Origin of the sequence: Ligilactobacillus ubinensis, assembly GCF_024160875.1 — a bacterium.
Taxonomy (GTDB): domain Bacteria; phylum Bacillota; class Bacilli; order Lactobacillales; family Lactobacillaceae; genus Ligilactobacillus; species Ligilactobacillus ubinensis.
This window is the reverse complement of record NZ_JAIULA010000002.1, coordinates 1-57,671: the sequence shown is the minus strand read 5'-3', so window position 1 is coordinate 57,671 and position 57,671 is coordinate 1. Positions and strand designations below refer to the sequence as shown.

The 57,671-nt window shown below is 33.2% G+C and carries 62 protein-coding genes and 2 tRNA genes (1 of these 64 running past the window's edge); 56 read left to right on the top strand and 8 right to left on the bottom strand.

From position 1 onward, the window contains the following. The 10 genes from LB941_RS01415 to trxA all read left to right on the top strand — a co-directional run. Positions 1 to 614, top strand: partial view of a DEAD/DEAH box helicase gene (locus LB941_RS01415; RefSeq protein ID WP_253358862.1) — the final stretch only. Its footprint begins 733 nt before the window's first position; the window shows 614 of its 1,347 coding nt (coding positions 734–1,347); the start codon falls outside the window, past its left edge; the stop codon is at positions 612 to 614. 260 nt (positions 615 to 874) lie between these two features. Continuing rightward, entirely contained in the window at positions 875 to 3,523 is a 2,649-nt protein-coding gene (alaS, locus tag LB941_RS01410) for an alanine--tRNA ligase (RefSeq protein WP_253358861.1), read from the top strand. Positions 3,524 to 3,847: 324 nt separating this feature from the next. Beyond that, the gene (locus LB941_RS01405) at positions 3,848 to 4,675 is read left to right on the top strand and encodes a Cof-type HAD-IIB family hydrolase (protein WP_253358860.1); all 828 of its coding nucleotides are present in this window, start codon (positions 3,848 to 3,850) and stop codon (positions 4,673 to 4,675) included. Between the two features lie 189 nt (positions 4,676 to 4,864). Continuing rightward, positions 4,865 to 5,125, top strand: a complete 261-nt coding sequence (locus LB941_RS01400; protein ID WP_253358859.1) for an IreB family regulatory phosphoprotein — start codon at positions 4,865 to 4,867, stop codon at positions 5,123 to 5,125. Beyond that, positions 5,126 to 5,566: a Holliday junction resolvase RuvX gene (gene ruvX, locus LB941_RS01395; protein ID WP_253358857.1), complete on the top strand. Its 441-nt coding sequence runs from the start codon at positions 5,126 to 5,128 to the stop codon at positions 5,564 to 5,566. A gap of 16 nt (positions 5,567 to 5,582) precedes the next feature. Then, entirely contained in the window at positions 5,583 to 5,876 is a 294-nt protein-coding gene (locus LB941_RS01390) for a DUF1292 domain-containing protein (protein ID WP_253358855.1), read from the top strand. A gap of 132 nt (positions 5,877 to 6,008) precedes the next feature. Further along, entirely contained in the window at positions 6,009 to 6,272 is a 264-nt protein-coding gene (locus LB941_RS01385; RefSeq protein ID WP_253358853.1) for a cell division protein ZapA, read from the top strand. Positions 6,273 to 6,284: 12 nt separating this feature from the next. Next, positions 6,285 to 6,806, top strand: coding sequence for a CvpA family protein (locus tag LB941_RS01380; RefSeq protein WP_253358851.1), 522 nt, complete (start codon positions 6,285 to 6,287; stop codon positions 6,804 to 6,806). A 28-nt stretch (positions 6,807 to 6,834) separates the two neighbouring features. Then, positions 6,835 to 9,195 (top strand): endonuclease MutS2, encoded by a 2,361-nt coding sequence (locus LB941_RS01375; protein ID WP_253358847.1) that lies wholly within the window; start codon positions 6,835 to 6,837, stop codon positions 9,193 to 9,195. Between the two features lie 79 nt (positions 9,196 to 9,274). Next, on the top strand, positions 9,275 to 9,586 hold the full coding sequence (trxA, locus tag LB941_RS01370) for a thioredoxin (protein ID WP_253358845.1): 312 nt from the start codon (positions 9,275 to 9,277) through the stop codon (positions 9,584 to 9,586). 186 nt (positions 9,587 to 9,772) lie between these two features. Here trxA and LB941_RS01365 read toward each other — a convergent pair whose 3' ends face one another. Next, positions 9,773 to 10,285: a YslB family protein gene (locus LB941_RS01365; RefSeq protein WP_253358844.1), complete on the bottom strand. Its 513-nt coding sequence runs from the start codon at positions 10,283 to 10,285 to the stop codon at positions 9,773 to 9,775. 174 nt (positions 10,286 to 10,459) lie between these two features. Between LB941_RS01365 and LB941_RS01360 the strand changes: the two genes are divergently transcribed. The 6 genes from LB941_RS01360 to LB941_RS01335 all read left to right on the top strand — a co-directional run bounded on the left by LB941_RS01360 (position 10,460) and on the right by LB941_RS01335 (position 13,478). Beyond that, the gene (locus LB941_RS01360; protein ID WP_253358843.1) at positions 10,460 to 11,062 is read left to right on the top strand and encodes an XTP/dITP diphosphatase; all 603 of its coding nucleotides are present in this window, start codon (positions 10,460 to 10,462) and stop codon (positions 11,060 to 11,062) included. A gap of 1 nt (position 11,063) precedes the next feature. Then, positions 11,064 to 11,588: a metallophosphoesterase gene (locus LB941_RS01355; RefSeq protein ID WP_253358841.1), complete on the top strand. Its 525-nt coding sequence runs from the start codon at positions 11,064 to 11,066 to the stop codon at positions 11,586 to 11,588. Positions 11,589 to 11,817: 229 nt separating this feature from the next. After that, positions 11,818 to 11,890: transfer RNA gene (locus LB941_RS01350), tRNA-Glu, on the top strand. Positions 11,891 to 12,141: 251 nt separating this feature from the next. Continuing rightward, the gene (locus LB941_RS01345; protein WP_253358838.1) at positions 12,142 to 12,480 is read left to right on the top strand and encodes a hypothetical protein; all 339 of its coding nucleotides are present in this window, start codon (positions 12,142 to 12,144) and stop codon (positions 12,478 to 12,480) included. Positions 12,481 to 12,779: 299 nt separating this feature from the next. Further along, positions 12,780 to 12,983 (top strand): hypothetical protein, encoded by a 204-nt coding sequence (locus LB941_RS01340; RefSeq protein ID WP_425270475.1) that lies wholly within the window; start codon positions 12,780 to 12,782, stop codon positions 12,981 to 12,983. Between the two features lie 105 nt (positions 12,984 to 13,088). Further along, complete coding sequence (locus tag LB941_RS01335; protein WP_253358834.1) at positions 13,089 to 13,478, top strand: nuclear transport factor 2 family protein; 390 nt, start codon at positions 13,089 to 13,091, stop codon at positions 13,476 to 13,478. A gap of 334 nt (positions 13,479 to 13,812) precedes the next feature. On the opposite strand, the gene LB941_RS01330 is transcribed toward LB941_RS01335, so the two are convergent. Further along, positions 13,813 to 13,885 (bottom strand) — tRNA-Gln (locus LB941_RS01330). A gap of 280 nt (positions 13,886 to 14,165) precedes the next feature. Between LB941_RS01330 and LB941_RS01325 the strand changes: the two genes are divergently transcribed. The 4 genes from LB941_RS01325 to LB941_RS01310 all read left to right on the top strand — a co-directional run bounded on the left by LB941_RS01325 (position 14,166) and on the right by LB941_RS01310 (position 18,065). Beyond that, positions 14,166 to 15,623, top strand: coding sequence for an amino acid ABC transporter substrate-binding protein/permease (locus LB941_RS01325; protein WP_253358832.1), 1,458 nt, complete (start codon positions 14,166 to 14,168; stop codon positions 15,621 to 15,623). Continuing rightward, the gene (locus tag LB941_RS01320) at positions 15,623 to 16,363 is read left to right on the top strand and encodes an amino acid ABC transporter ATP-binding protein (RefSeq protein WP_253358830.1); all 741 of its coding nucleotides are present in this window, start codon (positions 15,623 to 15,625) and stop codon (positions 16,361 to 16,363) included. Before LB941_RS01325 ends, LB941_RS01320 begins: the two co-directional genes overlap by 1 nt. 105 nt (positions 16,364 to 16,468) lie before the next feature. Next, positions 16,469 to 16,732, top strand: a complete 264-nt coding sequence (locus LB941_RS01315) for a LysR family transcriptional regulator (RefSeq protein ID WP_253358828.1) — start codon at positions 16,469 to 16,471, stop codon at positions 16,730 to 16,732. Positions 16,733 to 16,838: 106 nt separating this feature from the next. Beyond that, positions 16,839 to 18,065 (top strand): MFS transporter, encoded by a 1,227-nt coding sequence (locus LB941_RS01310; protein ID WP_253358826.1) that lies wholly within the window; start codon positions 16,839 to 16,841, stop codon positions 18,063 to 18,065. Between the two features lie 70 nt (positions 18,066 to 18,135). Here LB941_RS01310 and LB941_RS01305 read toward each other — a convergent pair whose 3' ends face one another. Then, the gene (locus tag LB941_RS01305; RefSeq protein WP_253358824.1) at positions 18,136 to 18,465 is read right to left on the bottom strand and encodes a hypothetical protein; all 330 of its coding nucleotides are present in this window, start codon (positions 18,463 to 18,465) and stop codon (positions 18,136 to 18,138) included. Between the two features lie 158 nt (positions 18,466 to 18,623). On the opposite strand from LB941_RS01305, the gene LB941_RS01300 reads away from it, so the two are divergent. The 3 genes from LB941_RS01300 to manA are packed head-to-tail and all read left to right on the top strand — an operon-like array spanning position 18,624 to position 21,289. Further along, positions 18,624 to 19,295 carry a histidine phosphatase family protein gene (locus tag LB941_RS01300; RefSeq protein WP_253358822.1) on the top strand — a complete coding sequence of 224 codons (672 nt, stop codon included), beginning with the start codon at positions 18,624 to 18,626 and terminating at the stop codon, positions 19,293 to 19,295. After that, complete coding sequence (locus LB941_RS01295) at positions 19,288 to 20,322, top strand: serine hydrolase domain-containing protein (protein WP_425270468.1); 1,035 nt, start codon at positions 19,288 to 19,290, stop codon at positions 20,320 to 20,322. The genes LB941_RS01300 and LB941_RS01295 overlap by 8 nt, the downstream gene beginning before the upstream one ends. Position 20,323: 1 nt before the next feature. Next, positions 20,324 to 21,289: a mannose-6-phosphate isomerase, class I gene (gene manA / locus LB941_RS01290; protein WP_253358820.1), complete on the top strand. Its 966-nt coding sequence runs from the start codon at positions 20,324 to 20,326 to the stop codon at positions 21,287 to 21,289. 90 nt (positions 21,290 to 21,379) lie between these two features. Here the strand turns inward: manA and LB941_RS01285 are convergent, their stop codons facing one another. Both LB941_RS01285 and LB941_RS01280 read right to left on the bottom strand, forming a co-directional pair. Beyond that, positions 21,380 to 22,069 carry a type 1 glutamine amidotransferase gene (locus tag LB941_RS01285; protein WP_253358818.1) on the bottom strand — a complete coding sequence of 230 codons (690 nt, stop codon included), beginning with the start codon at positions 22,067 to 22,069 and terminating at the stop codon, positions 21,380 to 21,382. Next, entirely contained in the window at positions 22,069 to 23,418 is a 1,350-nt protein-coding gene (locus LB941_RS01280) for a Mur ligase family protein (RefSeq protein ID WP_253358816.1), read from the bottom strand. The genes LB941_RS01285 and LB941_RS01280 overlap by 1 nt, the downstream gene beginning before the upstream one ends. Positions 23,419 to 23,697: 279 nt before the next feature. Here LB941_RS01280 and LB941_RS01275 point away from each other — a divergent pair, with 279 nt between their 5' ends. The 21 genes from LB941_RS01275 (at position 23,698) to LB941_RS01175 (ending at position 41,271) form a co-directional block, all read left to right on the top strand. Next, positions 23,698 to 24,306 (top strand): thymidine kinase, encoded by a 609-nt coding sequence (locus LB941_RS01275; RefSeq protein ID WP_253358814.1) that lies wholly within the window; start codon positions 23,698 to 23,700, stop codon positions 24,304 to 24,306. Beyond that, a complete protein-coding gene (gene prfA, locus LB941_RS01270; RefSeq protein ID WP_253358812.1) occupies positions 24,299 to 25,384 on the top strand; it encodes a peptide chain release factor 1 in 1,086 nt (361 codons plus the stop codon). The genes LB941_RS01275 and prfA overlap by 8 nt, the downstream gene beginning before the upstream one ends. Further along, a complete protein-coding gene (gene prmC, locus LB941_RS01265; RefSeq protein WP_253358810.1) occupies positions 25,377 to 26,216 on the top strand; it encodes a peptide chain release factor N(5)-glutamine methyltransferase in 840 nt (279 codons plus the stop codon). The genes prfA and prmC overlap by 8 nt, the downstream gene beginning before the upstream one ends. Positions 26,217 to 26,250: 34 nt before the next feature. Next, entirely contained in the window at positions 26,251 to 27,261 is a 1,011-nt protein-coding gene (locus LB941_RS01260; RefSeq protein ID WP_253358809.1) for an L-threonylcarbamoyladenylate synthase, read from the top strand. Positions 27,262 to 27,345: 84 nt separating this feature from the next. Next, positions 27,346 to 27,975: a uracil phosphoribosyltransferase gene (gene upp / locus LB941_RS01255; protein WP_253358808.1), complete on the top strand. Its 630-nt coding sequence runs from the start codon at positions 27,346 to 27,348 to the stop codon at positions 27,973 to 27,975. Between the two features lie 301 nt (positions 27,976 to 28,276). Then, positions 28,277 to 28,987 carry a F0F1 ATP synthase subunit A gene (gene atpB, locus LB941_RS01250; RefSeq protein ID WP_253358806.1) on the top strand — a complete coding sequence of 237 codons (711 nt, stop codon included), beginning with the start codon at positions 28,277 to 28,279 and terminating at the stop codon, positions 28,985 to 28,987. Positions 28,988 to 29,003: 16 nt separating this feature from the next. Then, positions 29,004 to 29,225: a F0F1 ATP synthase subunit C gene (atpE, locus tag LB941_RS01245; RefSeq protein ID WP_253358804.1), complete on the top strand. Its 222-nt coding sequence runs from the start codon at positions 29,004 to 29,006 to the stop codon at positions 29,223 to 29,225. 58 nt (positions 29,226 to 29,283) lie between these two features. After that, positions 29,284 to 29,811: a F0F1 ATP synthase subunit B gene (gene atpF / locus LB941_RS01240; protein WP_253358801.1), complete on the top strand. Its 528-nt coding sequence runs from the start codon at positions 29,284 to 29,286 to the stop codon at positions 29,809 to 29,811. Continuing rightward, positions 29,798 to 30,340 carry an ATP synthase F1 subunit delta gene (gene atpH, locus LB941_RS01235; RefSeq protein WP_253358799.1) on the top strand — a complete coding sequence of 181 codons (543 nt, stop codon included), beginning with the start codon at positions 29,798 to 29,800 and terminating at the stop codon, positions 30,338 to 30,340. Before atpF ends, atpH begins: the two co-directional genes overlap by 14 nt. Before the next feature lie 24 nt (positions 30,341 to 30,364). Continuing rightward, positions 30,365 to 31,876, top strand: coding sequence for a F0F1 ATP synthase subunit alpha (atpA, locus tag LB941_RS01230; protein WP_253358798.1), 1,512 nt, complete (start codon positions 30,365 to 30,367; stop codon positions 31,874 to 31,876). Positions 31,877 to 31,895: 19 nt separating this feature from the next. Then, positions 31,896 to 32,831, top strand: a complete 936-nt coding sequence (locus LB941_RS01225) for a F0F1 ATP synthase subunit gamma (protein ID WP_253358795.1) — start codon at positions 31,896 to 31,898, stop codon at positions 32,829 to 32,831. Positions 32,832 to 32,857: 26 nt separating this feature from the next. Continuing rightward, a complete protein-coding gene (atpD, locus tag LB941_RS01220) occupies positions 32,858 to 34,261 on the top strand; it encodes a F0F1 ATP synthase subunit beta (protein ID WP_253358794.1) in 1,404 nt (467 codons plus the stop codon). Between the two features lie 14 nt (positions 34,262 to 34,275). Continuing rightward, a complete protein-coding gene (locus LB941_RS01215; protein WP_253358793.1) occupies positions 34,276 to 34,695 on the top strand; it encodes a F0F1 ATP synthase subunit epsilon in 420 nt (139 codons plus the stop codon). Between the two features lie 231 nt (positions 34,696 to 34,926). Further along, positions 34,927 to 35,160, top strand: coding sequence for a DUF1146 family protein (locus LB941_RS01210; protein ID WP_253358792.1), 234 nt, complete (start codon positions 34,927 to 34,929; stop codon positions 35,158 to 35,160). 65 nt (positions 35,161 to 35,225) lie between these two features. Next, on the top strand, positions 35,226 to 36,533 hold the full coding sequence (gene murA, locus LB941_RS01205) for a UDP-N-acetylglucosamine 1-carboxyvinyltransferase (RefSeq protein WP_253358791.1): 1,308 nt from the start codon (positions 35,226 to 35,228) through the stop codon (positions 36,531 to 36,533). Between the two features lie 310 nt (positions 36,534 to 36,843). After that, on the top strand, positions 36,844 to 37,839 hold the full coding sequence (locus LB941_RS01200; protein WP_253358789.1) for a rod shape-determining protein: 996 nt from the start codon (positions 36,844 to 36,846) through the stop codon (positions 37,837 to 37,839). Between the two features lie 18 nt (positions 37,840 to 37,857). Next, positions 37,858 to 38,115 (top strand): membrane protein insertion efficiency factor YidD, encoded by a 258-nt coding sequence (gene yidD, locus LB941_RS01195; protein WP_253358787.1) that lies wholly within the window; start codon positions 37,858 to 37,860, stop codon positions 38,113 to 38,115. 34 nt (positions 38,116 to 38,149) lie between these two features. Continuing rightward, entirely contained in the window at positions 38,150 to 38,371 is a 222-nt protein-coding gene (locus tag LB941_RS01190) for a DUF2969 domain-containing protein (protein WP_253358785.1), read from the top strand. Between the two features lie 95 nt (positions 38,372 to 38,466). Next, positions 38,467 to 39,669, top strand: a complete 1,203-nt coding sequence (locus tag LB941_RS01185; protein WP_253358783.1) for an FtsW/RodA/SpoVE family cell cycle protein — start codon at positions 38,467 to 38,469, stop codon at positions 39,667 to 39,669. 32 nt (positions 39,670 to 39,701) lie between these two features. Beyond that, positions 39,702 to 40,061, top strand: a complete 360-nt coding sequence (locus LB941_RS01180) for an arsenate reductase family protein (RefSeq protein ID WP_253358782.1) — start codon at positions 39,702 to 39,704, stop codon at positions 40,059 to 40,061. Next, the gene (locus LB941_RS01175) at positions 40,036 to 41,271 is read left to right on the top strand and encodes a hypothetical protein (RefSeq protein WP_253358781.1); all 1,236 of its coding nucleotides are present in this window, start codon (positions 40,036 to 40,038) and stop codon (positions 41,269 to 41,271) included. The genes LB941_RS01180 and LB941_RS01175 overlap by 26 nt, the downstream gene beginning before the upstream one ends. 170 nt (positions 41,272 to 41,441) lie before the next feature. Here the strand turns inward: LB941_RS01175 and LB941_RS01170 are convergent, their stop codons facing one another. Beyond that, the gene (locus LB941_RS01170) at positions 41,442 to 42,161 is read right to left on the bottom strand and encodes a gamma-glutamyl-gamma-aminobutyrate hydrolase family protein (RefSeq protein ID WP_253358780.1); all 720 of its coding nucleotides are present in this window, start codon (positions 42,159 to 42,161) and stop codon (positions 41,442 to 41,444) included. Between the two features lie 422 nt (positions 42,162 to 42,583). Between LB941_RS01170 and LB941_RS01165 the strand changes: the two genes are divergently transcribed. The 10 genes from LB941_RS01165 to sufB all read left to right on the top strand — a co-directional run bounded on the left by LB941_RS01165 (position 42,584) and on the right by sufB (position 53,188). Beyond that, the gene (locus LB941_RS01165) at positions 42,584 to 44,347 is read left to right on the top strand and encodes a hypothetical protein (RefSeq protein ID WP_253358779.1); all 1,764 of its coding nucleotides are present in this window, start codon (positions 42,584 to 42,586) and stop codon (positions 44,345 to 44,347) included. Next, positions 44,344 to 45,165, top strand: coding sequence for an NEAT domain-containing protein (locus LB941_RS01160; RefSeq protein ID WP_253358777.1), 822 nt, complete (start codon positions 44,344 to 44,346; stop codon positions 45,163 to 45,165). Before LB941_RS01165 ends, LB941_RS01160 begins: the two co-directional genes overlap by 4 nt. 18 nt (positions 45,166 to 45,183) lie before the next feature. After that, entirely contained in the window at positions 45,184 to 46,035 is an 852-nt protein-coding gene (locus tag LB941_RS01155) for an ABC transporter substrate-binding protein (protein ID WP_341869214.1), read from the top strand. Next, positions 46,025 to 46,939 carry an iron chelate uptake ABC transporter family permease subunit gene (locus LB941_RS01150; protein WP_253358776.1) on the top strand — a complete coding sequence of 305 codons (915 nt, stop codon included), beginning with the start codon at positions 46,025 to 46,027 and terminating at the stop codon, positions 46,937 to 46,939. The genes LB941_RS01155 and LB941_RS01150 overlap by 11 nt, the downstream gene beginning before the upstream one ends. Further along, a complete protein-coding gene (locus LB941_RS01145; RefSeq protein ID WP_253358774.1) occupies positions 46,929 to 47,591 on the top strand; it encodes a metal ABC transporter ATP-binding protein in 663 nt (220 codons plus the stop codon). Before LB941_RS01150 ends, LB941_RS01145 begins: the two co-directional genes overlap by 11 nt. 445 nt (positions 47,592 to 48,036) lie before the next feature. After that, complete coding sequence (gene sufC, locus LB941_RS01140; RefSeq protein ID WP_253358772.1) at positions 48,037 to 48,816, top strand: Fe-S cluster assembly ATPase SufC; 780 nt, start codon at positions 48,037 to 48,039, stop codon at positions 48,814 to 48,816. Between the two features lie 12 nt (positions 48,817 to 48,828). Next, entirely contained in the window at positions 48,829 to 50,112 is a 1,284-nt protein-coding gene (gene sufD, locus LB941_RS01135) for a Fe-S cluster assembly protein SufD (RefSeq protein WP_253358771.1), read from the top strand. After that, positions 50,093 to 51,331, top strand: a complete 1,239-nt coding sequence (locus LB941_RS01130) for a cysteine desulfurase (RefSeq protein WP_253358770.1) — start codon at positions 50,093 to 50,095, stop codon at positions 51,329 to 51,331. The genes sufD and LB941_RS01130 overlap by 20 nt, the downstream gene beginning before the upstream one ends. Further along, positions 51,318 to 51,773: a Fe-S cluster assembly sulfur transfer protein SufU gene (gene sufU, locus LB941_RS01125; protein ID WP_253358769.1), complete on the top strand. Its 456-nt coding sequence runs from the start codon at positions 51,318 to 51,320 to the stop codon at positions 51,771 to 51,773. Before LB941_RS01130 ends, sufU begins: the two co-directional genes overlap by 14 nt. Beyond that, a complete protein-coding gene (gene sufB / locus LB941_RS01120) occupies positions 51,770 to 53,188 on the top strand; it encodes a Fe-S cluster assembly protein SufB (protein WP_275979974.1) in 1,419 nt (472 codons plus the stop codon). Before sufU ends, sufB begins: the two co-directional genes overlap by 4 nt. A 311-nt stretch (positions 53,189 to 53,499) precedes the next feature. Here the strand turns inward: sufB and LB941_RS01115 are convergent, their stop codons facing one another. Continuing rightward, the gene (locus LB941_RS01115) at positions 53,500 to 54,015 is read right to left on the bottom strand and encodes a DUF3278 domain-containing protein (protein WP_253358768.1); all 516 of its coding nucleotides are present in this window, start codon (positions 54,013 to 54,015) and stop codon (positions 53,500 to 53,502) included. 3 nt (positions 54,016 to 54,018) lie between these two features. Then, a complete protein-coding gene (locus LB941_RS01110) occupies positions 54,019 to 54,207 on the bottom strand; it encodes a helix-turn-helix transcriptional regulator (RefSeq protein WP_253359060.1) in 189 nt (62 codons plus the stop codon). 905 nt (positions 54,208 to 55,112) lie between these two features. Here LB941_RS01110 and LB941_RS01105 point away from each other — a divergent pair. Both LB941_RS01105 and LB941_RS01100 read left to right on the top strand, forming a co-directional pair. Continuing rightward, positions 55,113 to 55,691 carry a cysteine hydrolase family protein gene (locus LB941_RS01105; RefSeq protein ID WP_253358767.1) on the top strand — a complete coding sequence of 193 codons (579 nt, stop codon included), beginning with the start codon at positions 55,113 to 55,115 and terminating at the stop codon, positions 55,689 to 55,691. 297 nt (positions 55,692 to 55,988) lie between these two features. Next, positions 55,989 to 57,158 (top strand): 2-isopropylmalate synthase, encoded by a 1,170-nt coding sequence (locus tag LB941_RS01100; RefSeq protein ID WP_253358766.1) that lies wholly within the window; start codon positions 55,989 to 55,991, stop codon positions 57,156 to 57,158. Positions 57,159 to 57,671 lie beyond the last annotated feature (513 nt).

Below are 57,671 nucleotides of genomic sequence, written 5' to 3'. Positions count from 1 at the left end.
CATTGATATTTACCAATACTAAGGTTCGTGCAGATGAATTAACAGATTATCTGCGTTCGCAGGGATTGAAAGTGGCGAAAATTCATGGTGGTATTCAACCGCGTGAACGAAAACGAGTAATGCGTGAAATTCAGAATTTAGAATACCAATTTGTGGTTGCAACAGATTTAGCTGCTCGCGGAATTGATATTGAAGGGATATCCCATGTAATTAACGATGATGTGCCGGAAGATCTAGAATTTTTTGTACATCGTGTGGGACGAACTGGACGAAATGGAATGTCAGGAATTGCAATTACTTTATATAAGCCTAGTGAAGAAGAAAAAATTGAAGAACTTGAACAAATGGGGATACATTTCACACCTAAAGCTATCAAAGCAGGAGAAATAGTTGATTCCTATGATCGCAATCGTCGTGTAAAGCGACATGTACGTAAAAATAAAGTAGCACCAGAACTAAAAGGAATGATTAGTAAAGCTAAGAAGAAAAGAAAACCTGGTTATAAAAATAAGATTAAACGGGTTATTAAGAAAAATGAGCAACAACAACGAAAAATTGAACGACGTCAAGAAATTCATGCACGCCGTAAAGCAAATAAACAGAGCAATGATTAAACTTTTTGGTTGACAAGATTGCGCTTTTTGCCATATACTTTGTTATGAATCAGGATATATTTGTTAATATAATTAGTAAAGAGAGCCTTCGGTTGGTGTAAGAAGGACTTAATTAATCTCAAATGCTCCCTGAGTTAAGAAAATCTATAAACGCTTAAAGAGGCATACGATAATATCGTTGCAAGTAAGGTGGTACCGCGCGTAATTGCGTCCTTACTAGCAACGGTATTTTTATGTTTTAAGAAAGGAAACGGTTAATTATGAAACAATTATCAAGTGCACAAATTAGACAAATGTATCTGGACTTTTTCAAGAGTAAAGGCCATGATGTTATGAAAAGTGCACCATTAGTACCACAGGATGATCCAACTTTGTTATGGATTAATTCAGGGGTTGCAACTATGAAAAAGTTTTTTGATGGATCTGTTGTTCCAAAGAATCATCGAATTACAAGTTCGCAAAAATCTATTCGAACTAATGATATCGAAAACGTCGGTCATACAGCAAGACACCATACATTATTTGAAATGTTGGGCAACTTTTCGATTGGTGATTATTTTAAAGAAGAAGCAATTACTTGGGCATGGGAACTATTAACGAGTCCAGACTGGTTTGCAATTGAACCAGAAAAATTATATGTGACAGTATACCCTAAAGATGATGAAGCAAAACGCGTTTGGCGTGAAGTTGTTGGAATTCCAAGTAACCATATTTTTGAAGTTGAAGATAATTTTTGGGATATTGGTGAAGGCCCATCAGGTCCAGATTCTGAAATATTCTATGATAGAGGACAGGAGCTTTCTGATTTACCTGAAGATGATCCCGAAAACTATCCTGGTGGTGAAAATGAACGTTATCTTGAAATCTGGAATATTGTTTTCTCAGAATTTAACCATAGACCCGATGGAACGTATGAACCATTACCCCATAAAAATATTGATACGGGGATGGGACTCGAAAGAGTAGTATCTGTCTTTCAGCATGCACGAACTAATTTTGAAACTGATTTATTTTTACCAATAATTGATAAAACAGCGAAGTTATCAAAAGAAAGTCATTATGGAGACAATCCAGAAAAAGATGTTTCATTCAAAGTAATTGCTGATCATGCACGAGCAGTTACTTTTGCAATTGGTGATGGAGCCTTACCTTCAAATGAAGGTCGAGGTTATGTTATTCGACGCTTAATTAGACGAGCTGTGATGCATGGACAAAAATTAGGTATTAACGGGACCTTTTTATATAAGCTTGTTTCAGTTGTTGGTGAAATTATGAAATCGGCCTATCCAGAAGTTCTAGAACAAGCTGATTATATTGAAAAGGTTATCCGAATTGAAGAAGAACGTTTTCAAGTAACGCTAAAAGATGGTATGAATTTATTAGATGATTTAATTATTAAGAATCAAAAAGAAAATAATACGATTTTAGCTGGTAAAGATGCTTTTAAACTCTATGATACTTATGGATTCCCATTTGAATTAACAAAAGAATATACAGCGGATGCTGGACTAGATGTTGATAAAGCAGCTTTTGATAACGAAATGGAAAAACAAAAGCAACGTGCTAGAGCAGCAAGAAGCAATGCTAAATCAATGGGCGTGCAAAATGGATTGTTAACAGATATTAAAACTCCTTCAGAATATATAGGGTATAATTCTTTAGTTGCTGAAGGTGCTTTAAAAGACATTATTACTGATGATAAATTAGTGACAGAAATTAATTCTGGTACTGCACAAATGATTTTTTCAAAAACACCATTTTATGCAGAAATGGGAGGACAGGTTGCTGATAAGGGTGTAATTAAAGAACAAAATGGTCAAGTAGTAGCTGAGGTTGTTAATGTACAACATGCACCTAATGGTCAAAATATGCATACTGTTAAGGTGTTAAAACCTATGGCTAGTGAAAAGACATATTTATTAGAAGTGGACCAAGCCTTTCATGATAAAGTTCGTAAAAATCATACAGCAACACACTTGCTAGATCAGGCGTTACGTGATGTGTTAGGCAGCCATACGCATCAAGCTGGGTCATTAGTAGAGCCAACATATTTACGCTTTGACTTTACTAACTTAGGTGCAGTGACTGAAGAAGATTTGCTTAAGGTCGAAGAAATTGTAAATGAAAAAATTTGGGCTAATTTAAAAGTGGAAACAGTTGTTACTGATATTGAAACAGCACAAAAAATGGGAGCAATAGCTTTATTTACTGATAAGTATGGTGATGAAGTACGTGTTGTTAAAATTGGCGACTATTCTATGGAATTCTGTGGTGGAAATCACGTTAATAATACAAATGAATTAGGACTATTTAAAATAGTTTCTGAATCAGGTGTTGGTGCAGGTGTGCGGAGGATTGAAGCTGTGACTTCAAAGGAGGCATATACATTTTTAGCAGAACGGAATAGCTTATTGCAAGAAACAGCAAATAAGTTAAAAGTAACTCAGTTTAAAGAGGTACCACATAAAATAGATCAATTACAAGAACAAGTAAGACAATTAGAACAACAAAAAAAGGCTATTGAAGCTAAAGTTGCTAAACAACAAGCTGAAGCTGTATTCCAAAATGTACAAACAATTAATAACAAAACTTTAATTGCAGCACAGGTTAACGTGTCAGGTATGGAACAATTGCGTCAATTAGCTGACCAGTGGAAGAATCAGAATTTATCAGATGTACTTGTATTAGCAACTACTGCAGGAAAAGGCAAGGTCAACATAATCACAGCAATTAATGGAGCAAGTGTAAAAGAAGGCTTAAAAGCTGGAGATTTGATTAAAACAATTGCTCCGCTAGTTGGCGGTGGTGGTGGTGGTCGCCCGGATATGGCGCAAGCTGGTGGTAAAAAGCCAGAAGGAATTCAATCGGCATTATCTAAAGCAGCAGAATGGCTAGAACAACAAGGATAAGCTGTTTAATTTTGTAATATAAGACGTAAAGAGTCTAGGAAATAAAGACGTATTTCTAAAGTTAAGGTGAACTTCACTTAATTATTGGGAGTATACGCTCAAAGTTCCTAGACGTTTTTTTATTTCTGAATATTTGATGTCAAAATGTGTATAAATAGTTAATTTCAATTAATCATGTAATCTAGTCGATTCAAATGTTGAATTGTTTAGGCTAATTATATAAGTGTTTGCTAGCTACTTTATATAAAGGTAGCTTGCGAAATACAATTGAAAGCGATATTATTAAAATGAATTAAGGATGCTGCAGTAGTTGGAGGAATTATTATGTCAAAGATTAAGTTATTTGCAACAGATATCGATAATACACTGATTAATTCAGAAGAAAAGGTTACTTTACGTGTCAAAGAAGCAATCTTAGAAGCTAAGAAACAGGGAGTAAAGATTGTTTTATGTACAGGAAGACCATTGTCTGGTATCAAGCATATTCTTCAAGATTTAGGTTTAGACAATCAAGATGATGAGTTTGTGGTTTGTTTTGGTGGAGCACTTGTCCAAAGTACATCAGGCAAAGTATTGTATCAAAAAGAGCTTTCATATGCTGAATATATGGAATTAGAATTTTTAGCACGTAAGTATGATATTTATTTACAAATGGAGAGCATGGATCGAATTTATGTAGCTAATAGGGATCTGTCATTATACTCAAGTCAAATTAGCAACAGAACATCTTTACCAATTTCATTTAGAACGCCAGAGGAAATGAAAGATATACATTCTATCAAAGCAATGTATATTAGTGAACCAGATAAACTAATTAAGTTAGAAAATGATATGTATGCTGGAAAGTTTGATAATTTAGTAGAAAGATTGACATTCTCTAAAAGTAAGCCATTTTTGTTTGAAGCGAATGCTAAAAATGTAACAAAGGCACAAGGACTCCAAGTTTTAAGTCATGAATTGAAAATTAAGCCAACTGAAATGATGACAATTGGTGATCAACAGAATGACGAAAGTATGATAGAGTTGGCTGGTGTTGGAGTCGCGATGGAAAATGGAATTTCAACATTAAAGCAAAAGGCAGATTACATCACAACTGATAATAATCATGATGGGGTAGCAGCTGCGCTTGAGAAATTTGTATTAAAAGGGTAACAATTATTCTTGAGTAAGTTTAGAAGATAATAATTATTGAAATATGATTAGTGATTATAGCAAGAATAATATTTGAAATATAACAAATACATTACGAATAATTTACATTAAGTTGTTTTAATTGTGACATTGGTCGTACTTTAGTAGAATGGAAAGTGGGAGTAATTGAGAAAGTGGAGGTGCGATCAAATGAGTTCATTAGATAAAACAATGTACTTTGACTTTGATAATAATCATCAAAAAGATGTCCGTGAAACATTGAAAACAGTATATTCAGCTTTGGAAGAAAAAGGGTACAATCCAATTAACCAAATAGTTGGGTACCTACTTTCAGGAGATCCAGCTTATATTCCACGTCTTAATGATGCGCGTAATTTGATTAGGAAATACGAAAGAGATGAAATTATTGAGGAACTTGTTCGAGCATATCTCAATAAGGAGGAAGAATAAGTGGGACGCTTAATGGGGTTAGATGTTGGTTCACGTACAGTAGGAATAGCGATAAGCGACCTTTTAGGGTGGACTGCTCAAGGTGTCGAGATTATTCGAATCAATGAAGAAAATCAGGAATTTGGAATCGATAGAGTAGCTGAGTTAGTTAAAGAACATGATGTGGTTGGATTTGTTCTAGGTTTGCCTAAAAATATGAATAATACACTAGGGCCACGTGCACAAGCTGCGCACGATTATGGAGCCTTATTACAAGACAAATTTAATTTGCCAATTGATTTTCAAGATGAACGCTTGACAACAGTCGAAGCAGAACGTATGCTTGTTGAGCAGGCGGATACGTCGCGAGAAAAGCGTAAAAAGGTTATTGACAAATTAGCTGCAAGTTTGATTTTGCAAAACTATCTTGACAGTAAGGGAAAACTTTTGCAAGAAATATAAAAAAAGAGGTGCCATAATGACACAGCAAAATAATGAAGATTTAATTACTTTGGTAGATGACCAAGGAAATGAAACAATATATCAAGTTTTATTTACCTTTGAATCAGAAGATTACGAAAAATCTTATATTCTTTTAATTCCAGCTGAATCCGAACCAGAAGAACAAGTTGATGTTCTAGCGTTTTCATTTGATCCAGATGATAATGGTGAGGCAACTGATGCGGAACTTCACGATATCGAAAGTGATGAAGAATGGGATATGGTTGAAGGTGTCTTGGATACTTTCTTAAATGATGAAAATATGCAGTAAGCAAAGATAAGCAAGAACTTTTCGAATAAGAAGAGGCTCTTGCTTTTTTTGTAAATCTATTCAGAAACTATGAGTAGTAGCAGTGAATGTGTTAAAATAAAAGGAGCTAGCAAAAAAAGAGGAGGCGCCAGTATGGGTGAACAAACGCGGCGTTTTAAAGTCAAAATTGACGGCCAAGTTTACACAGTTATAGGCCAACATACACCAGAACACATGAAAGCCGTGGTAGATACAGTACAGAAACAATTAGATGAAATCAAAGAACTAATGCCTTCATTAAGTCGTGAAAAAGCAGCGATACTAATAGCATTGAATGCCGTTTCTGATCAGTTAGAAAAGCAAGCTCAATTAGAATACTTGCAAGCAGATAAAGATGAACAAATAGGTGAAGAATAAGTAGGTGAGAATGTGATTATCTCTTTAATTATTATTATATTGTTGATATTAGCATTTCGGCATGGAATACGGAAGGGGCTAGTATTACCTATATTGAATTTTATAGGTTATATCTTGGTCTTATTTATTTCTCTACATTTTGCAACGTCATTTGGTGACTTTTTGGCGACACGCTTACCTGATCTTGGTGGTTCAACTAGTACTTCTATTTTGGGAATAGCAAATATTAGTATTTCACAACTAATTTATCGTGTATTAGCGTTTTGGATTATAATTTTAGCGGGTGGAATTGTTTTTCGTTTTGTAGCTCGGGTAATTAATGGGGTATTTAAGCTCCCTTTATTATCACAATTAAATTCCCTTATAGGTGGTATTTTGTCTTTAGTAGTGATGTATATTGCAATCTTTTTTGGAGTTTTAATATTATCAACAGGGCCAACTGAGAGCATAAAGGCATCAGTAACTAGTGCTCCTGTAGCTAATTTTATTTTAGAGAAGACACCACTTTTTTCCCAAGCTTTAGCTAGTAACTAATTAATTCAAATAAAAAGGTGGGTGCATTTTGAATAATAAAGATTTAGATACCTTGGAATATAATAAAATAAAGCAACGATTGTACCAATTTGCGACGACAGAAATGGGACAACAGATTATTAACAAATTAGTTCCAAGTGATGATTTAAAAACAGTTCAATCAACTTTGAATGAAACCCAAGATGGAGCAGATATATTGCGGTTAAAGGGTGGAGTTCCAATTCCACATTTAAATGCGATATCTGTATATTTAAAAAGATTAGACATGAAAGCTGATTTAAATGGTAAGGAATTAGCAGCGATTGGCGCAGTTTTGCGTACCACAAATGAAGTTAAAAAGTTTTTACGTGATTTACAAAATGACGAGGTGAAATTACTAACACTGTATGAAAGTGCCCATAATTTACAGACAATTCCAGAGATTAGTCGTAAATTATTACTTTCTATTGAAAATGATGGACATGTTACTAATGATGCTTCAACATTACTTAAAAGTTTAAGACAGCAAATTAATGCAACAGAAGAAACGATTAGAAGTAAACTTGCAGATTTTACCCGGCAAAAAAAATCTAAGTATTTAAGTGACTCAGTTGTTACAATTAGAAATGATCGGTATGTAATTCCAGTAAAATCTGAATACCGAGGTCAGTTTGGTGGTATTGTGCATGATCAAAGTTCATCAGGAGCAACTCTTTTTATTGAACCACGAGAGATTGTAGATTTAAATAATAGGTTGAAAAAACAACAGGCTGATGAGAAAGAAGAAATTAGACGAATTTTAGCGGAGTTATCTGCTGAAATTGCACCATTTACAGCCGAAATTGCACAAAATTCGTATATTTTAGGCGAGCTTGATTTTATTAATGCTAAAGCAAAATTTGCGGCTAGTTTAAAAGCTACCCAACCACAGGTATCTGCTGAAAATGATATTTATTTGCGTCAAGTTTGGCATCCATTACTAGATTTGAAAAAAGCTGTGAAAAATGATATTACATTAGGGAAAGATTATCAAGCAATTATTATTACAGGTCCTAACACGGGTGGTAAAACAATTACCTTAAAAACGCTCGGTATAATACAATTAATGGGGCAATCTGGTTTATTTATTTCTGCAGCAGAAAATAGTCGGATTGGCGTTTTTTCAAATATTTTTGCAGATATTGGTGATGAGCAGTCAATTGAACAAAGTTTGAGTACATTTTCTGCACATATGACTAATATTGTTGAAATATTACATTCAATAGATGAACGCTCGCTGGCTTTGTTTGATGAATTAGGTGCAGGAACAGATCCACAGGAAGGTTCCGCACTGGCTATTGCTATTTTAGATGCTTTAGGAGCGAAAGGTAGCTATGTTATTGCGACAACACACTATCCTGAATTAAAGGTGTATGGTTATGAACGACCAGGAACCATTAATGCTTCAATGGAATTTGATAGTCAAACTCTTAGACCAACATATCGTTTATTAATTGGAATTCCAGGACGAAGTAACGCATTAGATATTTCGCTTAGGTTGGGACTCGATAAGACAATTGTCACTGCAGCACGGCAGTTAACTGCTGCAGATAGTCAAAATTTAAATGCGATGATTACTGATTTGGTCAATAAACGACATGATGCGGAAGAAAGGGCAATTAATTTACAAAGTGAGTTAGAAAAAGCAGAAAAATTACATGCTGATTTGGAAAAAAATTATACGCAATTTGTTAGTGAACGTGAAAAATTGATAGAAGCAGCTAAAGCCAAGGCAAACGAAATTGTAACTAAAACTAAAGAAGAGTCAGCAAGTATTATTGCTAATCTAAGAAAAATGCGCTTAGATGGCGGAAATAGTATTAAAGAAAATGAGTTAATTGATGCACAATCACAACTTAATCAACTTGAAAAACCGATTAAATTGCAAAAAAATAAAGTTTTGAAAAGAGCCAAATCAAAAAAAGAGTTTAAACCCAATGATGATGTTTTAGTTACTTCATATGGACAGCGTGGGGTGTTGTTGCAAAAATTAGCAAGTCACACTTGGGAAGTTCAATTAGGTATTTTAAAGATGAAAATTGCGGAAAGTGATTTAGAAAAAATTAGAATTGAAGAAAAGCATGCTCCAAGAGCAAATACAGTTTTACGTTCAAGTTCAAAGCAACATGTTTCTCCTAAATTGGACTTACGCGGTCAACGCTATGAAGAAGCCATGAATAATGTAGATCATTATATTGATGCAGCTATTTTAGCTGGCTATCCTTCTGTAACTATTGTTCATGGCAAGGGGACTGGAGCTTTACGTAATGGAATTACCCAATATTTACAGCAAAACAGTGCAGTGAAAAATTTTGAATTTGCAGCTCCAAATGCAGGTGGTAATGGAGCAACGATTGTTTACTTTAATTAAAGAGCAGTAAACTTGCTTTTTTTAGCTAGTATGTTATCATTTGCTTACGAAAAGTAACATTGAATGGAGGAATTTAAAAATGGTTAAAGAATTTACAGATCAAACATTTGATAAAGAAACAGCAAAAGGTGTAACTTTGACAGACTTTTGGGCAACATGGTGTGGTCCTTGTCGTATGCAATCACCAGTTATTGAACAGTTAGCTGGTGAAATGGGTGATAAAGTCGTTTTTGGTAAGGTAGATGTTGATAAGAATCAAGCAACAGCCACTAAATTTGGTATTATGAGTATTCCAACATTGCTTATCAAAAAAGATGGTGAAGTTGTGGATACTATTGTAGGATATCATCCTAAAGATGTTATCCAAGCTAAATTGGAACAATATATTTAATTTAAAGAATACAAAAAAGCTGATATATTATGGGGTGCTTCATAATATGTCAGCTTTTTTATATTTAGAATATTTTTAGTTACAAATATTTGGTTTTGAAATGTGCACCAAAATTAATCCTGAGTATTCAGGATAAGGTATTAAATAACTGTCTTTTATTCCATTTTTAGTGGTAGTGGCACGAGATTAATTTTCTTCTGATATTGTATCAGCGTGTAATATTTCTAGAGGTGTTAATTGTTTATATAAGTCAGGATTTACGTAGTCTTTTGTATCAAATTGGACAATGAGCGTAACAACTCCTTTACGCTCATTAGCGTTATCTAAAAAGGCTTCAGATAAAACTTTGGTTTGATTTTGTATTGTTTCAGCCAAAAAACCACATTCTAATTTGAAATCAGCTTCCTTACTTAATTTAAGGCGAGTGGCTATTATTGGACCAGATAATGTGAAAATCTGTTGATTGCCTTTATTCTTTTTATGAGTTAACAGCCCCCAACCTGCTTGTTCAAAAAAGAGTGGAAGGTCAGCTTCGTTAGCAACAAAAAATTGACGTGCTAATTTTTTTCCTGCCCAATATAAAATATTGTTATCGCCATCTGTAAGTTGAGGCAATAAAGAGTCACGTAAAACAGTTAAACCAAATGTAGAAATCTTAGTTTTATCTGCAAGTGATAAATCGTAAAAATTGTCGTTCATACATATTCCTCCAATGATATCTAATTATACATTATAACCTGTTTACTAGAAATGCAAACTGTTTTTTATCTTTACTAAAAAATTTATAAATATGTTTACTTATTAAAGTAGGACTTGATTGAAATTATAATAGCCAAATGGCATAATAGTATAAGTATAAAGTGAGGTGGCAAAATGGAAAATGACACTATTTTAATTGCAACAAATAATCTGGGGAAAGCGCGTGAATATGCAAATATTTTTGCTGAATTGGGACTAAAAATAAAAACATTAGCAGATTATACTGCATTACCCAAAATAAATGAGAATGGAACTACATTTACTCAAAATGCGCGAATAAAAGCGCAAACGATAGCTACAGCATTAAATATACCTGTTTTAGCTGATGATTCAGGTTTAATTGTAGATGCATTAAATGGTGAACCTGGTATTTATTCAGCTAGATATGCTGGTGATCATGATGATGTAGCAAATAATAAAAAACTGCTTGATAATTTGAAAATGGTCCCAGAAGAGCAAAGAACAGCACACTTTCATTGTTCGATAGTAGTAATACATCCAAAGAAAGATGAATTAGTAGCAACTGGGGATGCTTATGGTGTGATTTTGAAAGAAAAAAGGGGTATAGATGGTTTTGGGTATGATCCCTTATTTTATTATCCTGAGTTAGGCAAAACATTTGCTGAATTGACAGCAACTCAAAAAAATAAAGTTAGTCATCGAGGAATTGCGACACGGAATTTAATGAATAAATTTGCTAATTGGTGGGAGGATTAGTATGCGATATTTAGTAGTGAGTGATAGTCATGGAGACCGAGAAATTTTAGTCAAGTTACTCAAGCATTACAGTGATAAGGTTGATTTATTATTACATTGTGGAGATTCAGAATTACCGGCCAATGATGAATTGTTTAAAAGCTATGCTGTTGTAACTGGCAATTGTGACTATGATCCAGCTTTTGCAGAAAAAAAAGTAATTAAGAGTGGGGAAGACAAAATTTTACTTGCTCATGGTCATTTGTTAGGTGTAGGTATTAATTTGCAAAAAATCGCTAGTTTAGCTGAAAATGTTGATGCAAACCTAGTTTTTTTTGGACATACACATCAATTAGGAACAGAATTTGTGAATAATCGTTTGTATCTTAATCCAGGTAGCATTAGTTTTCCTAGAGGTGCATATCAATATGTAGGTGGAACATATTGTATTGTTGAGACGACAACTAAAGTTATAGATGTGCAGTATTACACACGAGATATGAAAGAAGTTCCTAAATTACATGTTCAGTTTAAAAGAAATGATTAATAGAATTAAAAATCTGAGAAGAAAACTTTTGCAATTTGGTGTATTTACATTTTTTTTAATTATAAATCAAAGATTTTTACAACTTCCCATATTAAATTGGGTAATAGTGTTATCACTTATGTATTGTGCGATAATATTCATCATGTATTTGCATACTATAATTATTTTTATGCAAAAAAAAATTGACAAAAATGAATAATAGTATATAATAATATAAGTGTTCTGCTATTGCCCGTTGGTCAAATTGGTTAAGACGTCGCCCTCTCAAGGCGGAGTTACGGGTTCGATCCCCGTACGGGTGATATTTTTGTATCATGTTTGTAGAAATTGAGACTGCGAATGAAAACTTTTTATAAAGTTTAGCACAGTTAGTATATTTATAAATAATATGGATTGTGTATTTATGATATATGCAATTCATATTTTTTTAAATATACAAAAGTATAAAGCTTTTTGACTTATTGCAAATGAAATAATATTATATATATAGGTAGTTGGATATTAAAAAAGTAAAGCTTGTTGATAATAGAAACTGTCAAAAGGAGGAATTAACATGCTTAGGAAAACAAAGAATTTTTTAAAAGCACATAATGTAGCGTATGAGAAAGAGCACGTTAATCCATTGATGGTGCCCGAAAAGAACTACATTCTAAAATTTGAAAAAAATGATGAAGGTAATTACTTAAACAGGTTCATTGTGGAACACAATTATACGTGGACAGGAAGAACAAAGATAAATAAAATTTCATTACGTTTGCACGGACAAATTCATCCACGTGAATTTAAAAATGAGAATGAACTTTTGCGTTATTTGAAAAAAAATGCTTATCGATATGCTGAAGATATGAAAAAAAAGGCAAAGAAGAAACAACATAAATTTGAAGGTGTTTAAGATAAGTTTGACTTTTAGCTAAAAGAGCGTTGTTGTTGTAGTAGTACAATTGATAGCTATTAATTAAAGTGTTCTTTAAAAATGGTACTGATAGAAACAAATTCTATTTAATACCATTTTTTATTTTCATAATTTTATTAATTACATGAATAAAGCGAAGATGATAAATCATATAAGCTATAGGAAATTTATATAACTATCTATATGTCGTTTTATGCAATCTAAGGAGGATTTTTTTGGATAAAGAAATAAAATTTATTCGTATCATAGGTAAAGTTGCTACTGTATTAGCAATATTAATGTATGTTTCGTATATTCCACAGATACTAAGCAATTTGAATGGCAACTATGGTAATCCAGTGCAACCATTAGTAGCTGCAATAAACGGATTATTTTGGTGTACGTATGCTTATTTTAAAAAGAATAGAGACTGGCCCGTATTTTTGGCAAATCTTCCAGGAATTTTATTTGGGGCAATTGCTTTTGTGACTGCGCTTCATTAAATATTACAACTCTATAACTAGATATATAAGTTTTAGAGTTAATCACTTTTTGGTTCTTATGTTTAATAATTTGATTCTTGGGCTATAGAAATTAAGGAGCAATTTATGCGCAATGAATATAGAAAGAAATTAATTGCAGAATATTTTCAGATGTGGGTGCAACGAGACTTTTCTAAGCTTGATGCTATTTTTGACACAAATATTTTTTATCGTGAATGTTACGGTGCGTGTTATCAAAATCTTGATGAAATTCACCTGTGGGTAAGACATCAATTAGAAAAACAAGTTGTTTTAGATTGGGCAATAAATACAGTTAATATAGAGAAAAACTACTTTTTTGTAACTTGGACTTTTCATGCAAAAGAGAAAAGCGAAGATATCTTTGATGGTATATCTAAAATTAGATTTAATGATAGTGATAAAATATCAGAAATTATTGAATATGAAACAAAGCATGAAATTTTTTATCCATTTTCTATGCCAGAACTGCAATGATAATAAAAAATTCAAGATGATAAGTAGTCATTTAAAGCGTGCAGGATTTGTTACAAACACTTTGAATTAGACTAGAATAGAGTTGAAGTAGATCTAGAACTCTACACAACTTTAAATGAAACGACCAACAGAGTATTGTAAGAGCCTCATTCTTAATTGGATGAGGTGTTTTTGTTGTTCTAAGAGAATTATTTATGCTAAGTGCATGCTTGAAAATTAGAATTTTTGCGGTGCATTTGAAATTAAAAACATCAAAATAGACAATAAATTAAAAAACAAAAAAGCTATTAAATCAACTGTTTAAGAAGATTCAATAGCTTTAAAATATACGTTATTGGGCATACAGGGCTCGAACCTGTAAATTATGGATTCAGAGTCCACTGCCTTACCAATTTGGCGAATGCCCACTAAATAATCAACTATTATATTATATTATCTCAATGTAGGGTAGTCAACTATTTTTATTAAATTTTCTAAGGTTGAAATAGTTTGTCTATAGTAATGAAAGCAGCATTTGATAATAAAAAAATATTTATTAAATTTGGATAATAAAAAAAAGCTAATATAATGAAAAGTAATTATTGAAATAGCTGAACTAGAGAGTTTCTTATGTTAGAGAATATAACATTTTATTACAATTGTGTGTTATAATAAGAATACACTAATAAAGATTGGGGAAATTTTCATATGAAAAAGTTTATAGTTTGGTTTAGCTTGGTGTTTGGTTTTGCATTTATTGCAACTGTAGGACAACCTACGCAACAAGTTGAGGCATCCGAGAAAACTTATACAATAGCTACTGATGTTACATTCCCCCCATTTGTTTATGCAAACTCAAACAACAAGTACGTTGGGATTGATATGGAACTGATCAAGGCAGTTGCTAAAAAAGAAGGATTTAAGGTTGAAATAAAACCTATTGGCTTTAACGCTGCAATACAAGCGGTCCAGTCTGGTCAAGTGGATGGTATGATTGCAGGAATGTCTATAACAACTGAACGGAAAAAGACATTTGATTTTTCAAATCCATACTATTCATCAGGAATTGTAATGGCGGTGAAAAAGGGAAGTAAAGTCACAAGCTTAAAACAATTAAAAGGGAAAACAGTTGCTATAAAAACAGGAACATCTGGGGCAGATTATGCTAATTCAATCAAGAAGAAATATGGTTTTAAAACAGTAACCTTTGATGATTCGGATAGCGTATATGATGATGTTAAAACAGGTAATGCAGTAGCTTGTTTTGATGATAGTGCAGTATTGCAATACGGTGTTAAAACAGGATTAGGACTTAAAATTGTTACAAAGCCAACAGATACAGGAAATTATGGTTTTGCAGTGAGAAAGGGACATAATCAAGTACTATTAAATAAATTTAATAAGGGATTAAAGGCTCTAAAGAAAGATGGTACATATGCCAAGATTATAGAAAAATATACAGGCAAAAAAGCAGTATCAGCACAAAAGAAGTCATCAGAAAACTCAAGCGATAGTTATACAATGTTAGCTTTATTGAAACAGAATAAAAGTGCGTTTATAAGTGGGATTGAAGAAACGTTGTGGTTAACCATTGTCGGAATTCTATTTGCAACAATCTTTGGAATTTTAATTGGATTACTAGGTGTTGTTCCTAGTAAAATTGCACAAGGACTTTCAACGACAATTATATATATCTTCCGTGGGTTACCACTGATTGTCTTAGCATTATTTATTTACAATGGCATTCCAAGTTTAACAGGAACAAAAGTTCCGGCTTTTGTTGCCGGGATTATAACACTTACTTTAAATGAAGGTGCATATATCGGGGCTTTTGTTAAAGGTGGTATAGAAGCTGTTGATAGTGGCCAAATGGAGGCAGCACGTAGTTTAGGATTACCTTTTAGTAAATCAATGCGTAAAGTAGTTTTACCACAAGGAATAAAAATTATGATTCCATCTTTTGTTAATCAATTCATTATTACGCTAAAAGATACGTCTATACTATCTGTTATTGGAATTCTTGAATTGACACAAACAGGTAAGATTATTATTGCACGTAATTTACAGGGATTTAGAATTTGGGCAATAGTTGCTGTGATTTACTTATTGATGATTACAGTATTAACGCTCTTATCTAAGTGGATTGAACGGAGGATTAAAAACTAATGTCGGAATACAAAGTTAATGTCACAAATTTAAAGAAAAATTATGGCGCCAATCATGTTTTAAAGGGAATTGATTTTAAAGTTGCTAATAATGAAGTTGTTGTTTTAATAGGCCCATCTGGTTCAGGAAAAAGTACGTTATTGCGTTGCTTAAATAAGCTTGAGGAACCTACTAGCGGTTCAATTGTTATTGATGGTCAAGATATTAGTTTATCTTCTACTAATATAGATAAAGCGCGTGAAAATATCGGTATGGTTTTCCAACATTTTAATTTATTTAATAATATGACTGTTGGTGAAAATATAATGTTAGCACCAATAGAATTAGGAAAAAGTTCAAAAGATGAAGCTAAGAAACAAGCGAAAGATTTGTTAGAGACAGTTGGTTTATCAGAAAAATTTGATGCAATGCCATCTTCACTTTCAGGTGGTCAAAAGCAGAGAGTTGCTATTGCACGTGCTTTAGCTATGAATCCAGATGTAATGTTATTTGATGAACCTACTAGTGCTTTAGATCCAGAAATGGTCGGAGATGTTTTAGAGGTTATGAAGGATTTAGCCAAAAAAGGGATGACAATGGTTGTGGTAACACATGAAATGGGATTTGCTAAAGAAGTAGCAGATAGAGTTGTCTTTATGGCAGATGGTCGTGTAATGGAAGAAGGAAAACCTGATCAAGTATTTGATCATCCTCAAAATGAACGGACTAAGGCGTTCTTGGATAAAGTAATCAATGTTTAATTTTAAATGGCTAGAAAGCGGTGAAGTTATTTTAACGCTTTCTAGCCATTTTTAGTGGTATTATAATATAATAAAGAAAAAATATAGCATAATGGAGGTTTTATCATGGTAAAAGTTATTTTAATAATGCACGACAATAATGGGGAATATTATAAGATGAATAAAACTTTCTTTGAAAACATGCCTAAAGCAGGTCAATATATTTATAATTCAGATGGACTTGCTTACGTTGTGGAGGAAGTAGCTCAATTTGCTGGTTATGTATCAAGTAAAGGTGCAGTTGCAATTTTAGTAGTACATCAAGCAGATGAGCAAGCACCTGTTAGCAATTTATATGGTTTGAATATTGAGAGAGACTTGGATGATTAATTTGAATTAAAAAATATGGTTAAATGCAAATTAATGTGAAATTTTATGAAAATAGTGTTAGGATAATAACTATTACGATGTTTTTAGCGAGAAAGGATTTGTTTGGATGTTAGCAGAAGGCGATAAGTTGCCTCCCACATGGCGAAAAACTTTTATAGCATTATGGTTTGGGTGTTTTATGACGGGATTAGGTGCTTCGATGACCATGCCTTTTTTATCCTTGTTTATTGATTCAATAGGTCATTTTAGTCGTTTTGAATTGAATATATATTCGGGTATAGCTTTTGCAGGAACCTTTTTGACACAAGCAATTGTTTCGCCGTTTTGGGGGAGTTTAGCTGATAGAAAGGGACGCAAATTAATGTGTCTTCGTGCATCCGGTGTGATGGCAATAACAATTTTTTTAACAGGTACTGCTAGCAATGTTTGGATGATTATTATTTTACGCTTGATTCAAGGAACCTTTTCGGGATATATAAATAATGCTACAGCATTTATAGCTGGAGAAACAACGAAGTCTCGTTCAGGATCTGTGATGACAATGATTATGACGGCAGGTGTGACAGGCAATTTGCTAGGCCCTCTTTTTGGAGGGATTTTGGCTGATGCATTTGGTTATCGGATTCCTTTTTATATCACGGGCTTTTGTATGGCGCTTGCTTTTTTTATGACACTTTTTAATACAAAAGAAAATTTCCAACCTGTTTCTAAAAAGGAGATAAAACCAGCTGCTAAGATGTTTGCTGCTTTAGAAAATAAAAGGTTAATAATTGTAATGTTTTTAACAACTTTGATTGTGCAATCTTCGCTGATGTCTATTTCGCCTATTATAAGTTTGCTTGTCAAAGAATTAATGCATGATCAAGGTAATATTTCATTTGTTAGTGGTGTTGTTGCTGCCACACCTGGTTTTGGAACACTACTCGTTGCATCATGGCTAGGACATAAGATGGATTTAATAGGTCCTTTAAAAATATTACTGTTTGGATTAGCAGCAGCAACACTATTGTTTATTCCAATGTTTATGGCAGAATCACCATGGGTTTTAGCGTTTTGGCGTTTTTTGCTTGGTGTAGCTAATGCAGCATTATTACCAGCTGTTCAAACAGCATTAACTCTTAGTGTGCCGGCAAAATCATTTGGACGTATTTTTAGTTATAATCAATCATTTCAGGCTGCGGGTGGAGTAATAGGTCCATTATTAGGCTCAGTTGTATCTAGTAGTTTTGATTATCAATATGTTTTTTTAGTAACATCAGTACTAATTTTTATAAATTTTTGGATAGTAGTTGTTTTAAAAGTTCATTTAACAAGAGAAAAAAATACAATTTAACAAAACAAAAAAGCTAGCATTAAGTATAAAATCTGTCGAATTTGACAGATTTTATACTTAAGTGCTAGCTTTATTCGTAGGAAAGCTCTATTAAATATACAGCTCGTTTTGTTAAATGAGTAGTAGTTGCCCATACTTCATGGTAACTAGTTAGTACGCGACCACTTTTTTCCCAAAAATAATCAAGTAGGTTTCCATGTTGTGCAAGAAAATCCTCTTTAAGTTTATTAACCATTAGACGATTTGCAGGAAAATAAATATCAGCATCAGCAATATGAAAGTTGTCATGAATATAAATTTGAACAACGTTACAATAATCATTGGTAGCGAAAATTATTTCTTTAGGATGTCTTTTAAGATAAGATAAGACAAAGAAGAGTGAGTCTGAATTACTTGACATAAATATACCTCCTTGGAAGAATAACCTTGATATTAATTGTAACAATTAATATCAGAAAAATAAAATTTGGAAACGGTTGACAAACAATAATTTTTTGAATCATTTGTAAACAAAGTATATAATTAAGATATCATCTACAAAAAAGGGGAGGTGGAATCGTGGCAACAGTACACTTTTATTTGGTTAGACATGGACAAACAAAATTGAACCGTTATAAACGCTTGCAAGGGGTGACAAATTCGCCACTTACTAAACGGGGGATTCGTATGGCACGAAGATTAGGTAAAGAATTAAAAAATGTAAAATTTGAAGCAGTCTATACAAGTGATTTAAAACGAACGCGTGAAACAGCCCAATATATTTTGAATGAAAATGAACGTTATTTTCCTAGTGTATATCAAGAACCAGGGTTACGTGAAATAAGTTTTGGTCGTTTTGAAGAAGCTAAAAATATTAAAATGATTTCAACTGCATTACGAGCGCTCGGGGTACGGCGTATTGTACAAGCATTGATGAACGATGAGCATGTTGCAGAATTAACAGAACTTTTTCGCTTTATGGATAGCGACGAAATAATTGAGGATTCCACACACTTAGCACAAAGAATGATGCGTACTCTTTCTGGCATAGCTAAAGAATATGAAGAAAAAGGTGGTAATATTTTAATTGTTACGCATGGCCTTATTCTATCTAATTTTATAGAAAGTTTAAGAGGCGATGTCCCTCTTTTCTTGCTTGATAATTCGCGTGCAAGTAGAGTAGATTATATAGATGGACAATTTAAAGTTATCTATGTTAATAAATTAAAGATGGATAAAAAGGATGGATAAAATGTTTAATGCAAGTACAGTTGCGTTATTGCATTCTTTGCAAGAAGATAAGGTAGTTCCAGGTGTATCATATGCAATGTTGCAGCATGGAAAATTGCAAGCGGAATCTTTTGGATATAAACAGGTAATTCCCAAAAAAGAATTATTAGTTCCAAATATGTTATATGATATTGCATCTTTAACTAAGGTTATAGGGACAACAACTGTAATTATGCAATTGATTCAAGCTAATAAGTTACATGTTGATGACCCTATATATCTTTATTTACCTGAATTTAAAGATAAACGTGTAACTATAAGACACTTGTTAACCCATACTTCTGGATTAACTGGATATATAAAAAATCGGAATCAACTACCTGCTGAAGAATTATTACGAGCTTTGTATACTCTTAAGGTTGGAGAAAATTTTGAAAAAAAGGTTGTTTATACTGATGTTGGTTTTATTTTACTAGGACAGATAATTGAAAATATTTATCATGAAGCTGTTCAAAAAGTTATCTTTAAAAATGTTCTAGTGCCATTAGGACTAACGGAGAGTACATTTAATCCAGATTCAAAAAGATGTGTCCCAACAGAAATGAATCTAAAACGTGGTTTGATATGTGGAAAGGTTCATGATCCAAAGGCATATATTTTAGGTGAGCATTGTGGATCAGCTGGTTTATTCATGAGTTTACATGATCTAGTTAAATTTACGCAGTGGTTTATGAGTAATGAAGAGAACAAACATATATTAAATAACAAGACTATAGATGATTTCTTCAAAGACCAGACACCCACACGAAAATTAGGTAGGTCATATGGTTGGGACTTAAGATATATGCCAGATAAGACCCCTTGTTTATATCATACGGGGTACACTGGTACATTTATACTTATTAATAAGATAAAGCAGTCAGCTTTAATTGTATTGACTAACCGTATCCATCCCAATGCAGATAATGAAATTTTTTTACAACGTCGTGATGCTTTAATTGAAAACTATTTAAAAGAAGAAATGGAAACAAATAAGGAGGATTTTTAACATGAAACAACCTATTTTTTTAAAACCATATTTTCAAGAAAAAATTTGGGGTGGCAACAAATTAAATAAAGTATATGGTTATGATATTCCTAGTGATAGAACTGGTGAATGTTGGGCTATCTCTGCTCATCCACACGGAACCTCGGTTGTTGAAAATGGCCCGTATACAGGAATGAATTTAGCTGAACTATGGGATCAACATCGAGAAATATTTGGTAACGCTAAAGAAGATGTTTTTCCTCTTTTAACTAAAATATTAGATGCACGTGAGGATTTATCGGTACAAGTGCATCCTGACGATACATATGCACTAAAACATGAACATGAATTAGGAAAAACAGAATGTTGGTATGTATTGGCTGCAGATGAGGGGGCTGAGATGATTTATGGTCATCATGCCAAAACACGAGCAGAATTAGCTGAATGGATTGAAAACGGAAAGTGGGATAAACTTTTGCGGCATGTTCCAGTTAAACCTGGCGATTTTCTATATGTACCTAGTGGAACAGTTCACGCAATCGGAAAAGGTATTATGGTTTTGGAAACGCAACAAAGCTCAGACACTACGTATCGGTTATATGATTTTGATAGGGTAGATGCAAAGACAGGTAAAAAAAGAGAGTTACATTTAAAACAATCAATTGATGTTATTAATGTGCCGCATGTCGATCCAAAATTAGTTCAAAAGACAACTATGGCTGATGATATTGAAATCACAAGATTTGTAAAAACAGACTTCTTTACGGTGGAACGTTGGCGCTTAAATGGCGGCAAAGGAACGATTAAACGTCAGGATGCATTATATACTTTAGTATCAGTTATTGAAGGGCAGGGGGTTTTAACTGTAAATGAACAACAGTATAAACTAAAAAAAGGTATACATTTTATCTTGCCGTTTGAGGTTAAAGAATGGTCAATTGAAGGTACGATGGATATTATTTCCTCAAATCCTGGAAGAAAAGAATAACAATACTTAATTTTATGGTTATCAGTTGATAGTAAATAAGCTTGAGATTTTGAAGAAAGTTCAAATCTCAAGCTTATTTATTATAAAAAATTAGTCAATATCTGCTGGAATTGTAAAATCGACATCTGGGAACTTACGTTTTAAAGCTATTAATAGTAAATGCTTTGCTAAGTTATGATTGCGTGCAAGGATAGGACCGTGAAAGTAAGAACAATAAGTATTCTTATAGATAGCGCCTTCTGAACGATCAGAACCGTTATTTCCATGACCAAAAACAACTTTACCTAAAGGTTGTTCACCTTTTCCTAAGTAAGTCATACCATTATGATTCTCAAATCCAATATAGGTTTCATCAAGTTGTTCATTGTGAATAGTAATATCACCAATAAAGCGATTATTATCTTGACTTTCAGTATGATGATCTAAGGCGTGAATACCATTAATTCTCTGACCATCGGCTCCAATGTAGTATTCACCTAATAATTGATAGCCTCCACAAATTGCAAGAACAGGGCCACCATCTTCGATAAATGAAATTAAATCGTCTTTTTTAGCTTGGATATCTTTTGAAACAATCATTTGCTCATAATCTTGACCACCACCAAAAAAGGCGAAGTCATACTTTTGGGGTTCAAAAGGCTGACCTAGTGAAACGAGTTCAGAAGTTAAGTTCACATTTATTTTTTTAGCATAGTATTTCATAACCAAAATATTACCAATATCGCCATATGTGTTTAATAGATCACCATAAAGATGTGCAACATGAAGTGAATATGCCATTATTCCATACCTCCAGAAATATAGCCTGCGCTAGCTAACAATTTACGTAATTGTAAAACAGCCGTATATGTAGCTAAGACATATACATTTTTGGTAGGCATAGTTTTGATATTTTCAACAACATCTAATATCTTCTCGCGTTGGGTAAAGATATTGTCAGGAACACCAGCGACTTTCATTCTAAACGTAATATCTTTATAACGTTCTCCTCCAGTTAAAACAGCACCAATACGCTCGAAAGGTAAATCTTCAAAATTTGCATCCCAAATCCAGCTGGTATCAACACCATCGGCATAATTAGCATTGAGAAGAATACTTAGCGAAAAAGGACTAGTATCTGTTTTAATCATTTCGAGAACTTGATTAATACCAACAGGGTTTTTAACAAGAATTAAAGTGATTTCCTTATCGCCAACATGGATTGTTTCTTGACGACCAAAAACTTTTTCATCTTTATTATCTAACATTTGAGCTATTTGTTTTGAATCTACATCTAAATATTTCCCGACAGTATAAGCAGCTAAAGTATTATAAATATTATATGTGCCACCGATATGCAAATGAATCGGAGTATCGTTTATTTTAAATCTTGATTCTTGTGGTGACTGAGTTAAAATTTCAGTTACTTTGCATGCTAATTCAGGACGCTTAAAATCACAATTAGGACAATAATATTTACCAAGATTACTGTAAACTAAGTTCTTATAATGCAGAATATGTTGGCATTTCGGACAAAGTAAGCCATCAGTATTGGCTGGCGCTAGTTGTTCATGATCCTTCTTATTGTCAAAGCCATAATATAAAACCGGGTTAGGGAGTTTTACGCTATTAAAAATGGGTGCATCTCCATTAGCAATAATGGTTGCTTCAGGATGCAGACGAACACCTTTTAAGATTTTTTCATATGTTGTATATATTTCGCCATATCGGTCCATTTGATCTCGGAAGAGATTAGTCATAACAAAGGCAGTTGGTTTAATGTATTTTGAAATGATTGGAACATTGGCTTCATCAGTTTCTAAAATAGCAAGATTTTTGCCATGTTTATTTTTTTTATGTGTCAAAAAAGCAGTGACAATACCTTGCTTCATGTTTGAACCACTCGGATTAGTTAGTAAGTGTGGATATTTTGACTGTAAAACTTTAACAGTTAATGCAGTAGTCAGTGTTTTACCGTTTGTACCAGTAATGATAACAATATCATAGTTTTTGGCTAAAGTTTCTAAAACATTTGGATCAATTTTTAAAGTTATTTTTCCAGGTAACGCAGTTCCACCATGCATAAAATTATGCAAAAACCAGTGCGAACTTTTACCTGCCGCAATAGCTAAAAAACTTTTTAATGACATAATTAAATTCCCCGTTCTAAATTTTCATTATAAAGTCTATCACAGTTGTTATCCCTTGAAAAAAAGCACAGTCTTAATGTTTAAAGACTAAAACTAATAACAAAAACAGCTATTTTTCCCCTTGGAAACATACCATCATAACAAATAAATGTTATCACATTTGAAATTAAATGTAATTAAAAAAAGGTTATTTTTCTTCTTTTTTAAGACGAAGGGTGAAATTTAGATGTAAATCATATATACTTGAATATGAAAAATAAATTTGGAGTGTGGAAGATATTGGCACAGCTTTTTTTTCGATATGGTGCTATGAATAGTGGCAAAACAATTGAAATATTGAAAGTAGCTCACAACTATGAAGAACAAAATAAGAATGTAATTATCATGACAAGTGGTTTAGATAATCGTGATGAAGTGGGGTATATTTCTAGTAGAATTGGTATGAAAAGAAAGGCGTTACCAATTTTCGCTGAAACAAATATTTTAAAAACGGTTCAGGACTGCAATTCTCAAACGGATTGTTTATTAATTGATGAAGCTCAATTTTTACAAAAACATCATGTTTTAGAATTGACAAAAATTGTGGATGAATTACATATCCCAGTAATGGCATTTGGATTGAAAAATGATTTTCAAAATGAATTATTTGAAGGCTCAAAGTATTTATTATTATATGCTGACAAAATTGAAGAGATGAAGACAATATGCTGGTTCTGTCAGAAAAAAGCTACCATGAATCTACGTGTAAATAATGGTGAAGCGGTGTACACAGGCGAGCAAATAAAAATTGGTGGTAATGAATCTTATTTTCCAGTATGTAGAAAACATTACTTTAATCCACAATTTGAATTGATATTTGGAAAAAATAAAGGAGAAAATAATGGATAAGCTGTTTGATAGGTTACAAATGTTAGAAGATCGCTATGAAGAATTAGGTGAATTATTATCTGATCCAGAAGTGATTTCTGATACGAAAAGATTTACAGAACTTTCAAAAGAAATGGCAGATTTACGAGAAACGGTTGAAAAATACAATCAATATAAAGAAGTAGTTCAAACAATTAAAGACGATGAGGCTATGTTAAACGATGGTCTAGATGATGATGAAATGACAGAAATGGTAAAGGGAGAACTTTCAGATTCTAAAGAGAAAAAACAAAAATTAGAAGATGAAATTAAAGTACTCTTGATTCCTAAAGACCCTAATGATGATAAAAATATTATCATGGAAATCAGAGGTGCAGCAGGTGGAGATGAAGCTAGTTTATTTGCTGGCGATTTGTTCAATATGTATTCGAAATATGCTGAACGGCAAGGCTGGTCAATTGAAGTTATTGATAAAAATACAACTGAGGTTGGTGGCTTTAAAGAAATAGCAATGGTTATTAACGGTAAAAATGTATATTCTAAACTTAAGTACGAAAGTGGGGCTCATCGCGTTCAACGGATACCTGTAACTGAATCTGCAGGACGTGTTCATACTTCAACTGCGACAGTAGTAGTAATGCCAGAGGCTAAAGATGTTGAAATTGATATTGATCCTAAGGATATTCGGGTTGATGTGTATCGTTCTTCTGGTGCAGGTGGACAACATATCAATAAAACATCTTCTGCGGTTCGAATGACGCACTTACCAACAGGAATTGTTGTAGCTATGCAAGATCAAAGATCACAACAGCAAAACAGAGAAAAAGCTATGCAAATTTTAAGAGCCAGGGTATATGACTTTTATTCTTCGCAAGAACAAAATGCCTATGATGAAAACCGTAAATCTGCAGTTGGAACAGGTGATCGTTCAGAAAGAATAAGAACATATAATTATCCACAAAATAGAGTTACTGATCATCGAATTGGTTTATCTTTAAATAAATTAGATCGGATTATTAATGGCGAGTTAGACGACGTAATTGCTGCACTTATTTTGTTTGAACAAACAAAAGCTTTGGAGAACTTGCAAAATGCATAAGATAACTTTTTTTGAAGCTCAGAAATGGGCTTTTTCTTTTAGTGAACAACATGGTAAGGCAAAAGAAGATGTGCAGTTCTTGTTATTAGGACAAATGCACTGGAATTTGACACATCTATTGATGAATTATCAAGAAATTATGCCACTAGATGAGTGGGAAATATTTCAAAAGAACATCAAGAAATGCTGTGAAGGGTATCCACCACAATATTTGTTAGGCTATACAAATTTTTTTGGATTACAACTTAAAGTCAATGCAGATACATTAATTCCAAGACCAGAAACAGAAGAATTAGTGGAATGGATTTTGACAGATTGTACCCAAAAAAGAAATTTGAAAATAGTGGATATAGGAACTGGAAGTGGTGCAATTGGATTAGCACTTAAAAGGCAACGGCCAGATTTTAATATCACCGCAACTGATATTTCAACAAAAGCATTGGCAGTAGCTCAAAAAAATGCGCAAGCATTAAATTTAATGCTTAATCTAAAACAAAGTGATTTGTTTTCTTCATTAGAGGAAAAATACGACATTATTGTATCTAATCCGCCCTATATAGCTTATGATGAAGAAAGCTTTATGGATGAAAGTGTTAAAAAATATGAGCCACAGATGGCACTATTTGCGGATAATCATGGCTTAGCTATTTATCAAAGATTGGCGACTGAGATTAAACCATACTTAAAACAAAATACGCGATTATATGTAGAAATTGGGTTTAAACAAGGTGAAGCTGTTTTGGAAATATTTAAGAATAAATTTAAACATGCCACAGTGACTTTGAAAAAAGATATTTTAGGAAATGATCGGATGGTACGAGTAAAATTTTAGTTGTTGCTTAAATATAGAAAGGAAAAATATAAAAATGTTAATAACAAAAATATATCAGCCTAATGAAGTAAAGATAGCTGCTAAAGAGTTAAAATTAGGAGAATTAATCGCTTTTCCGACAGAAACGGTCTATGGTCTAGGTGCAGATGCAACAAATGAACAAGCAGTAAAGCGTGTCTATTTAGCTAAAGGTCGCCCATCTGACAATCCACTCATTGTAACAGTTGCTTCAGAAAAGATGATAACAAAATATACAGGACCATTATCTTCGAAAGCAAGGAAAGTAATTGCTAAATTTTGGCCAGGATCTTTAACATTAGTTTTTGACATTAAACCAGGGTCACTTCCAAACGCTGTAACAGGAGGCTTAACAACTGCTGCATTTAGATGCCCTGCTAATAATGTAACTCGAAAGTTAATAGAATTAGCAGGTGTTCCGATAGTAGGTCCGTCAGCTAACTCATCGGGAAAACCTAGTCCCACAACAGCACAACATGTTTTTCATGATCTTGAAGGTCGTATTGCGGGAATAGTAGATGACGGGCCAACACAAGTTGGAGTTGAGTCCACTATATTAGATTTAAGCACTGAAAAACCAACCATTTTACGGCCAGGTGGTGTGGATGTAACAGAAATTGAAGATGTTTTAGGTGAAAAGGTCATTTCTGATAAACATACTGTGAAAAACAGTGAAATTCCAAAGGCTCCAGGAATGAAATATAGACATTATGCCCCAGACGCTAAAGTGTTGATTGTCCGTCCTAATCAATGGCAAAGTGTATTTGAATGGACAGAGAAACAAAAAGATCCTATAGGAGTCATGGCAACAAGTGATATTTTGGCATCATACAAAAAAAATGAGTATAGTTATGATCTAGGTAAAGATGTTGTAATGGCTAGTCGGCGTTTATTCGCAGGATTACGGTATTTTGATGAAATGAATGAAGTTAAAACCATACTGGTTGCAGAATTTCCAGAAGATGGATTGGGAATGGCATATATGAATAGATTAAAAAAAGCAGCAAGTAATCAATACTTTGAATAGAAATTATGCAATTTATTGCTAGTCAGCACAAGAAATATCGTTTAGAATAGATATGGTTGTAATTAATTAATAGGAGTGTTAATCATGGGAAAATTTGAAGTACTGGATCATCCACTAATTCAGCATAAGCTAACGATTATTCGTAATAAGAATTGCGGTACACGAGAATTTCGGCAATGCGTTAATGAAATTGCTGAATTAATGGCATATGAAGTTTCGCGAGATATGCCATTAGAAGATGTAGAAATTGAGACACCAATGGGCAAAACAGTTCAAAAAAGATTAGCTGGGAAAAAAGTAGTGATTGTTCCAATTCTACGTGCTGGTTTAGGAATGGTAGATGGAATTTTAGAATTAATTCCGGCAGCTAAAGTCGGCCATATAGGGATGTATCGTGATGAAGAAACAATGAAACCACATGAATATTTTGTTAAAATGCCAGACGATCTAGAAAATCGAGAAATGTTTATTGTTGATCCAATGTTAGCGACAGGTGGGTCAGCAATTATGGCTGTTGATGCATTGAAAAAAAGAGGGGCGCAATCAATTAAATTTGTATGTTTGGTAGCTGCTCCAGAGGGAGTTAAAGCCTTGCGTGATGCCCATCCTGACATCGATATTTTTTCTGCTGCTTTAGATGATCATTTAAACGAGCAGTGTTATATTGTTCCAGGACTAGGTGATGCTGGAGATCGGCTCTTTGGAACAAAATAAATTTTTTTTATTACTGCGATAAATTTTTTTTAGTGTCGCAGTTTTTTTTACACACAAAGAAAGCGCTATTAAAGCTATGATATCAAATGTAACATGAAATATATTGTGTGACATATATAGTTGAAATACCAATTTTTGTTATAGAAAACGCTAACAAATTGGTAATTTTGCCTTTGTATTTTGAGCGAAATGGTGGTATTATTTCTCTTGTATTCAAGGTTTTTTAACTTGAATCTCTCTATGACTTACTTTGGTTGATGTTTGGCCATTTTTGACTAATTATGAAAAGAGGTGAAACCCGGTGGATGAAAAGACCCAAATCATTACTTTTCTAGGTATTCCGTTTAATGTGTCTAACATAGTTTCCGGAACACTAACAGCGCTGATTGTTTTTTGTTTGGTATTTTGGCTGTCACGTAGTATTAAGTTAAAGCCAACTGGAAAACAAAATGTGTTGGAATGGTTAATTGATTTTACAAATGGCATTGTTAAAAGTGCAATTCCGGATGAAGTGGGAAAAAGCTACGGATTGTTGGCGTTTACGCTATTTGTTTTTATTTTCGTTGCTAATCAAATTGGCTTGATTATAGAAATTTCATTTAATGGATATAATTACGTGAAAAGTCCAACGTCAAGTCCAATGACAACGATGACATTTGCATTTATGGTATTATTGTTAGCACATTTTATGGGTGTAAAGAAATTTGGTTTTAAAGGATATTTTGTTAATTCATACATGAGTCCGATGAAAGCATTATTACCTATTAATATTTTAGAACAATTTACTAACTTTATTACATTGGCTTTACGTCTTTATGGTAACATTTATGCTGGTGAAGTTTTATTAACATTAATCTACGAACTGGCAAAAACAAATACATTTGTTTTTATTCCAGCTTCGGTGCTAGAATTGATCTGGCAAGGTTTCTCAGTCTTCATCGGAAGTATTCAAGCCTTTGTTTTCACTACGTTGACAATGGTTTACATTTCACAAAAGATTGAAAAAGAATAATGAGGAGGATTCTCAAATGGGTTCATTAACATTAATTGGTGCAGGTTTAGCTGCCGCAGGTGCTGCTATTGGTGCAGGTATTGGTAACGGTTTGGTTATTTCTAAAATGCTTGAAGGTATGGCTCGTCAACCAGAATTATCTGGACAATTGCGTACTAACATGTTTATCGGTGTTGGTTTGATTGAAGCTGTTCCTATTATTTCAATAGTTATTGCATTTTTACTTTATGCAAAATAAGACCTTCAAAAGTCGATATTGTAAAGTTACGAAATATTGAGTAAGGAGGTGTCAATAGATGAATTCAACGTTTTTACTAGGAGCTGCTAGCTCAGGTTTTGCTTGGGGTGACTTTTTATATTATTTAGTTATCTTTTTAATTTTGCTTGCATTGATTAAAAAGTTTGCTTGGAGTCCAGTAACAGAAATGATGGAAAAAAGAGCAACTAAAATTGCTAATGACATTGATTCTGCAGAAGATTCACGCAAAAAAGCGCAAGAATTAGCACAACAACGTGAAGTTGCTTTAAAAGATTCACATGTTGAAGCTTCTAAAATTATTGATCGTGCTAAACAAAACGGTGAACAGCAAAAAACAAACATTGTGAATTCAGCACATGATGAAGTTGTTACGATGAAGGCTAATGCTAAAAAAGACATTCAGCAAGAACGTCAAGAGGCTTTAGATGGTGTTAAAAATGATGTAGCGGAATTATCTATTGAAATTGCTTCGAAGATAATTCAAAAAGAATTGAGTTCTGAAGACCAAAAGGCTTTAGTAGATTCATATATCGAAGGGTTGGGGAAGCAAAATGGCATTAGATAATTCAACAATTGCCCATCGTTATAGTCAAGCATTGTTTGAAGTTGCGCAAGAAAAGAAGCAACTAGAAAATATAAGTGCAGAATTGGCTGAGGTAAAAAAGGGTATAGCTACGCAACCACAATTTACGGTATTTATGACAAGCCCTTCTATAAACTATGAGGCTAAATTGGCCTTGTTAGAGAGTTTGACAAAAAATGCCTCTGAGTTGACAAAAAATTTATTGAACATGTTATTTGATTATAATAGAATAGCTAATTTGAATGACGTTATTAACGAATTTAATAAATTATATGATGAATTTCAAAAAACGGTGCGTGTAACTGTAACCACAGCTATTAAATTAGATGATATACAAACAAAAAAATTGAGCGATTCATTTGCTAATATTGTTAATGCTAAAAATGTTGTTGTTAAACCAGTAGTTGATTCAACAATTATTGGTGGTGTTATTCTACAATCAAATAGCTACATTTATGACGGTTCAATTAAGACAAAGATTGAACGAATTAAACGTCTATTATTAAAATAATGATTTTAAAGAGGTGAGACTTTTATGAGCATTAAGGCTGAAGAAATCAGTGCTTTAATTAAACAGCAATTAGCTGATTATAAAGATGAGCTAGAAGTTGCTGAAGTTGGCACTGTCACATACGTTGGTGATGGGGTTGCTCGAGCTAACGGTTTGGATAATGCCTTATCTGGTGAATTACTAGAATTTGAAAACGGCACATATGGAATGGCTCAAAACTTAGAAGCAAATGATGTCGGTATCGTTATTTTAGGTGCTTATAAAGGTATTCGTGAAGGCGATACTGTTAAGCGTACAGGACGAATCATGGAAGTTCCAGTTGGAAAAGAAATGATTGGTCGAGTTGTTAATCCTTTAGGTCAACCAATTGATGGCTTAGGTGATATTAAAACAACAAAGACACGTCCTATTGAAAAAAAGGCTCCTGGTGTTATGGAACGTCAATCTGTTGAAGAACCATTACAAACAGGCTTAAAAGCGATTGATGCATTAGTTCCTATCGGACGTGGACAACGTGAATTGGTTATTGGTGACCGTAAAACTGGTAAAACATCAGTTGCGATTGATACAATTTTAAATCAAAAAAGTCAAGATATGATTTGTATTTATGTTGCTATTGGTCAAAAGGAATCTACTGTTAGAACTCAAGTTGAAACATTACGTAAGTATGGTGCAATGGACTATACAATTGTTGTTTCTGCTGGGCCTTCATCTCCTGCACCATTATTATGGTTAGCTCCATATTCAGGTGCCGCAATGGGTGAAGAGTTTATGTACAATGGTAAGCATGTCTTGATTGTTTATGATGATTTATCTAAGCAAGCAGATGCATACCGTGAACTTTCTTTAATTCTGAGACGTCCTCCTGGTCGTGAAGCTTATCCTGGTGATGTTTTCTATTTGCATTCACGTTTATTGGAAAGAGCTGCTAAACTAAGTGATGAACTAGGTGGCGGTTCTATGACGGCTTTACCATTTATAGAAACAAAAGCAGGCGATGTCTCTGCTTATATCCCTACTAATGTTATTTCGATCACTGATGGTCAAATTTTCTTGAATAGTGATAGTTTCTATGCAGGTATTCGCCCAGCTATTGATGCTGGTACTTCTGTTTCACGTGTTGGTGGGGCAGCGCAAGTTAAAGCTATGAAAAAAGTTGCAGGTACTTTGCGTTTGGATTTGGCTTCATATCGTGAACTTGAGTCATTTGCACAATTTGGTTCAGATTTAGATGAAGCTACACAAAAGAAATTAAATCGTGGTCGTAGGACGGTTGAAGTTTTGAAACAGCCATTACATAAACCATTGGCTGTTGAAAAACAAGTAATCATTTTATATGCTTTAACACATGGATTTTTAGATGGTGTTGCAGTGGATGATATTTTGTTGTTCCAAGATCAATTATTTGATTTCTTTGATGCAAATCATAAAGACCTACTAGATTATATTAAATCAAGTGGTAAATTGCCTGAAACAGACAAGCTTGATGGTGCTATCAAAGATTTTGCACAAACGTTTCAACCTAGTGCAAAATAAGAAAGGGTGGTGAGAGCTGATGCCAGCTTCTTTACAAGAAGTTAAACGTCGAATAGAATCAACTAAAAAAACGGGCCAAATTACAGGAGCCATGCAGATGGTTTCAACAGCCAAATTAAGTCAGATTCAAAAACATACGACTAGTTATCAGAAATATGCGCAAAAAATTCGCAGTGTTATCACTCATTTGGCAAAATCTCACTTATTGGATTCTGCTACTGTAGGATCGGGGAAAAGCCAAAATGGTAAAATCAACACACTTGGCATGTTAAAACAACGACCAGTTAAAAAGACAGGTGTTGTTGTTATTACATCTGATCGTGGTTTAGTAGGAAGTTATAACAGTAATGTAATCAAGCAAACGATGCAATTAATCGATAGCGATAAACGTAATAAAGATAACACAGTAATCCTTGCTATTGGTGGAACTGGTGCTGATTTTTTCAAAAAACGTGGTTATGATGTTGAATATGAATATCGTGGTGTAAAAGATATTCCAACATTTCGTGAAGTCCGACCAATTGTAAATAATATTGTTGCTATGTATGATAATGAACAATATGATGAATTATATGTATGTTATAATCACTTTGTTAACACACTAACATCTGTATTTCGTGCTGAAAAAATGTTACCTATTTCTGCAGAAAATATGGGGAGTGATGATTTTAATTCACCCGACGAAAATGGAATTGCTGCAGATTATGAGACAGAACCATCGCAAGATGCAATATTAGAGGTTGTATTACCCCAATATGCAGAAAGTTTGGTCTATGGTGCAATTTTAGATGCTAAAACATCGGAGCATTCTTCTAGTTCAACAGCTATGAAATCAGCAAGTGACAATGCACGAGACATTATTTCTTCGTTAGAGTTGAAATATAATCGTGCACGACAAAGTGCGATTACAACGGAAATTACAGAAATCACAGGTGCACAAGCTGCCTTAGAATAATTAATTTATAGGAGGAATTTAACGAAATGAGTCTTGGTAAAGTAATTCAAATTATCGGACCTGTTGTTGATGTGCAATTCCCTCTTAGTGAAACTTTACCTGATATTAATGATGCCTTGCATGTTAAACGTACAGATGGCTCTGTGTTAGTCATTGAAGTTACACTTGAATTAGGTGATGGTATCATGCGGACAATCGCCATGGATTCAACAGATGGTCTCCAACGTGGAGCTGATGTTGAAAACACAGGTGCTCCAATTAGTGTACCAGTTGGTAAAGAAACTTTGGGACGTGTGTTCAATGTTTTAGGGGACACAATCGATAATGGTGAAGAATTTGCAGAAGATCATCGACGTGATCCTATCCATCGTGATGCTCCTGCGTATGATCAATTAAATACAAGTACAGAAATTTTGGAAACAGGAATAAAGGTTATTGACTTGCTTGCTCCTTACATCAAGGGTGGTAAGATTGGTTTGTTCGGTGGTGCTGGTGTTGGTAAAACAGTTTTAATTCAGGAATTAATTCATAATATTGCGCAAGAGCATAATGGTATTTCTGTATTTACTGGTGTTGGTGAACGTACCCGTGAAGGTAATGATCTTTATTTTGAAATGAAAGAATCTGGTGTTCTAGAAAAAACAGCCATGGTTTTTGGTCAGATGAATGAACCACCTGGAGCGCGTATGCGTGTTGCATTAACAGGGCTAACAATTGCGGAATATTTCCGTGATGTTGAAGGTCAAGATGTTTTATTGTTTATTGATAACATTTTCCGTTTCACACAGGCTGGTTCAGAAGTTTCTGCTTTGTTAGGTCGTATACCATCTGCCGTTGGATATCAGCCTACACTTGCTACAGAAATGGGACAATTACAAGAACGAATTACTTCGACTAAAAAAGGTTCAGTTACATCTATTCAAGCTGTTTATGTACCTGCAGATGATTATACTGATCCTGCTCCTGCAACGACATTTGCTCACTTGGATGCCACAACAAACTTGGAACGTGCCTTGACACAACAAGGTATTTATCCTGCTGTGGATCCTTTGGCTTCAACATCTAGTGCACTTTCACCAGAAATTGTTGGTGAAGAACACTATCAAGTGGCAACTGAAGTACAGCATATTTTGCAACGTTACCGTGAATTACAAGATATTATCTCTATTTTGGGTATGGATGAATTATCTGACGAAGAAAAAATTATTGTTTCTCGTGCACGACGCATCCAATTCTTCTTATCACAAAGCTTTAATGTTGCTGAACAGTTTACAGGATTGCCTGGGTCATATGTGCCTGTTGAGCAAACAGTCAAGGGCTTTAAGGAAATTTTGGAAGGCAAATATGATGATCTTCCAGAAGAAGCTTTTCGATTAGTTGGACCAATCGAAGATGCCGTTGAAAAAGCTAAAAAATTAGCTGACAAGTAAGGGGGTAACGTCCAATGGATGCAAAACCTACTATCGTAGTTAACATTGTTACACCCGATGGAAGTGTATATGAGAATTCAACTTCGCTAGTTGTTTGTAAAACAACAGTTGGTGAGATTGGAATAATGCCTAACCATATTCCGACATTAGCGGCATTAGCAATTGATCGTGTACGTGTCCAAACAACGGAAGAAAAGTTTGATGAAATTGCTGTTAGTGGTGGCTTCATGGAGTTTTCTGACAATACGCTTTCAATTGTTGCATCATCAGCTGAAAAACGTGAAGATATTGATACTAATCGTGCTCAGCGCGCAAAAGAACGTGCTGAAAAACGGATTGAGGAAGCAAAACAAACACATAACGTGGACGAATTGCGTCGTGCAGAAGTTTCTTTACGACGTGCAATTAACAGAATTAGTATTTCAAATAAATGACATTCAAGTAGTCGTAACATGCTAAGAAAAGGTTGAGGTTATTCCTTGACCTTTTTTATTTTTAGCTATTTTACAAAAGATAATCTTGACATATTATTGAAAAATGTTGAATATGGTAATAGGTACTTTATTTTTTAAGTTTTGTTAATTACTTAGATAAATGAGTCTTAGAAAGTGACTCAAATTATATTTTGTGCTATGATTATGACGAATTAAATGTGAGGTAATTTTATGCATTATTATGGTTATACCGCTTTATTAACTATCATTAGTCATTTTGTCTTTATTGCATTGGCTTTTATAGGAATACAATCTTTACGTTTAGATAGATATATTACACCTGAGCGACAAGGAAAATTCAAATTAGTAATTGTGATGCTTTCTGTGACTATTGGTTTTGGATGCAGTGAATTTTTCTTAAGCTTTATTGATAACGCACGTAATATTGTTTATATTTTGGAATAGAGTTGATTTATTAATATAAATAATTGCGAGGCTACGAGGGAGGTCTTGCATATGGAGGAATTACTTTGGAAAAAATTATTGTTCGTGGCGGACACAGACTTTCTGGAACAGTTGAAATTGAAGGCGCAAAAAATGCTGTATTGCCAATTTTGGCAGCAGCAATTTTGCCTAAAAAGGGTCGAACAGTTTTAACAAATGTGCCTATTCTATCGGATGTATATACGATGAATAACGTCATTCGATTTTTGAATGTAGAAGTTGGCATGGACGAAAAAAACAAGGCTATTGAACTTGATGCAACAGGAAAACTATCTTATGAAGCTCCCTTTAAATATGTTTCGCAAATGCGAGCTTCAATAGTTGTTTTAGGTCCCTTATTGGCTCGGCTAAAGCATGCAAAAGTTGCAATGCCTGGAGGATGTGCCATAGGTTCACGACCAATTGATTTGCACTTAAAGGGAATGGAAGCATTAGGTGCAAAAATAGAACAGCATGATGGATACATAGAAGCAACTACAACAGGATTAGTTGGTGCTAATATCTATTTAGATTTTCCTAGTGTAGGTGCAACACAGAATATTATGATGGCTGCAACTTTGGCAAAGGGTGTTACAGTAATTGAAAATGTGGCACGTGAGCCAGAAATAGTTGATTTAGCTAATGTATTGAATAAAATGGGTGCCAATGTTAAGGGTGCTGGAACTGAAACAATACGAATTGTAGGTGTTGAAGAATTACATGGTGTTGAGCACGCTATAATTCAAGATCGAATTGAAGCTGGAACTTTTATGGTTGCAGCGGCCTTAACAAAGGGAAATGTTTTAATTAAAGACGCAATTGCAGAACACAATATACCGCTAATATCAAAATTAGAAGAAATGGGCGTCTTGGTCCAAGAAGAAGAAAAGGGTATTCGTGTTATTGGACCTAAAGAGCTAAAACCGATTGCTATAAAAACGCTACCTTATCCCGGCTTTCCAACGGATATGCAACCGCAAGTCTCTGTTTTACAACTTGTGGCTCACGGAACGAGTTTATTAACTGAAACAGTCTTTGAAAATAGATTCATGCATTTAGAGGAATTACGCCGTATGAATGCTGATTTTAAAATAGAAGGTAATACAGTAATCATATATGGTTCGGCAAAGCTCAACGGAGCTCAAGTTGCTGCCACTGATTTGAGAGCTGCAGCTGCGCTAATTTTAGCAGGATTAGTGGCACGCAATATTACTCAGGTAACACAGTTAAAATATTTAGATCGAGGTTACTATAAATTTCATGAAAAGTTGGCTTCTTTAGGGGCTGAAATTAAACGCATTGATGATGTAGTTGAAAAGCAGGATTACCGACTAATGCAACACAGTAGAAAGTAATTTTTGTATAGGATACTATAATAGGAATATGTAAATATCTCGTAACTTGTTAGATTTTTCTGACAAATTATGAGATATTTGACGTATTACGGATATACTAACTACAGGGAATCAATGTAAACTTGATTTTCATCTTAAGTTACTTCATGTTATAATGGCATAGGTAAACTATGATTGGATTATAAATAATCATTTAGAGTTTTAAGAATAGCGAATATTAATAATTATACAATAAAAAACCGTATGTCTATGTAGTCTATATATGGCATGTTGCGGTTTAATGTAATCAACTTTAAAGAGGAGAATTATTATGGCAAAGGATATTGGTATTGATTTGGGTACTGCCAATGTTTTAATCAACGTTGAAGGAAAAGGAATTGTTTTAAATGAACCATCTGTTGTAGCAATTGATGTACAAACTGGCCGTGCTTTAGCAGTTGGATCTGAGGCATATAAAATGGTTGGACGTACACCAAATAATATTCGGGCAATTCGGCCATTAAAAGATGGTGTAATTGCAAATTTTGATATGACTGAGCAGATGTTATCTTATTTTATAAAGAAGTTAAATGTAAAAGGCTTTATGTCTAAACCTAATATTTTGATTTGTTGCCCTACAAATACTACTGAAATAGAGAGAAAAGCAATTCGTCAGGCTGCTGAAAAATCAGGTGGCGGTAGCAATGTTTATTTAGAAGAAGAACCTAAAGTTGCAGCTGTTGGTGCAGGGTTAGATATTTTTAAACCACAAGGCAATATGATTATAGATATCGGTGGAGGGACTAGTGATATAGCTGTATTATCTTTGGGCGATATTGTTGTTAGCCGTTCAATGCGAGTTGCAGGCGATAAATTAAATCTTGATATTGTAAATTATTTACGCAAAAAACGTGGTTTATTAATAGGGGAACATACTGCCGAAAAAATTAAAATCGAAATTGGAACTGTCGTAAAGGGCCATCGTAACAAAGAAATGGAAGTTCGTGGTAGAGATGTAGTTCAAGGAATGCCTGAATCGATAACTATTAGCTCTGATGAAATTGAGGAAGCTTTACATGACACAATGATGTCAGTTATTGTGTCAGCACATGAAGTTTTGAGTGTAACACCACCGGAATTAGCTGCTGATATTATAGATCGAGGCATTGTGTTGACTGGTGGCGGAGCTCTGTTAGATGGAATTGATGAATTGTTCTCTACAGAATTAAAAGTTCCAGTATTTATTGCTGATTCGCCTCTAGATGATGTTGCTGTGGGAACAGGATATTTATTGGAGCATATTAGTAAAAATAATAAGTCTAAATAGTAATTTTATAATATTAAAATGAAATCATTTTTAATTTGGTCTATAAAAATATATCAACGCTTTATTTCTCCGCTTTTTCCACCAAGTTGCCGTTTTTATCCAACTTGTTCAAACTATGCATTGCAAGCAATTAAAAAACATGGAGCCATTTTAGGACTTTTGATGGGAGTGAGTCGTATTTTAAGGTGTAATCCCTTTGTTAAGGGTGGAATTGATTATGTACCTAAATACTTTAGCTTGCGACGAAATCCAGATAAAAATGATCCAGATAAATGATAAAGCTTTTTACTAATTAGAAGGGAGCATTTACGTGTCAAAGACGGAAAAAAACATTCAAATTTTTGAAACCGAAAAGATGATTAATGGTAAAGTTGTGTTAGAATTAACAACAAAGAAAGCTAAGTTAGGCATGATTGAATTAGGTGATAGTCGTTACATAGCTATTTATCCAAATGGTGAACGATTTCGTGCTAGTTCACAAGATGAGGCGGTTAATTTACTAATTCGCAATTTTCATCTTCATTTAAGCTAGTTAAAAAATATGTAAATTTGCCGACTGCTACATTGTTCAGTCGGCAAATTGCGTATAATTAAAGTATAGTAATTGGAATAAAGGAGACTTTTTCTGTGTTAAATAAACAATTAAGAAATGAAGAAGATGAAGACTCTCGTATTGATTGGGGAATAATTTTTTGTGTCCTTGTTTTAGCTGTTATTGGTATGGTTTCCATCTATGTGGCTTTAAAACACGATACGAGTACGACTAGTATTGCAAAAGTAATGCTGTCGCAGATGATTTGGTATGGATTAGGTGTGGCTATTGTTGCGATTATTATGCAATTTGATGCTGAACAATTATGGAAAATAGCACCGTTAGCATATGGATTAGGAATTTCATTGTTAGTTTTAGTCCTTGTTTTCTATAGTAGATCATATGAAGCTAGTACAGGAGCTAAAAGTTGGTTTGCAATTGGGCCTTTTACATTTCAACCATCAGAAGTAATGAAGCCTGCTTTTATCTTAATGATGGGACGCGTTATTACGCAACATAATTCGGAGTACTATGAGCATACTTGGAGAACAGATTGGATTTTGCTAGGTAAGATGGTTGGATGGTTGGTTCCAGTAGCTATTTTGCTAAAATTACAAAATGATTTTGGGACATTATTAGTGTTTGTTGCAATTTTTGGAGGAATGGTTATAGTTTCAGGGATTACATGGAAAATTATTGCTCCAGTGATAGCGTTCGGAACAATTTTAGGGTCTACGGCTATTTTTTTAGTTGTTTATGATCGTGCTATTTTAGAAAAAATTGGTTTTAAGTCATACCAGTTTGATCGAATTGATTCATGGCTGAACCCATCTGCCAGTACAAATGATAGTAGTTATCAATTGTGGCAAAGTATGAAAGCAATCGGGTCAGGAAAATTACTGGGAAAAGGCTTTAATGTTTCAAATGTTTATGTACCAGTTCGTGAATCAGATATGATTTTTTCTGTTATAGGTGAAAATTTTGGTTTTATTGGTAGCTGTGTCTTAATTTTTATATATTTATTATTAATTTTTCAAATGATCCAAGTAACTTTTGATACTAAAAATGAATTTTATGCTTATATTTCAACTGGTGTTATCATGATGATTTTATTCCATGTTTTTGAAAATATTGGTATGAGTATTGGCTTGTTACCATTAACAGGTATTCCACTTCCTTTTATTAGTCAAGGTGGTTCTGCATTATTAGGAAATATGATAGGTATAGGTTTCATAATGTCAATGCGATATCACTACAAGAGTTATATGTTTAGTAATGATGAAACTGAGTTCAACTAAGTTATATTTTATTTAATGGGGATGAGAACAGTATGAAAAAATTTTATTGTTATTCTAAATGTAGTACATGCAAAAAGGCACAAAAATGGTTAGACCAAAATAATGTACAATATGAAATGCAAGATCTTGTTGATGATCCACCTAAGGTTGAAGAACTAGAAAAATGGATTTCATCTTCTGATAAAAAGTTGCGTTATTTTTTTAATACGAGTGGGCAACACTATCGCCAGTTAGGATTAAAAGATAAAGTTGATAGTATGAGTGTTAGTGAGGCAGCTAAATTATTATCGTCCGACGGCAAACTGATAAAGAGACCGTTGATGGTAGAAAATAAAGTTATTACATGCGGATTTAAGGAAGACATATATGAACAAGTTTGGACAACTAGATGAATATGATAAGATATCTAGATGGATATCAGAAAATATGCCCAAGATTAGTAAGATACTGTTGTTGTGGGGGTTAGGTTTTTATCTAGTCGGAAACTATCTTCGCGGAACGGAAATTACTAATAACTTTGCGGGAATAACTTCACTTTCATTGTTTAGGTTATCCCAGTTGGGTGTTATTTTAGTCGTATTTAAAATAATTTTATTTGACAATCATTCATATAGATTTATTGGAGTTTTCTTAGCAAGTAGTTGTTTGTTATATTACATTTGTTCTAATGCACAATTACTTGATCCATTTTATTATTTTGTCATGATTGTTGGTACATTAAAGTTTGAATATAAGACCATTTTACAATTGTACCTATGGGTTTGTAGTATAGTAGCAATTTGTTTAGGTACACTTACAATAACTGGACAGTTAGAGAATATGACAATGGCACGACCTGGAAGTGATTTGAGAATGTCATTTGGCTCGGTTACTCCGTCTGATTTTGCAGCGCATATTTTTAACTTAATGTTAGCGTATGCTGTGTATAAAAAATTTAAGTTTAACATCTGGGAGTATGGATTAGCTATAGTCACGTTTTTTCTGACTTTTAAGTATACTGGAACAAGATTAGACGTTATCCTAATGTTTTTACTACTTTGTTGTGTAACTTTTTTAAAACCATTAAGTCAATTATTGAATTATGTTGGTACGCAGATAGTAGCGTGGTTTATTGTGGTTTATTTAGCTGCAAACGTATTTATTACAGCAATTTTTAACAATAATAATAAGTTTTGGAATATGTTAGATAATTTGCTATCACATCGTTTAACATATGCGAATACAGCGCTAATAAAATATCCGATTACATTATGGGGACAATATATTCCGCAAAATGGGAATGGAAAATTCAATCCTAAGGAACCATATTTTTTTATTGATTCTTCGATTATTCGGATTCTAATGATGAATGGAATAATATTTTTTATTTGCTTAATAATATTTATTTTAATGTTATCTAATAGGGCAATGCAACAGCAACAATATTATTTAGTATTAGCATTATTCTTGACATTAATAAGCGCAGCAATTGATCATCATTTTCTAGAAATTTCGTATAATATAATTTTGTTAGCAGCTGGAGCACAAATTATTTCTTTGAAAAAAGATAATGTGCAACCAAATCTAAGGTCATACAGTGATAGTATGATGGATGAGATATGAAGAAGAAAAGTAGTATAATTGAAAAAAAGAGTTTGGGAAAAATCTAAATTCTAAAAAAGTTCTGAGAAAAATCTATTTTAGATTTTCTCAGAACTTTTTTAATGAAAAATTCGGCATTTGCTTCACTTTTTTACGTGTTGATAAAGCAATTTTTTTAATATGTAAAAAAATTATTTTTGTGCTTCGGATATAAGCCATTTAAATATTTGTAAAGCTTCAGCATTATTTTTATACTGTGCTTCTGGATGCCATTGGACGCCAAGAATACGATAGTTTGGTGAATCAACAGCTTCAATTAAATTATCAGCACTATAAGCTAAAGGATGTAAGAAAGGTGCTAATTTACATATTGCTTGATGATGTAGTGAATTTACGCAAGCAGTATCACCAAAAATATCGTGAATCACATTGTTAGAAGTAATCTTGATTGAATGTGTTGAAGTTTGCCATGCAGTCCCATATTGTTGATGCTTAATTTTCCAGTTGCTATATTCACTTAAATCTTGATAAAGACTACCACCCAAGGCAACATTGATAACTTGAATGCCGCGACAGATTCCTAAGACTGGTATATTTTTAACAACAGCTTTACGCAATAAAGAGAGTTCAAAAACGTCTCGTGGATAGTTAAGTGAGCCAAGTTTGATATGCGGTTCTTCACCATAAAAAATGGGGTCAATGTCTTGTCCGCCAGCCAAAACAATGCCATCAACATGATTTAGCAAACTTGTAATGTTATCTGTATTAACGATTGGTATAACAACGGGAATTCCTCCTGCAGCATGAACTGCATCCACATAACCTTGTGGTGTATATGTTACAGGAAGATTAGCATGTTCGGGGATAGGTTTATCTAAATAGTTACCAACAATTCCAATTAATGGTTTCAAAAAATCCCTCCTAAAAAATAATTAATGTTTAAATTATAGTCTTTTTTAACTAATAATTCTATGCTAAAAAAATTTCTTGTAGAAATACAGTAAGCATGATAGTTCAAAAAATAAAAGTGTATATTTAAATATAGTGATAAGACTATTAAATGAAAATCTTATTTTCACAAATGACTATATATGTTTAAAGTTCTAATCTTATGTCTGTTTGTGAATTAAATGTTTATAAAATTAATTTATAAAAAATAAAAATTAGTTATTTAAGCGCTCTCATTATAGGGGATATGCTCAGTAAGAGGTGCAGAGGTCATTGCTTAAATTTTAAGACTATGTTAATTTATCTTCAGGTTATGATATTCTCGAAATGGAATTTATGAATAATTATATTCTACTGTAAGAATATAATCAAAGGAGATAAGAGCATGAAAAAAAGTTTATCATTAGTATTGTTATTGGGAGCAATTATTTTCTCGATTTATTTTAATTTTTCTTCAGTATCAGCAGATACTATCAAAGTATTACCTACAGGAACATATACTTTAAATGTTAGTTACTATACTGATGAAAATGCAACGACTGAGTCAAAGGCAATGAATAGTTATTGGAGCAATTCAGCTAAATTAGTTGTCAATTCAAACAATCAAGCAAAATTAATTTTTAGTCAAAGCTCTGGAATGTCTATGATGACTTCTGCGAGTTTTGCTGGGCATAAGTTAGGATCCTCGGTTTCTGGAGATACAGGAACTTGGAGTGTGAATTTAACGCCGCAAGAGGCTATTGGGTTAGTAAATGGAAATACATATCTTTCAAATATCACATATCAATATGCAAGTTTGGTAGGGAATCATGATTTTTATGTCAAAATCAATAGTGGAGTACCTGATTCAATTGACCAACCAGGAGAATATCAATTAGCAGTTAAATATAACAAGTATTTAGCGACAGCTACAGATGGTGACTCGGGTGAAGCATCAATGATTCAAGATGGTGGTTTATGGGATGATAATATTACATATCAATTAAAAAACGATGGAACAGCTGAATTAACGTTAACGCAAGCTAAAATGATGGATTATATGTCCTACTTGTCATTTGATGGCACAGAAATGATAAGCAATGTTGATAAAGAGAATTCGGAAAATGGGACGTGGACGGCAACAATAGCTGCAAGTACAGTTAAAAAATTAGTAGATGGTGGGAAAATAATTGCTAAAATGACTTACAGTGTTCCAGGAATGTTTACGCATACGGTTGATACAGTTGTTGTGATTGAAAGTAAAATGTTAGTGAAGGCAGATCCATTAGTAACAACAGCAGAAGTAGATCCTAATTCAAATACAGATGCAAGTACAAGTGCAGATATAAACAAAGAAGCAAGTACAGAATCAAATACAGATACAGAATCAAATGTAGATTCAAGTACAAGCGTGATATCAAATTCAAAGTCGAATACTAGTGAATCAACAGGCAACGATGATGCAAGTGTAGATGCTTCAGAAAATACTCAAACAGCAAGTAATGAGATAGCTAAAGTTAAATATAATCAAGTTGATGATAATGATAACGATTTGAATACTTTATCTATGATTGAAACAGATGGTATTTGGGATCCTAATATAAAAATTAAAAAGAATAGTGATGGAACAATAACTGTAATTATTACACAAAATAAAATGATGAACTATATGACTACTGTCAAGTTTGATGGCATAGAAATGACCAAAAATAGCAGTTCAACTAACGCGACAAGTGGAACTTGGACAGCTATCTTAAGTAAGGAAAAAGCTGCTGATATTAAAGTAGGAAATAAGATATTATTAAATATTTCTTATACAATTCCAAATATGTTTACACATAATGTGAAAGCATTAGCAATTATAGAGAGTCTTGCAACAACTTTGGCAGATGATTCAAATACAAACAGTCAAGAAAGTATAGCTAACAATTCTAATGAAAAAAATGATGAGTTAGCACCATTAAGTGCAGTTGTTGCAGATAATACAGCAAATACAAAAGCAATAGATAATGTTGCTACATTATTAGATACAGCATCAGCAAATAATAAAACTTTACCACAAACTGATGAAGAAAATAGTATGGATGCAACCGTTTTGGGATTATTGACAATTATTTCTGCAGTTGGTTTAAGTATAACAATATTTAGTGTGGGGAGATTTCGCAAATGAAAATAAAAAATTTATTGTTAATTTTAAGCAGCTTTTTGATAATATTTTTTTTTAACATTGCTAGAATTTCTGCAGCTTCATATCAAGTTAGCTATACGATTGAAAAATATGGATCAACACAAACCTCAATTGCAGATGCATATTTCGAAAAGCCAGCAACAGTTACCCTTGGTCAGGGACAATATACGGTTAGTATGACTGTTAAGACAAGTCATGATCTAGGATCATTTCCAGTTCAAATTTTGAATGTGAATGGGCAGACCCCACAAGTTTCAAAATCGACATCAGGAAATGAAGATTACTATACTTTTACATTCGCCACACAATCTGTAAAAAAGACCATGAGTGGCAATATGAAAGTTGATATTGATAGTATGGATTATCATCATACCTATGGATTCAATTTGATTTTAAGTGCGGACAGTGTACCTAATCTTACTAGTGGGACAAGTAGTAGTAGTTCTACAACTGTAGCACAGACAGTTACAGAGTCATCTAGTAGTGCTTCAATGACATCACAAAATAACTCTTCAACAGAGGCAAGTTCAACAAGTAGTGAAAAAACATCCATATCAAATTCTATATCTAGTAGCTCAAGTTCTACATCTGAAAATTCAGCAAGTAGTTCAATGAATAGTTCAAGTAAAAAAAATAATAAAATTAAAAAGAATAAAAAAGGGAGTAAAAAAAGTAACACAAGTAGAGAAAAAGAATCTAAAAAAAGTGATAATACTGGAAAGAAGATAGTTGGTGGTGCTTCTGCGGTTGTAGTTGCTTTAGGAATAGGTTTTGGAATTTGGAGGAGGATTCATTATTAAAAAAAAACAAGAAATAGTATATTTTTAGTAATAATCGTTTTTGCAATAATTGGCTTAATATTTTTTAGTCAAAGAAATAATTTAAAGAAACAGCAAACTAATAAAACTAAAATTGTTACAACAACTGTTGCAATTACAGATATTTTTGCAAAGCTAAATCTGAAGTTAGCAGGAGTTCCAAGCGATAGTAGTTCACAGAAAGTTGTAAATAAATATCGTAAACTACCACGCGTTGGAAATCATGTGAGTATAAATTGGGAAAAGCTTATAGCAATTAAACCAGATGTTGTTTATGTAGATTCAGAACTGACGGATGAATATGAAAGCAAGTTAAAAGAGCAGAAAATAACAATGAAATCATTAAATTTTCAAAACTATGCTAATTTAATAAAATCAATTAATTATTTAGGAAAAAAATATGATAGACAGAAACAAGCAGAAAAACTAATTTCGGATATAAAAATCAAGAGTATTAAACGTACTAAAAAACCCAAAGTATTAATTCTAATGGGGATGCCTGGAGGAAGTTTTCTTGTGATGAATTCAAAAACTTACTTAGGAGATTTGGTGAAAAGAGCCGGTGGCAAAGTAGTTGCAGCTAGTAAAAGCTCATTATACACTACACCAAGTACTGAAGAAATCGAGAAAACAGATCCTGATATTGTTATTCGCCTAGCTCATGCAATGCCTAAACAAGTTAAAGCAGCATTTCAAACGACGTTTCAGCAAAGTCCATATAATAGTTTAACTGCTGTAAAAAAGCATCATGTTTATGATGTTCAAGCGCCTGTCTATTCTCCTACAGCAAACTTGAAAGTTAAGCAAGCGTATAGACAGATAAAAAGGTGGCTTGATCAAGTTGATAATTAAGAAAAATAAAACTTTGAGTTTAATGATTATAATTTGTCTTTGTTTGATGTTATTTCAATTGTTTTTTAAGTTAGATACAAGTAATTGGAAAATGATAATTCTTCAATTACGTCTACCTCGTTTATTATTTGAAATTGGAATAGGGTATGCTTTAGGATTTAGTGCCTTATTGTTTGCTGCAACATTAAGGCAACCGTATCTTGATGGCTCAATGCTAGGTATTGCTAGTGGCGCAGAACTAATGATTGCACTTGTCACAGTTGTAATTCCACAAGCATTAACTTATAGGGTTGTAATAGGTGCATTTACCGGTGTTTGTTGCTTGCTAATTCTTCGAAGTACTATTTTTAAACTTCGTAATCACAGTCTATTTTTAATTATTGGTGGATTTTGTTTAGCGATGTTTTTTAATGCATTTACTGAAATTTTAACTGAGAGTAGCGGATGGACTGGTAAAAGTTTGGCAAATGTTACTTGGTTTGATGTTGGTTGGTTATTAATAATTAGCTTAATTACAATATACATTTGGGAAAATAATAGGTCATATTTGAAATATTTTGCTTTATCAGAACTACAGACGAGGCAATTAGAGATTAATGAAAGCAAGATTTCATTTAAATTTCAAGTTATTGCAGCAGCATTATTAGGCGCTACCACAGTTGTGTTAGGCACTGTTTTTTTTGCTGGAGTTGTAATAAATCAATTAATTCGCGAATTTACGCAGTTAGGTCAGTTGAAGAGATTGGATTTGGTGATTCTTTTTAGTATACTAGATGTTTTATTTGCAGATACACTGGCACATTTTGTATTTTATCCAGTGGAACTACCTACCAATGCTGTATTATTTGTTTTATTAGCACCTGCATTTATATTCTTAATAATGAGGTGGTCACGTGAAATTTAGTAATTTGTCAGCAAATTATAAAAACATTTCTGTTTTTCATGGTTTAAATGGAGAAATAAAGCAAAACCAAGTTACAACGTTACTAGGACCAAATGGAAGTGGAAAAACGACGTTGATGTTAATTCTTGCTGATTTAAAAAAGCCTCAAATAGGTAATGTCATCTATAAAGAACAGTCGCTTTTCTATTTAGCACAAAAGAATCAAGTTTTTGATTACATAACAGTTGAACAATTACTTGAAATAGCAATATTACGAAATAAAAACAGAAATTTGAAATTTGAAGAAACTATTATGAGCATTTTAGAATTAAAAGAGTTATTATCTAAAGATTTAAATAATCTATCTGGTGGACAGCAACAGCGGGTTTGGCTTGCTTATGCATTTTTACAACCAGCTAAAATCTTATTATTAGATGAACCTTTAACATATTTAGATGTGAAATATCAGCAAATATTCTATAGATTATTGATGCAAGAGAAAAAAAGAGGAAGAACATTTCTTATTAGTTTACATGATATTAATTTTGCAAAAAGGTGCAGTGATAACATTTGGTATTTAACTCCAACTGTTCTTGTTACAGGAAATACAGATACATTATTAACTAAGGATTTAATTTGTCGCTATTTAGAGGTGGAAGATTATCTAATCTAGTATATTAGCAAAATAAAAATATTGAAAAAGTGTAGGATAAAAGATGTGTGGTCAGAGACTGTTAACGTTTTAAATTGCATAATTTAAGGCAAGCAAAAATAGTTATCATTTGACGAACATTTTTGTATTAAATTTTTGGAGATAAGAAGAATCTGAGATTTTTTGATGTCTACCCCAAAATTAAAGTGAAAATTACTTAACTTTGGGGTAGACGTTATTTTATCTCAGATTGTTTTTGTATAAAAATATGATTTGGATAATTAGAGCATTTTTGGAATGTAAATATAACTTTATTAACATATAATTAGCGAAATGCTTATTTAGAACGTTTCTATATGTTTGTGATGTTAGCTGATGGAATGCACAATAGGTTATCATTAATTGCAACTATGCCTTAGTTGATATAGAATTATAGTTATTAGAGTTCGATGGGAGGAATTAGTGTATGTCAACGTTAGAAGTAAAAGATCTACATGTTTCAATTGAGGGAAAGAATATTTTAAAAGGTGTCAACTTAAAACTAGCAACGGGTGAAATTCACGCGATAATGGGCCCAAATGGTACTGGGAAGTCAACATTGTCAGAAGCAATTATGGGTAATCCAGCATATAAGGTTGATCAAGGAGAAATTTTACTAGACGGAGAAAACATTTTGGATTTACCAGTTGATGAACGTGCACGTGCTGGCCTTTTTTTGGCAATGCAATATCCAGCTGAAATTCCAGGAGTAACAAATGCTGAATTTATCCGAGGTGCAATTAATGCCCGTCGAGCTGAAGATAATCCAATTTCGGTGCGCAACTTTCTTAAAAAACTTGATAAAACGATGAGTTTTTTAGACATGACTGAAGAAATGGCTGATCGCTATTTGAATGAAGGCTTTTCTGGTGGCGAAAAAAAGCGTAATGAAATTTTACAACTAATGATGATTGAACCTAAATTTGCAATTTTAGATGAGATTGACTCTGGACTAGATATTGATGCATTAAAAGTTGTTTCAAAGGGTGTAAATGAAATGCGAGGTCAAGATTTTGGTTCTTTAATAATTACGCATTATCAACGGTTATTAAATTACATAGTTCCCGACGTTGTTCATGTTATGATGGATGGCCGAATTGTAGCACAAGGTGGCCCAGAACTTGCTAAACAATTGGAAGATGAGGGTTATGCGGGGCTTCGTGATGAACTTGGATTGGATATTAAATTAACTGATGAAGATGCATAGGAGGTAGACAAAATGCTGGATTTGAAAAAATATCCTGATGTTGCCGCCTATGTCCAAGCGGTTGCAGAACCGAAATGGTTCACAGAAAAGAGAATAGAAGCGCTTGACGAATTAAAAAATTTAAAAATGCCGAGCTTTCAAAAAATAAGATATAGAAATTGGCCAATTAGAGTAAAAAAAGATCTAAATAATGTAAAAAGCGAGATACCATTACCAGAAGATATTGATGAAAATGCAGTTACAATGGTTCAAACAGGACAGCAAACATTATTAACTAATGTGTCTGAGAAGTTGCAAAAGCAAGGTGTGATTATTTGTGATTGGAAAACAGCATTAGATGAACACCCAGAATTAGTTAAAAAATATTTTATGCAAAAAGCAATTAAGATAACTGAAAACAAGCTAACTGCTGAACATGTTGCTAAGTTAACGAGTGGTATTTTAGTATATATACCGAAAAATGTTATTTTAAAAGATCCGCTAACAATGTATTTTATTCAAGATGCACTTCAAAAAATAGATTATGTTCATCATGTGCTTTTAGTTGCTGATATTAATAGTGAAGTTTCTTATCTTGAAAACATTTTAACTGTTGGAACAGAAAAAACAACTGCTAATATCATTGTAGAAGTTATAGCTTTAGAAGGAAGCCACGTTAAATTCGCAAGTGTTGATCGATTGGGCAAAAATACAACGGTTTATTTGAACAGACGTGGTTATTTAAAAAGAGATGCTAAAATTGATTGGTCATTAGGCATGATGAGTGACGGAAATATTGTTGGAGACTATGATTCAGAGTTAGTTGGTGCGGGTTCACATGCAGAAACAAAAGTTGTTGCAATTTCTACGGGTGAACAGGTTCAAGGAATTGATACGCGTGTAACAAATTACGGTAGAAATTCAATAGGACATATTTTACAACATGGTGTAATTTTACAACGTTCTAATTTAGTTTTTAATGGAATAGGTCATGTCGAAAAAGGAGCAATTGGTGCCGATGCACAACAAGAAAGTAGGGTGTTGATGCTATCACGCTACGCTCGTGGAGATGCCAATCCAATTTTATTAATTGATGATAATAATGTAACAGCTGGACATGCAGCCAGTGTTGGTCGAGTTGATGAACAGCAGTTGTATTATTTAATGAGCAGAGGTTTGCCTAAGAAGATGGCTGAGCGCTTAGTTATTCGCGGCTTTTTGGGACCGGTTTTAGCTGCTATACCATCGAGAAGTATTCAAATTGAATTAGAGAATATGATTGAGAGGAAGTTGGTTGATGGACAAAAGGATGAGTAACTATCGTGCAGATTTTCCTATTTTAGATCAGCAAGTCAACGATGAACAACTAGTATATTTGGATAATGCAGCAACAACGCAAAAACCACGTGTGGTAATTGATGCAATCACAAAGTATTATTATACAGACAATGCAAATGTTCATCGCGGTGTGCATACTCTTGCTGAAAGAGCAACCGAGCAATTTGAAGGTGTAAGGGATAAAGTTGCTCGCTTTATAAATGCACCAACACGTGAAGAAATAATCTATACTAAAGGAACAACTGAAGCTTTAAATTGGGTAGCTGCAGGTTATGGTAAAAAATATGTTAAAGCAGGTGATGAAATTGTTATTTCATGTGCCGAGCATCACAGTAACCTAGTTCCATGGCAACAACTAGCGAAGCGAAATGGAGCTATATTGAGATACTTAGATTTAACAGCAGATGGTTTTATTGACTTAGATAAGGCACAAGACGTGATTAATGATAAAACAGCAATAGTGGCTGTTAACCATGCATCTAATGTATTAGGTGTGGTTAATCCAATTTCAAAGCTAGCCAAAATGGCACATCAACATGGCGCAATCATGGTTGTAGATGGAGCTCAGTCAACTCCACATATGCCAATTGATGTACAAGCGTTAGATGCTGATTTTTATGCTTTCTCGGGACATAAGTTGCTTGCTCCAACAGGTATTGGCATTTTATGGGGTAAAAGCGAGTTATTAGCTGCAATGTCACCGTTAGAGTTTGGTGGTGAAATGATTGACTGGGTTGAATTACAAGAGACAACATTCAAAAAAGCACCTTTAAAATTTGAAGGTGGAACGCAAAATATTGCTGGAGTAGTTGGATTAGGTGCAGCTATCGATTATTTAACGCGAATAGGGATGAACAACATAAAGGGGTACGAACAAGAACTTGTTGACTATGTATTACCTAAATTACAGCAAATTGAAGGTTTAACAATATATGGTCCACCCGATGCTAAAAAGCATACAGGAGTTATCTCATTTAATCTAAAAGGATTACATCCACATGATGTTGCAACTGCACTAGATATGGAAGGTGTTGCTGTAAGAGCGGGGCATCATTGTGCTCAACCCTTGATGCGCTATCTAAATATTGCTGCGACTGCACGAGCAAGTTTCTATTTTTATAACACCAAAGAAGATGCACAGCGTTTAGTTGATGCAATTATTGCAACAAAGGAGTTCTTCCAAAATGGCACTGTCTAAATTAAATAATCTTTATCGTCAAATAATTTTAGAGCATTCACAACACCCACATCACCATGGAAACTTAAAAAAAGTGAGCCATAAATTGGAATTACGTAATCCAACTTGTGGGGATGTTTTAATAGTTGAAGTCGAATTAAGCGATGGAAAAATTAAGAATATTGCATTTAGCGGCTCAGGTTGTACTATTTCGCAAGCATCGGCTTCTTTGATGACTGATGAAGTTATCGGTAAAACACGTAGTGAAGTTGAAAAACAAGTCCTTTTATTCTCTGATATGGTGATGGGAAAAGTAACAGATGAAGATGAATTAGATGATATTTTGGGTGATGCTAGTATTTTAGCTGGAGTTGCTCAATTTCCCGCGCGAATTAAATGTGCAACATTGGCCTGGAAAGCTGTCTATCAAGTTTTAGAAAATGATGAGGAGGGAATGAAATGAGTGAACAAGAAATGCCAACTTTAGGTGGCGAATATCAATATGGATTTAAAGATGACATTACACCGGTTTTTACAACAGGAGAAGGATTAACAGAAGATATTGTACGTGAGATATCAGCAGCTAAAAATGAACCACAATGGATGCTAGATTTTCGTTTAAAAGCTTATAAGATATATCAACGTTTATCCATGCCAAATTTTGGTCCCGATTTATCTACTCTTGATTTTGAGCATATTAACTATTTTCGGCGAGATACTGATAAAGTCGCGCGAAATTGGGAAGATGTCCCAGAAGACATTAAAAAGACTTTTGATCGTTTAGGGGTTCCAGAAGCGGAAAGAAAATATTTAGCTGGTTCTTCAGCCCAATATGAGTCAGAAGTTGTATATCATAATATGAAAGATGATTTTACCAAACTAGGCATTGTTTTCATGTCAACAGATGATGCAGTTCAACAATATCCTGATTTAGTTAAGCAGTATTTTGGAAAATTAATTTTACCGCAAGATAATAAAATGGCAGCTTTAAATTCAGCAGTTTGGTCAGGCGGGACCTTTATCTATGTACCAAAAGGTGTTAAAACGGATGTGCCAATACAAAGTTACTTTAGAATTAATGAAGGTAATTCAGGGCAATTTGAAAGAACATTGATTATTGTTGATGAAGGCGCAAGTGTTAATTATGTAGAGGGTTGTACAGCTCCTAATTATTCACAAGACAGTCTGCATGCTGCAGTTGTTGAAGTTAATGTTTTAAAAGATGCTTATTGTCGTTATACAACTATTCAAAACTGGTCAGATAATGTTTACAGTTTAGAAACCAAACGCGCACAAGCTTTTGAAAATGCAACAATGGAATGGGTTGATGGTAATTTAGGATCGAAAATAACCATGAAGTATCCAAGCGTGTACTTAAACGGTGAACATGCACGTGGAACAATGTTGTCGATTGCTTTTGCAGGTGCTGCGTCAGATGGCACTGGGATTGATTCTGATACAGGTGCACGAATGATTCATAACGCTAAAAACACGTCTTCATCAATTGTTTCAAAATCATTATGTAAAGATGGCGGTCAGGTGGATTATCGTGGTCAAGTTCGTTTTGGACGGGATAGTGATGGCTCGTTTGCTCATGTTGAATGTGATACCATTATAATGGATGACAAATCAGCAAGTGATACAATACCATTTAATGAAATACTAAATGGTAATGTTTCAATGGAACATGAAGCTAAGGTTTCAAAAATTTCTGAAGAGCAACTTTACTATCTAATGAGTCGCGGTATTTCTGAAGAAAAAGCAACAGAAATGATTATTATGGGATTTGTAGAGCCTTTTACAAAAGAACTTCCAATGGAATATGCAGTTGAATTAAATAGATTAATTGAATACCAAATGGAAGGGTCAGTTGGATAATCCTAGTAATAGCACTATAAATGTTGAATTGTCAATGTTTATAGTGCTTTTTTTGTTTTCTTATTTTTAGATTGACCCACAAAATGACTCACAAACGATTCAAAAATCCGTAAACGAAAGTGCCCGTAATTGTTAGACGTAGAAACTTAACAATTACGGGGCTCTTTTATGACTTGAATTATCAAATTAAATGCAACACTTTTCCAAAGTAAACCGCTTAGGTGTTTGCCGATCCAACTAGGACTATAAATATCAGCTATACTTAGTGATGCTTACTAGTATGCGCTCTTATAAGTGACAGTGACAAATATTTATTTTTTTAACCTAAGTAAATAGACTATATACATACAGACTCCGAATGCAATACCTTCAAAAACTGCAGTACAAATATTACTTACAGAACTGATTGATGTCCAAAAATTTTCATTTTGGATGACTGCATCGCTTATTGCATTAAGGATATGGATTGCCACTCCGAAATAGACAGCTAAGCCGATACTCTTTCTGAAATACTTTTTCTTTTTTTCTGGATACGCACGTTTGTCAACTTCCACAATATCCAATTTTTTCTTTCTTAAAAAGTAAATAATTGAAAAAAGCGCCAAAGCAGATATTAATAGATTTCCAGCAATAAGGAATATAGCAGCAATTTTTGGATTGTTGACATACAATAACATCGCAACAAAACCTGAAATCAACAAATACCACCAAGTGATGATAAAAGCAATGTTTCCAAATTTATCTAATTGTGTTTTTTTGTATTCATCTAATAACCCCTCTATACCGTAAAAAAACTTTATCATTTTATTTGTTATTTTTTTATTCATTCTCTATTCCTCCCAAAAAAGAGTGTTTAGGTCACTGTCTAAAGCTTTAGAAATATTAAGGCATAATGCTAACGATGGATTATACTTGTTATTTTCTATTAAAGTTATGGTTTGTCTTGTCACACCAGCTTTATTAGCTAGTTCCATTTGAGATAATCCTTTTCTTTTTCTATATTCTCTTACTTTGTTCAAAGCAACCATTCCTTTTTTACGCAATATATATGTTGCATTATTCAATGTTATGGTAGCGTTTTTTCTGCTTTATGTCAATACTAATCTTTTGTACTAGTTTGCTTTATTTTATGAAGTTATATTTTTAATCCAGGTATGAGTTGATGCAAGAGATATTGTATATTTTTTTGAAAGAGAGAAACTTTTTTTGTTGTGCATTTCACTAGTGAAGAATATAAGCAGACAGAAATAAAAAAGCTATTTTAATAAAAATTAAGTTTGTAATAACTAGTAAAAAGGTAAGTAAAATGATACAATGCAATTGGAATCAGAGCTTCTTTAATTTAAGGAGGTGAAAAAATTGAATGCATTTCCCAAAAAGTTTTGTAAAAATTGCTGAAAGGAAGTGATCCACATATCTCCTAGCAAGTAGGTGACTTGCCTTTGTAAGATATGGAGGGGGGAAGATAATTTCTTTCCTATGTTCAATAACAATGGTTCCTGATAATTAGATAAAAAGTGGTAAGTCTGGGATAAAGATCCTAGACTTTTTTAAGCATTGAATATATATTGGTGAAATGCGAGTATCAAAAGGTAATTAGTTACATTTAACATCATAATTCTAGTTATTTAAGTCTCAGATTATCATTCACGTAGTTAATGAATTACTTATCAAATTTATTTTTGGAAGGTGTGTACTATATTAGTTAAAGCATAGTCATTATTAATGATGACTACTCTTATAATAGCATGTATATGTTATAGAAATATCAATATTACTAAATATAATATGTGCTAAAAGATAGCCAACATTTTCTTGTGTGTTTATGTAGCTTAATTTTAAGACGAAGAGGATATTTGTTACATAATGCAGTTAATTATGGTCAAGTAGCAAAAAATAAATGATTTAGAAGAGGGATTAAAAAATGGAAAAAATAAAATTTAATTTAAGTAAAACAGCTATCATAGTTATTGATTTGCAGCAGGGAATAGTAAATCAGATACAAACGCCGGATAAAAAAGCAGTTATTCAAAACAATATAGATTTATTAACTGAATTTAATAAATTATCTACTTTAGAGGTACTTGTTAATGTTGATCTTAATACACTACAATCTCCAGATAGATGGGCTGATATAAAACAAAATGCAACATATAATGCAGAAAGTATATCTTTGATACCTGAAATTGCAACATTTGGCAATAAGCAAAATGTTTATGAGCTAACTAAATATAATCCAAGTGCTTTTTTTGGCAGCAGTTTAGATAGCCAACTACGGCGCCGTAATATTGATACGGTAATAATAACTGGTGTTGCAACTTCAAATGGTGTTTATGCAACAGCACAGGATGCATATCAACATGGATACAATGTTGTAGTGGCACAAGATGCTTGTATGGATAGTAGTATTGAATTACAGCAAATTTTTCTTCAACAATTATTACCCAAAAAAGCGTTTGTACGATCAACAAAAGATATTTTAAATTCAGTGCACAATATCTAAAATAGATTATGTTAAATTTAATTGATAATTTAATGAAAAACATCTTGACATTATTAAAAAAATACGTTAACTTTATAACAAGTAATTAATGAAAGGAGTTCTCAGTATGGATAAGCAAAAAAAATTAGGATATTTAATTGAACTTGCCCTACTACTATGACTGAGGACTCTGGCGATTTTGCTGAGTCCTATTTGCCATTGTGGAATGGGGCTTGAAGCAAGCATGTGAACGTCTCATTCTACTCGAATGAGGCGTTTTTTGTTGTTTAATTTAAAAATATTTAGGAGGAATTTATTATGATGAAAACAATACAATTTTTTGATACAACTTTGCGTGATGGTGAACAAACAATAGGAGTTAATTTTTCTATTGAAGACAAAATAATGATGGCTAAAAAGATTGCAGATTGGGGTGCAAATGTAATTGAAGCGGGGTTTCCAGTTGCCTCAGAAAATGATTTTAATGCTGTAAGAAGAATTGGACAAGAAGTAGAAAATTGCAATATTATTGGTTTGGCAAGATGTGTGAAAAAAGACATTGATGCGGTAATAAGAGCTTTGGCAGATGTTCCTAATGGTCAAATACATGTGTTTATTGCAACTAGTCCAATTCATCGTGAATACAAATTACATATGGATAAAAAAGCAGTGATTGAACAAATCAAAGAAAGCGTTAGTTACGCAAGAGAATATTTTGAGCATGTTGAATTTTCGCCAGAGGATGCAACACGGACAGAATGGGATTTCTTGGTAGAAGCTGTCAGAACTGCAATTGCAGCAGGTGCAGATGTAATTAATATTCCAGATACAACAGGATATACAAATCCACAAGAATTTGGAGCCTTATTTGATTATTTAAAAACAAATATTCCAGAATTTGATCGAGTCACATTTTCTGTTCATTGCCACGATGATTTAGGGATGGCAACGGCAAATGCACTTGAAGCAATTCAGCATGGTGCAACTAGAATTGAAGGTACAATTAATGGTATTGGTGAACGTGCAGGTAATACGGCTTTAGAAGAAGTAGCAGCTGCAATGTATGTTAGAAAAGATTTTTATCAAGCAACAAATAGTATTAATTTGGCTAAAACATTTGAGTTGGCAAGTATTATCAGCGAAAAATCTAAAATGCCATTACCACATAATAAGGCAATTACAGGGGCAAATGTTTTTGCGCATGAATCAGGAATTCATCAAGATGGCTTTTTGAAAAACCATGCCACATATGAAATTTTGACACCACAAAGTGTTGGAGTAGAACATTCTTCTATCCCATTAGGAAAATTATCTGGTTCGCATGCAGTTGCAGTGAAATTAGATGAAATGGGATATCATGTGACGAAAGATGAAATGAGGAGTATTTTCCCAATTTTCAAGAAAGTTGCCGATAATCAACCGATTGTAACTGAAAAGGAATTGCAACAGATTATGGTACAATTTGATAAGGTGATGCAAAAAAATTAGAAATACGTTTAGGTTGATGTACAAATCAATAATTGAAAAAGACAATAGTTTATGCTATAGACAAGGTTGTGGCAGAAATTATTGTCTTTTTGTATCGTTAATTACTAAGTTATAAAAAAATTATTATTAAGTACAGCAGTTTTAAGTTCAGCAAATCTAAAAGAAAATAGTATAGAAATAGTTAATAAAAACTAATATAAGAGTATGGATATCTTCAGTCAACAAAGAATATTAATCACATTTGTATATCTTATAGCATTTTGTAACAACAGTTTTATGAAGTTGTTTTGTCTAATTGGTATAGTTTATATGGAACGCTTTGATATAAGCGAAAAATTTCCTGATATTTCAACATGTTAGTGTAAAGTATTTGTGGGTAGAAATAAAAAAAGACAAAAAAGAGAAATAACTCTCTGTTACAATTGTAATTGCAAACGAACAATGAAAGAGAGAGTTATTTCCTAATGAATATTTTACAACAAATGAGCGAAGAAATGTGGACGGATTTTACAA

What these genes read in the sequence shown, in the direction of transcription:
- LB941_RS01345 (WP_253358838.1), top strand. Translation starts at nt 12,142, where the DNA reads ATGCTTAGGAAAACAAAGAATTTTTTAAAAGCACATAATGTAGCGTAT.
- LB941_RS01385 (WP_253358853.1), top strand. Translation starts at nt 6,009, where the DNA reads ATGGGTGAACAAACGCGGCGTTTTAAAGTCAAAATTGACGGCCAAGTT.
- trxA (WP_253358845.1), top strand. Translation starts at nt 9,275, where the DNA reads ATGGTTAAAGAATTTACAGATCAAACATTTGATAAAGAAACAGCAAAA.
- LB941_RS01315 (WP_253358828.1), top strand. Translation starts at nt 16,469, where the DNA reads ATGGTAAAAGTTATTTTAATAATGCACGACAATAATGGGGAATATTAT.
- LB941_RS01180 (WP_253358782.1), top strand. Translation starts at nt 39,702, where the DNA reads ATGAAAAAATTTTATTGTTATTCTAAATGTAGTACATGCAAAAAGGCA.
- LB941_RS01160 (WP_253358777.1), top strand. Translation starts at nt 44,344, where the DNA reads ATGAAAATAAAAAATTTATTGTTAATTTTAAGCAGCTTTTTGATAATA.
- atpF (WP_253358801.1), top strand. Translation starts at nt 29,284, where the DNA reads ATGAATTCAACGTTTTTACTAGGAGCTGCTAGCTCAGGTTTTGCTTGG.
- LB941_RS01285 (WP_253358818.1), bottom strand. Translation starts at nt 22,069, where the DNA reads ATGGCATATTCACTTCATGTTGCACATCTTTATGGTGATCTATTAAAC.
- atpD (WP_253358794.1), top strand. Translation starts at nt 32,858, where the DNA reads ATGAGTCTTGGTAAAGTAATTCAAATTATCGGACCTGTTGTTGATGTG.
- LB941_RS01260 (WP_253358809.1), top strand. Translation starts at nt 26,251, where the DNA reads ATGTTAATAACAAAAATATATCAGCCTAATGAAGTAAAGATAGCTGCT.
- LB941_RS01175 (WP_253358781.1), top strand. Translation starts at nt 40,036, where the DNA reads ATGAACAAGTTTGGACAACTAGATGAATATGATAAGATATCTAGATGG.
- LB941_RS01405 (WP_253358860.1), top strand. Translation starts at nt 3,848, where the DNA reads ATGTCAAAGATTAAGTTATTTGCAACAGATATCGATAATACACTGATT.
- LB941_RS01355 (WP_253358841.1), top strand. Translation starts at nt 11,064, where the DNA reads ATGCGATATTTAGTAGTGAGTGATAGTCATGGAGACCGAGAAATTTTA.
- prfA (WP_253358812.1), top strand. Translation starts at nt 24,299, where the DNA reads ATGGATAAGCTGTTTGATAGGTTACAAATGTTAGAAGATCGCTATGAA.
- alaS (WP_253358861.1), top strand. Translation starts at nt 875, where the DNA reads ATGAAACAATTATCAAGTGCACAAATTAGACAAATGTATCTGGACTTT.
- sufB (WP_275979974.1), top strand. Translation starts at nt 51,770, where the DNA reads ATGAGTGAACAAGAAATGCCAACTTTAGGTGGCGAATATCAATATGGA.
- sufU (WP_253358769.1), top strand. Translation starts at nt 51,318, where the DNA reads ATGGCACTGTCTAAATTAAATAATCTTTATCGTCAAATAATTTTAGAG.
- atpE (WP_253358804.1), top strand. Translation starts at nt 29,004, where the DNA reads ATGGGTTCATTAACATTAATTGGTGCAGGTTTAGCTGCCGCAGGTGCT.
- LB941_RS01100 (WP_253358766.1), top strand. Translation starts at nt 55,989, where the DNA reads ATGATGAAAACAATACAATTTTTTGATACAACTTTGCGTGATGGTGAA.
- LB941_RS01320 (WP_253358830.1), top strand. Translation starts at nt 15,623, where the DNA reads ATGTCGGAATACAAAGTTAATGTCACAAATTTAAAGAAAAATTATGGC.
- prmC (WP_253358810.1), top strand. Translation starts at nt 25,377, where the DNA reads ATGCATAAGATAACTTTTTTTGAAGCTCAGAAATGGGCTTTTTCTTTT.
- LB941_RS01105 (WP_253358767.1), top strand. Translation starts at nt 55,113, where the DNA reads ATGGAAAAAATAAAATTTAATTTAAGTAAAACAGCTATCATAGTTATT.
- LB941_RS01215 (WP_253358793.1), top strand. Translation starts at nt 34,276, where the DNA reads ATGGATGCAAAACCTACTATCGTAGTTAACATTGTTACACCCGATGGA.
- LB941_RS01165 (WP_253358779.1), top strand. Translation starts at nt 42,584, where the DNA reads ATGAAAAAAAGTTTATCATTAGTATTGTTATTGGGAGCAATTATTTTC.
- LB941_RS01335 (WP_253358834.1), top strand. Translation starts at nt 13,089, where the DNA reads ATGCGCAATGAATATAGAAAGAAATTAATTGCAGAATATTTTCAGATG.
- LB941_RS01200 (WP_253358789.1), top strand. Translation starts at nt 36,844, where the DNA reads ATGGCAAAGGATATTGGTATTGATTTGGGTACTGCCAATGTTTTAATC.
- sufD (WP_253358771.1), top strand. Translation starts at nt 48,829, where the DNA reads ATGCTGGATTTGAAAAAATATCCTGATGTTGCCGCCTATGTCCAAGCG.
- LB941_RS01365 (WP_253358844.1), bottom strand. Translation starts at nt 10,285, where the DNA reads ATGAACGACAATTTTTACGATTTATCACTTGCAGATAAAACTAAGATT.
- sufC (WP_253358772.1), top strand. Translation starts at nt 48,037, where the DNA reads ATGTCAACGTTAGAAGTAAAAGATCTACATGTTTCAATTGAGGGAAAG.
- yidD (WP_253358787.1), top strand. Translation starts at nt 37,858, where the DNA reads ATGAAATCATTTTTAATTTGGTCTATAAAAATATATCAACGCTTTATT.
- atpH (WP_253358799.1), top strand. Translation starts at nt 29,798, where the DNA reads ATGGCATTAGATAATTCAACAATTGCCCATCGTTATAGTCAAGCATTG.
- LB941_RS01130 (WP_253358770.1), top strand. Translation starts at nt 50,093, where the DNA reads ATGGACAAAAGGATGAGTAACTATCGTGCAGATTTTCCTATTTTAGAT.
- LB941_RS01400 (WP_253358859.1), top strand. Translation starts at nt 4,865, where the DNA reads ATGAGTTCATTAGATAAAACAATGTACTTTGACTTTGATAATAATCAT.
- LB941_RS01325 (WP_253358832.1), top strand. Translation starts at nt 14,166, where the DNA reads ATGAAAAAGTTTATAGTTTGGTTTAGCTTGGTGTTTGGTTTTGCATTT.
- LB941_RS01390 (WP_253358855.1), top strand. Translation starts at nt 5,583, where the DNA reads ATGACACAGCAAAATAATGAAGATTTAATTACTTTGGTAGATGACCAA.
- LB941_RS01305 (WP_253358824.1), bottom strand. Translation starts at nt 18,465, where the DNA reads ATGTCAAGTAATTCAGACTCACTCTTCTTTGTCTTATCTTATCTTAAA.
- manA (WP_253358820.1), top strand. Translation starts at nt 20,324, where the DNA reads ATGAAACAACCTATTTTTTTAAAACCATATTTTCAAGAAAAAATTTGG.
- LB941_RS01115 (WP_253358768.1), bottom strand. Translation starts at nt 54,015, where the DNA reads ATGAATAAAAAAATAACAAATAAAATGATAAAGTTTTTTTACGGTATA.
- LB941_RS01210 (WP_253358792.1), top strand. Translation starts at nt 34,927, where the DNA reads ATGCATTATTATGGTTATACCGCTTTATTAACTATCATTAGTCATTTT.
- LB941_RS01295 (WP_425270468.1), top strand. Translation starts at nt 19,288, where the DNA reads ATGGATAAAATGTTTAATGCAAGTACAGTTGCGTTATTGCATTCTTTG.
- LB941_RS01340 (WP_425270475.1), top strand. Translation starts at nt 12,780, where the DNA reads ATGTATGTTTCGTATATTCCACAGATACTAAGCAATTTGAATGGCAAC.
- LB941_RS01310 (WP_253358826.1), top strand. Translation starts at nt 16,839, where the DNA reads ATGTTAGCAGAAGGCGATAAGTTGCCTCCCACATGGCGAAAAACTTTT.
- LB941_RS01225 (WP_253358795.1), top strand. Translation starts at nt 31,896, where the DNA reads ATGCCAGCTTCTTTACAAGAAGTTAAACGTCGAATAGAATCAACTAAA.
- upp (WP_253358808.1), top strand. Translation starts at nt 27,346, where the DNA reads ATGGGAAAATTTGAAGTACTGGATCATCCACTAATTCAGCATAAGCTA.
- atpA (WP_253358798.1), top strand. Translation starts at nt 30,365, where the DNA reads ATGAGCATTAAGGCTGAAGAAATCAGTGCTTTAATTAAACAGCAATTA.
- LB941_RS01360 (WP_253358843.1), top strand. Translation starts at nt 10,460, where the DNA reads ATGGAAAATGACACTATTTTAATTGCAACAAATAATCTGGGGAAAGCG.
- LB941_RS01280 (WP_253358816.1), bottom strand. Translation starts at nt 23,418, where the DNA reads ATGTCATTAAAAAGTTTTTTAGCTATTGCGGCAGGTAAAAGTTCGCAC.